This window comes from Hansschlegelia plantiphila (assembly GCF_027922265.1).
Lineage (GTDB): Bacteria > Pseudomonadota > Alphaproteobacteria > Rhizobiales > Methylopilaceae > Methylopila > Methylopila plantiphila.
The window spans coordinates 229,583-286,704 of sequence record NZ_BSFI01000023.1 but is presented as its reverse complement, the minus strand read 5'-3'; the positions used below and the strand labels follow the sequence as shown (position 1 = coordinate 286,704).

Sequence of the window (57,122 nt, the reverse complement as noted above, 5' to 3'; positions counted from 1 at the left end):
TCGGACGACGGATCGCTCAGGCCGAGGCGGGCGGGGAACGACACGTTCGACGACCAGATGCCGGCGTACACCCAATCGAACGCCTGCAGTTCGACGTAGCCCTGGATCGCAGGCTTGCCCCGCGAGTTGGTGACGCTGCGCGTCAGGTAGTCGGTCGCGAGCTTCACGCCGAAGGCGACGTCGAGCGGCATGGTCACCGCCTCCGCCACGGCGACTTCAGGCATATCGGCCGCCCAAGCCGGCGCCGTCAGTGAAAAACTGGCGAGCGCAGCGGCCAGCCCGATGGATGCAAACCCCGTTTTCATTATTCAGTTCCCGAGTTGAACGCTTGAAGATGGGGCGATCTTTCAGAGAAATAAGACAAAAGTCCATGATCTGTCAGATCATTTATTTCATAGTTCAATCATGTGTTGCAATAAGACATCACGAAACCAATATTGAATGCATAATTACAGCTAGAAATATCTAACTGTTCAACAGACCTGAAAAATATAATGGCTTTTTATACGACAGCACTTCGCAGACCGGCAATTGCGGCGGCCTGCGAGGCATTGCGTCGTCGTCGGGCGTGGCTGGGCTCGAAGCGTTCTCCGTTGCGTGCCCAACAGGACCGCAACGGCCGTGCCACCACGGCACGTCATCGGTATCTTCATTAAAATCAATGACTTATAGTGACATACGCTCTCGCGCCGCGGCTCAGACCGGAGAGACTGTCTCTGTTCTGCGACTGCAACGGCGGAGAATTGAGATGTTTAAATCGATAGACGCCGCGGCAGGCGCAGTCATTCCACTGTCGGAAGCGCGCCGACCACCCGCAGCGACAATCCTTCATAGGCGTCCAGGCGGATGCTGAAGCGTCCATCGGACGAAAGATCGCCTTCGACCCGCTCGTTGATCATGTCCACGACCGGGCCGGGTTCGACGTTCTGGAGAACGACAGTCTCATCCACGGGCTCGGGTCCGAAATTCAGCGCCGTTATCTGGACGCCACGGCCCGCCGGCAGATCGTGGACCATCAGCAGAAGAGACGGGGCCAGAACGTCGGGTATCGCGCGCTGGCGGCTCGACGCGACCCCGTAAGCCTGACGGACGGCGAGCAGGCGCTTGAGCTGGCTTGCGAACGAGTTCGGGTTTTCGAGCTGCTCGGGCAGCGGGCCGTAAAGCGTCGACGCCCGCGGCAATCCCTCGCCGGACGCCTCCGCCTCCGGGTCGCAGCCGATCAGATCGTAGGATCCGCGCTCGATCCAGCGCGTGTCGCCTTCGCCCATCAAGTGCTCCACCGCAGACGGCGGAAGCGTGAGAGCCCCAACCATGTCCCAGCCCGACAGAGCGAACACTCCCGGCTGAAACGCGTTGTACATGACGAGCAGCAGGTGAATGCGCTGGATCAGCGCCTTGTCGTCGTCCGTGAGCGCCTGCAGATCGCGCAGGCCGAGAGCGGCTGCGATCATCGAGACGGTGGTGCAGGCCACGCCGTTGGTGACGAAGCGCAGATTGTAGGGCGCATGTTCTCCGGAAAGGCGCTCGTACATCTCCGCGCGGATATGCTCGCGCAGGATCGATCCCGGCCAGCTCTGCCCCTTGAAGAGGTAGACGTCATTGGCGTGCAGGGTCCAGAAGTGGACGAGTTCGAGCGTCAACTCGTCGTGGTTCTGCAGGGCATGGATCAGAGAGGCGGGATCGATCCCGAACTCGTGGACCATCCGCAGCATCATCCGCAGAAACTCGGTGTCTCCCGTCGCCAGCGCATGGTGATAGGCGGGCCGGGTGATGAAATCGTAGGAGAGGTCCGCCCCGCCCTTGGACATCGCCGCGATGTCGTCGACGGTGAGGTTCAGCTCCTGAAAGCTGAAGGCCCCAGCCTTGCGCACCGCTCCGGCGACGAGCTGATTGCCGACCACAGAGAGCGGATGGCTCTCCGACCATGCGGGCTCGTGGCCCGCCCTGCGCTCCGCTCCGAGAAACCCGTTCGCGTCGAGCCTCAGGCCCCCCGCGCCGAGCGTGTCGATCGAATGGAGCGCGTCGCCCACCACCATGATCTGGGCCGCGAAGCTCGGGTCCAGCCAGTTCAGGCTGGGCTGTCCCCCCTTGAAGTAGTGAAGATAGACCCAGCGGCGGCGAACGCCGTCGACGCCCTCCACGATTCCGGTCGCGCTCCAGTCGGTCTCCTTCACGCCCGGCTCGAAGAAGATCACGCGCTGGAGCTGGCCGATCAGGTAGCCCTTCTCCTTCAACAGATCGACGGTCGCTGCGGGAAGGTTCGCCGCGTCGCGCCCTTCCAGAAGGTCGGGCAGCACGCCCCAGTCCTCCTCCCGGATCTCCACCATGTGGTAAAGGCCGGGGTAGTCCTGATGACCCATCTCGGCGAGCCGGAAGTCGGCGCCCTTTCCGGTATGGGCGGGCACTACGTCGTCGATCACCACGCAGTTGTGCGCCGCCGCCATCCGGCTCATCGCGACGAAATCCGCCTGCGTGCCGAACTTGTCGTCTATCTCGAAGCTCGACCGGTCGAAATTACCGTCGATCGAAGGCGTTCGGTCGCGGCCCTGCAGACCGCCGGCCTGCTTCATCGGTCCAGTGTGAATTCCCTGAACCCCGATCGCCGAGAGCACGCTCCAGAGGCGTTCGTCGCCCAGGGCCTGGAGCACCGACTGGCCGGGCGCCGTGATGACGGCCGCAGGATACGCCGTGAACCACACCGATGCGCGCGCGATCGCCGCTCGGGGGCGGGCTTCGGCGTAAGGTCGCTGCCACATCCGGCCGTGGCCGGAATAGCGCCGCGCCGCCATCTTGGCGTTGTAAAGCATGGACTGTTCGACGAGCCAGCCGACGTAATCCTGGTCCTTGTCGCTCAACTCTCGCGTTCTCCTGTTGCTCTTCTGAAACCTGCGACGCCCGCTTCATCCCGGTCACCTAGCGTCGCGCTGTCGGCGGCCCATGCGGCCAACTGCGCGCTCCCCGACCGTCGCCATCGCCCATGGGGATTTGAGAGGGACCGGATTTTGCTTCCGGCGCGCCGACCCTTCGCAGGCGGACCGTGGGTTCCGTTCGTCACGGCGAAGCTTCCAAAGGAGCGCGCGTGTTCGATTACATCGTCATCGGCGGAGGCTCCGCCGGCTGCGTCGTGGCCGCCCGCCTGTCGGAGGACGCCGACATATCCGTCCTCCTCCTCGAAGAAGGGCCGAGGGACGCATCGCCTGTCCTTCGTATCCCGGGCATGGTCTACAAGGCCGCGACGGGCCCGATGCTGCAGCGCATCGCATGGGAGCCGGAGAACGGCGCCGGCGGCGGAGCGGAGGCGCCGACCATGGTGCAGGCCCGGGTGCTCGGCGGGGGCAGCTCCGTCAACGGCATGGTCTACGTCCGGGGCATTCCTTCCGACTACGATGGGTGGCGCGCCGGCGGCGCGGAAGGATGGTCCTATGCCGACGTGCTGCCGTATTTCAGGCGCGCGGAGAGCAACGACACGTTCTCGGACGCGGCGCACGGCGTCGACGGACCGCTTTGGGTCTCCGCTCCCCAGGCGCCTCATCCGCTGACGAAGGCGTGGCTGCGGGCCTGTCAGGAGGCGGGCATCCCCTACACCGCCGACTTCAACGCCGGAGACCAGACGGGATGCGGGCTCTACCAGATCACCGCGCGTGGCGGCCGTCGCGCGAGCACCGCCGCCACTTATCTCAAACCCGCGCGGAGGCGGCGGAATCTCACAATTCTCACGGGCCGTCGCGTGACGCGCATCGTGGTCGAGAACGGACGGGCGGTCGGCGTGGAATATATCGAAGGCGGGCGCGCTGTCATTGCGCGGGCGGAGCGCGAGGTGGTGCTTTCGGCCGGCGCGATCAATTCGCCGCGCCTGTTGCTGACGTCCGGAATCGGCCCGGCTGATCATCTGCGCAAGGTCGGCGTTCCCGTCATCCACGACCTGCCGGGGGTCGGACGCGGGCTCCAGGACCATATGGACGTGTATCTCGTCTATGAGCTGAACGGCCCCCACAGCTACGACCGCTACAAGAAGGCCGGGTGGAAGGCGCTGGCGGGCCTGCAGTGGGCGTTGTTCGGCCGCGGGCCGCTCTGCTCGAACCTGATCGAGGGCGGCGCGTTCTGGTGGGGCCAGCGCTCGGATCCCCATCCCGACATCCAGTATCACTTCCTGCCGGGCACCGGCGTCGAGGAGGGCGTCGAACCCGTCGCGAGCGGCTATGGCTGCACTCTGAACATCTGTCAGACGAGGCCGCGCTCCCGCGGCTTCGTGGAGCTGCGCTCGGCCGACCCGTTCGAGGCCCCGCGCGTCGCGCCGAACTATCTCGCGGAGTCCTATGATCTCGACTGCATGGCGGAAGGCGTGCGCGTCGGTCAGGAAATCATGGCGCAGCCGGCGCTGGCGGGGCTTCTCCAGCGCGAGCAGCTTCCCGGCCGCCCGCTCAGGACGATCGACGACCGGCGCGCCTATGTGAAGCGGCGCGCCCAGGGCGCCCTGCATCCGACGGGAACCTGCCGCATCGGGGCCGACGACATGGCGGTCGTCGACGGCAGGCTCCGCATGCGCGGGCTGGCGGGCCTTCGGATCGCCGACGCCTCGGTGATGCCTTCGGTCCCCTCCGGAAACACCAATGCGGCGTCGATCATGGTGGGCGAGCGCGCGGCCGACTTCATCCGGGTCGGCCGCAACGACAGGCCGGGTGAAGGCCGGGTCTAGAACGCCGCCGGATCCGCCGCCTTCAGCTGCGATAGGCCGGCTCCTCCGCATCGAGCGTCCGCTTGATGCTTTCAAGGTGCAGGCGGCCGGACTCTGCGTCGCCGGCCCGCATCTGGCGATAGGACGCTTCGGCGATGGCGGCCGACACCGGAACGACCTTCCGGCCGGTCGAGAGCGCGAGCGTCTGCACCTCGCAGGCCCGCTCGAGATAATACAGGTCGTCCCACGCCTCGGCGATCGTCGGGCCGAGAACCATCACGCCGTGATGCTTCATGAAGACGATGTCGGCGTCGCCGATCGCATCGGCGATCCGGTCTCCCTCCCGCTCGTCCAGCGCCAGTCCGTTATAGTCCTCGTCGACGGCGGTCCGGCCGTAGAACTTGAGCGCAGTCTGCCCCGCGAAGATCAAGGGATCGCCTTCCGTCATCGAAAGCGCGGTGGCGTAAGGCATATGCGTGTGAAGCGCGACCCGCGCCCGGGGCGCCTTCTTGTGGATCCGCGCGTGAATGTAGAAGGCGGTCGCCTCCGGCTGACCTTCGCCCGACACGACCTTACCGGCGAAATCGCAGACCAGCAGCTTCGACGCGGTCAGTTCACGGAAGGCGTAGCCATAGGGATTGACGATGAACAGATCGTCGGACCCGGGCACGAGCGCCGAGAAATGGTTGCAGATGCCTTCCTCGAAGCCATAGCGCGCCGCCATTCTGAAGCATGCGGCGAGGTCGACCTTCGCGTCCCAGAACGCCTGGGAGTCCAGAACCGCGTAATTCGAGCCTGCGGACGCCGCATGCTCCGATGACGTTGCTTCGGAGATCGAATGAGCCAAGCGGATGTTCCTCAATCAGGCGGCCGAAGAGGCCGGCCTTAATGGTGCGTCGTCTTCCGCCGGATATCCGGCGGAGTCTCACGGAAGCAATATCTTCGTCTCGATGAGCAAAAGATGTGCCCGCTTCAAAAGCTCGGCGGGGTGCAGGCGCTTACAACCTCGCAAGGGGCGGGGCCGACGCAGCGGAAGCGATGCGGGCGCCGGCTCTCGAAGTAATAGGCGTCTCCCGGCCCCAGAATGCGGCGCTCGTCGTCGACCGACACCTCAAGGCGGCCCGATAGGATGATGCCGCCTTCCTCGCCCTCATGCGTCAGCGGAACGCGGCCCGAACTCGCTCCCGGCTCATAGCGCTCCTTGAGGATCTGAAGCGATCGCCCGCTAAGCGAACCGCCGACCTGACGGTAGGACACCTTGCCCCGGCCGATCTCGCTCAGTTCTTCGGCCTGGTAGAAGGCCTTCGGGGGGGCTGCGGGCGTGAGGGCGAAGAACTCGGACAGGCCGATGGGAACGCCGTCGAGAATTCTCTTCAGCGCTCCGACCGACGGATTGACGCCGTTCGATTCAATCAGGGAGATCGCGGAATTGGCGACGCCGGCCTTCTTCGCCAATGCGCGCTGCGAGAGTCCGCGAAGCCGCCGCACATAGCGAAGCCTGGCCCCCAGATCGACTTCCGCATCGCCCGCTCCGGAGCCGCGCATGTTCGTCATGTTTCCGATTCCATAATTTCTGCGGGACGATCGTTCGATTACAACAACTTACGGCCTGAAAGAAACAGGCTGGCTCGCAACCGCGAAACGTGGACGCTGACGGCCATTCACGGAGACCTAGTCATGACCATCGCCGTTTCGCCTCCCGCACTTCGCAATGCGCCAGACCTCGAAGCCTTTTGGATGCCGTTTACGGCGAACCGTCAGTTCAAGGCGGCGCCGCGCCTTCTGGGGTCGGCGAAGGGGATGTACTACACGACCGTGGACGGCGACCGGGTGCTCGACGGCACGGCCGGCCTGTGGTGCGTGAACGCCGGCCACGGCAGGGCCGAGATCGCCGAAGCGGTCGGGCGTCAGGTCTCGACGCTCGACTTCGCGCCCACGTTCCAGATGGGCCATCCGCTCGCCTTCGAGTTCGCGGAAAGGCTCGCGGCGATCTCCCCCGGCGGGCCTGAGGCCAAACTCGACCGGATCTTCTTCACCAATTCCGGGTCGGAGGCGGTCGACACCGCGCTCAAGATCGCGCTCGCCTACCAGCGGGCTATCGGTCAGGGCTCGCGCACCCGTCTCATCGGCCGCGAACGCGGCTATCACGGCGTAGGCTTCGGCGGCCTTTCGGTCGGCGGCATGGTCAACAACCGCCGCGTGTTCCCGACGCTGAACGGGACGGACCACCTGCGCCATACGCATGATCCGGCCAGGAACAGCTTCTGCGAGGGGCAGCCCGAGCACGGCGCGGAGCTCGCCGACGATCTCGAGCGGCTGGTCCAGCTTCATGGCGCCGAGACGATCGCCGCCGTGATCGTGGAGCCGGTCGCAGGGTCGACCGGCGTCCTGCTGCCGCCCAAGGGCTATCTCGAGCGGCTTCGCGCCATCGCATCCAAGCACGGCATCGTGCTGATCTTCGACGAGGTCATCTCGGGCTTCGGCCGGCTCGGGGCGCCGTTCGCCACCGATTATTTCGGGGTCGTTCCGGATATCGTCACCACGGCCAAGGGCGTCACCAACGGCGTCGTGCCGATGGGCGCCGTGTTCGCAAGCCGCGCCATCCACGACGCGATGATGACGGGGCCTGAGAACGTCATCGAACTGTTCCACGGCTACACCTATTCGGGCCATCCTCTGGCGTGCGCCGCAGGCATCGCGACGCTCGACATCTATGAAAAGGAAGGCCTGCTCACCCGTGGGGCGGAGCTCGCCGAGGGCTGGCGGAACGTCTGGCTCGCGCTGAAGGGCTCGCGGCATGTCGCGGACATCAGGACGATCGGACTGGTCGTCGGCGTCGAGCTCGCATCGCGTCCGGACGCTCCGGGCGCTCGCGGCTACGAGGCGTTCGTCGAATGCCTGAAGCGTGGTCTGCTGATCCGCGCCAGCGGCGATATCCTCGCGCTCTCGCCGCCGCTGATCGTCGAGACGGGCCAGATCGAGGAGATGGCTCGAATCTTCTCCAGCGTGATCGACGACCTCGCGTAAAATCCCGAACGGCGGAAACCTTGTTCCGCAGTCTTCGCGCCCCGCGGCGAGCTGTTCGCCGCGGGGCGCTGTTCTATGCGCTCCCACCCGTCGCGACCGCGCCGCGCTCCGATGACGCGCCGCACTGAGACTCACTGCGACGGGGTCTCAAATATCTCCTGGCTCGCCCGCGTTCGCTGGGTCGAATTCCCTCTGGAATGAGGGAAATTACGCTGGTGGCACACCTCTTGCCACCCCTGCTGCAACGCGGCGGCCTGGCAGGTCGATCGTTCGAGCTCAGGGGAAATAGCATGACCGATGTGAAGGACCTGCTCCCGTTCGGGACCGCCAATATTCTCAACAACGACGTCCTGAGCCGGCGCAGTTTCATGGGCTCCGCGCTCGCCCTCGGCGCCGGCGCGGCCCTCGGCTCGTTCACCGGCTTCAGCCCCGCGAAAGCGGCGGTCGGCGGCGACCTCAAGATCATGGCCTGGGAAGGCTTCACGCTCGAGAACGAGCTCAAGGCCTGGCGCGAGAAGAACGGCGTCCAGGTCGACGCCGCGATCATCAGCACCCAGGACGACGTGCATTCGAAGTTCATCGGCGGCGGCGCGGTGCGGCTCGACCTCGCCGAATACTCTCAAGGGTTCGAGCGCTTCTACGTCGACGAGCTCAAGATCGTTAAGCCGATCGACATCGCCAAGGTCCCCAACTTCACGCCCGAGAACATCCAGCCGCAGTTCTATCAGGCGCCGACCTGGTATTTCGAAGGCGAGTATCACGCGATCCCGTGGGTCTGGGGGCTGAACGCGCTCGTCTACAACCCGAAGATGACCAAGCCGATCAAGTCCTACAAGGACCTGCTGGCGCCGGAGATGAAGGGCAAGCTCACCTTCTGCGACGACACCATCGCGACCTGGCCGATGATCGCGCGCCTCGCCGGGTTCGGACCGAAATTCCCCAATCTGACCAAGGACGAGATGAAGACGGCGTTCGAGGGGCTCGGCCCGTATCGAGACCAGTGCCGCGTCTTCGCCTCGTCCAACGGCGACACGATTTCCCTGTTCGCGTCGGGCGAAATCGCCGCCTGCTTCTCGGTCTGGAGCGGAACGCCGGTCGAGACGGCCAAGCGCGGCGTCGAGACGGTGTACGCCGTGCCTGAGGAAGGCGCGGTGATGTGGTGCGACGCATGGTTCATGCCGAAGACCTCGGTCAACACCGACACGGCGCATGCCTTCATGAACCAGGCGATCTCGCCCGAGGTTCAGGCCGCCGTGTGCAAGGCCGTCACGGGCGGCTCCGTCAACAAGCACGCGCCCGCTCTGATGGACGCCGACACCAAGGCGCTCTTCAACTACGCCGACCTTCCCGAGGTCTTCAGGAAATCTCCGCTTCAGGGCCAGCCGCCCCGCACCTCCGACAAATACGCCACCTACGACGAGTGGACGCAGGCCTGGGCCGACTTCAAGTCGTCGTTCTAAGGACGATCCGAAGCAGGACGGACAGATCTCATGGCGGCAGATGCAGTCGATCGAAAGAAGATCGTCGGCGCGGCGCTCGCGGCGCCGACCTTCCTCTTCCTGCTCGTTTTTTTCCTGATCCCGACCGGCTTGCTTTTCGTCTACAGCTTTTGGCTGGCGAAATCCTTCGCCCTCATCCCGGCGTTAAGCCTGGACAACTACACGCGCGCGCTCTCGTCCTGGGGGTTCTACGCGCTCACCTTGAGCGGGCTGAAAAACGGCTTCTGGACGGCGGCGTTCTCCGTCGTCCTCAGCTTTCCTGCGGCCTACTACATCGTCTATCGGACGCGCGGGAACCTGCTGTTCTACATCATCCTGGTGTCGTGGTTCTCGAGCTACCTCGTGCGCATCTATGCGTGGCGCGTAATCCTCGGCTCGAACGGACTGATCAACACCACGCTGATCCAGCTCGGCCTGATCTCGCAGCCGCTCGAGATCCTGCTGTTCAGCCCGTTCGCGACGATCCTGACGCTCGTCCACATCATGCTGCCCTTCACGCTGCTTCTGCTGGTGTCGTCGCTCCGCGACGTGAAGGCGGAGTACATCGAAGCCGCGAAGGACCTCGGCGCATCGCAGTTCGAGGTCTTCCGGAAGGTGATTCTGCCGATGTCGTACAAGGGGCTGGTCGGCGCATTCATGTTCACCTTCGTGCTCGCTGCGGGCGACTATGTGACTCCGCAGTTCCTGGGCGGGCGCGACGGCATGACCACCGGGATCATGATCTCCAATCAATTCCGCAGTTCCGGAAACTGGCCGTTCGGCGCGGCGATGGCGTTTCTTCTTCTGGCGACTTTTCTCGTCGTCTACTTCCTGTTCGTTCAGTTGCTGAACCTCCTCAAGCTCGCGCCGGGACGCAGGTTCCATGACTGAGGCGGCGCGTCCGCGGGCGGAGCGAGCGCCGAGATGTTGAGAGCCTACATCTGGATCTACGTCGCGTTTCTCTATGCGCCGATGGCGATCATCACGCTTTTCAGCTTCCACAGCTCGCCGTCGCTGACATTCCCGTTCGAAGGCTTCAGCCTGCGCTGGTACGAAAAGATCTTCAGCGACGCGAATTTCATGCATTCGCTGTGGAACAGCGTCATCGTGGGGGCGGCGGCGGCGGCCGTCACGACCGTGCTCGGATCGCTCGCGGCGCTCGGACTCGCCCGCATGAAGGGCAAGACGAAGGCGGTGTTCGGCCTGCTCGCCTTCGCGCCGGTGGGCCTGCCCGGGCTGTTTCTCGGCATCTCGCTCGTTATCCTCTACGCGCAGATCGGGCTGCCACGATCGCTGTTCACGATCGTCATCGCGCATGTTCTGTTCACGATCCCCTTCTTCATCGAGACGATGCGATCGCGGGTCGAGTATTTCGATCTTGGGCTTGAAGAAGCCGCGCGCGACCTCGGCGCCGGTCCGTTGCGGACATTCTGGCTCGTCACGCTGCCGATCATCGCCCCGACAATCGCCGGCGCCGCGATCCTCGCCTTCGCGCTCTCCTTCGACGAATTCATCATCACGGTCTTCGTCAGCGGCAACGAAACGACGCTGCCGCTGCTGATCTGGTCGATGATGCGCCGGGCCGTCAGCCCGGACATCAACGCGGCTTCGGTGCTCTCGCTCAGCCTATCGATCGGCCTGATCCTGATTGGCGGGCTGATCGTCTGGTATCAACGCCGCAAGGCGATCGGTTCTCGCGCTTGAAGGACAATCAGGCATGACCACGCCCCCCATCGTCGAACTCTACGGCGTGACCAAATCGTTCGGCGCCTTCACCGTGCTGAACGACATCGATCTCAAGATCGCCGACGGCGAAATACTGACGCTGCTCGGCCCGAGCGGGTGCGGGAAGACGACGCTGATGCGGATCGTCGCCGGCTTCGAGCAGTCCACGCATGGCCGGGTGTTGCTGCGGGGCGTCGACGTCTCCAACCAGCCGCCCGAACGTCGTCCGGTCAACATGGTGTTCCAGCGCTATGCTCTGTTCCCGCATCTCGACGTCTTCGACAACGTCGCGTTCGGCCTCCGGCTGAAGAAGAAGTCGAAGTCCGAGATCAAGAAGACCGTGACGCACATGCTTGAGCTCGTGCAGCTCGGAGAATATGCGAACCGCTGGATCACCGAGCTCTCGGGCGGACAGGCCCAGCGCGTCGCGCTCGCCCGCGCTTTGGTGAATGAGCCTTCGGTGCTGCTGCTCGACGAGCCGCTCGCGGCGCTCGATCTCAAGATCCGCCACCACATGCTCGCCGAGCTCAAGCGGATCCACGTCGAGACCGGCACCACCTTCATCTACGTCACGCATGATCAGGACGAGGCGACGATCCTGTCGGACCGCATCGTTCTGATGAACAAGGGCGCGATCGAGCAGATCGGAACGCCGGAGGAGATGTACGCCCGGCCGCAGTCGCTGTTCTGCGCGAAGTTCCTCGGCGAGACCAACATCCTGAGCGGCTCGGTGATTTCGGCGGAAGGCGACACGACCTATGTCGACATCGGCGCCGGCGCGGCCAAGGTCGCGATGAACGGCGTCCCCGTCGGGTCGCAGGTGTCGCTCGCGGTGCGGCCGGAGGCGATCCGTCTCGACAAGGTGCGTGAGGTCGCGGGCAAGGAGAACTTCAATTTCGTCGACGGCGTGATCCAGGACGTCGTCTTCATGGGAAGCCGGGTCGTCTACAATATCCGGACGCCGATCAACCTGATCAAATATCAGGAGACGCGCCCGGTGCATGGCATTTCGCTGGAGCGCGGCGACGAGGTCCGTGCGTCCTGGGCGGCGGATGCGGCGGTGCTTCTGACGCACTGAGCGCCGCCGGTCCGCCCCGGGGAGCGCCTCAGGCGTCGTTGACCGGGGCGCCTGACCGTCCGAGCGATGACGTCTCACGGTCTCATCCCCGCGCGCAGAATCTCAGTCAAGCTTCTCCGATAAAGCCATTCAATATCATCGACTTATTCGATGGCATGCGGTTTGCGGATTCGCCTCCGAGGATACCGCGGGGCGGCCAGGCCCGGCAGTTCGAATGAAGGGGCGCCTCGTCGGTCTCAGGCGAACGCCAATGGGGATAGGAAGCTATGAATCTCGGAATGTTCATGCAGCCGCTTCACGATCCGAAGCGCAGCACGACGGACATGCTCCACGAAGACCGTGCGGCCGTCCTGCTGGCCGACAAGCTCGGCTACTCGGAAGTCTGGGTCGGCGAGCACTATTCCTCGAGCATCGAGCCGATCGTCAATCCGCTCCAGTTCATGGCCTCCCTGATCCCGGTCACAGAGCAGATCAGGTTCGCAACCGGGGTGCTCGCCCTGCCGCAGCACCATCCCGCCAACATCGCCGGCGACGCGGCCCAGTTCGACCACCTGTCGAAGGGCCGCTTCATCATGGGCGTAGGGCCGGGCGGCCTCGCCAGCGACTTCGAGCTGTTCGACATCGGCGACAAGAACCGCGCCGAGATGCTCGCGGAGTCGGTTGAGATCATCCACAAGATCTGGGCTTCCGACGCGCCCTACAACATTCCGGGCAAGTACTGGAACGTCAAAATCGAGGATTCGGTGATGCCGAAGCTCGGCTTCGGGCCGATGCTGAAACCTTACCAGAAGCCCTACCCCGAAGTCGCGGTCTCGGCGATGACGCCGAACTCCGGCAGCGCCCGGCAGGCGGGCCAGCGCGGCTGGTCGGTCACTTCGGCGAACTTCATCCAGCCCTGCTGGGCGAAGTCGCACTGGGAGCAGTACGTCATCGGCTGCGAGAAGGCCGGGCGGCGCCCGAGCCGCCAGAACTGGCGCGTCGCCCGCTCCATCCTCGTCACGGAGACCGACGCGGAGGCGCGAGACTATCTGGCCGAGGAGGGCAACGCTTACGCCTGGTACTATGAATTCGTCCTTGATGACATGCGCGTCTACAACATTCTCCCGGTCCTCAAGCATGATCTGGCGATGTCGGACGACGACGTGACGCTGCAATACTGCATGGACACCATGATCATTTCAGGGTCGCCGAGCACGGTGCTCGATAAGCTCGTCGCGTTCGTCGATTATGTCGGCGGTCCGTTCGGAGCGCTGCTGTCGACCTTCAAGGAATGGGACAAGCCCGCCCTCCAGCAGAATTCGATGCGCCTGCTCGCCCTCGAGGTGATGCCGAAGCTGCGCGATTATTGCGCGACGAAGGCGGCCGCAGAGTAATCGTCCAGTCCAACCTACGCGCCCGGACCTTCGATAGGCCGGGCTCCTTCCGCAATGAAAAAGACACCGTCGACAAGGGTTTGAGTAATAATGTCTTCTGCTTCGGAAATTACGCGATACGACTCCAACGGCCGTCTTTCGAAGGTGGTCGTCCATAACGGCGTCGTCTACCTATCCGGCCTCACCGCCAAGGTGAAGACGCCGGACGCCAAGGCCCAGACGGCCGATATCCTCGCGCAGATCGACGGCTATCTGAAACAGGGCGGCTCCGACAAGTCGCGCCTGCTGCGCGTCAATATCTGGCTCCACGACATGGCGCATTTCGACGCCATGAACGAGGTCTGGGACGGCTGGGTCGACAAGGACGCCGCGCCGTCGCGCGCGACCGTCATGTCGCCGCTGGCCGGCGACGGGATCAACCTCGTCGAGATGATGGCGACCGCCGTCGTATGAACGCAGCGCCGTATCCGGGTCGTCCGACCCTCGCCGCCGACTATCAGGCGGCGAGACCGGACGAGGATCGGCCGGGCGGCCCCTTAGGCGGCGATCGTTCCTGGTGGTTCACGGATGCGGCGGCGGACAACAGGGCGGCCTTCGGGTCTCTCCGCGGCCCGAAACTCGTCGACGTGGCGATCGTCGGCGGCGGCTACACCGGCCTTTGGACCGCGATCGAGCTCCGACGGCGGCGACCCGATCTCACGGTCGCGCTGATCGAGCGCGACGTATGCGGGGCGGGCGCAAGCGGTAAGAACGCCGGCAAGGTCCACGGCTACTGGGCCGCGCTTCCCCACCTCGCCGATCTGCTCGGACCGGAGCAGGCCTGGTCAATGGCCCGGATGGGCTCCAGAGCTCAGGACGCCATTCGGAATTTCTCGCTGAGCGGCGGCCGGGACGTCTGGTGGCGGGAAGGCGGCGGTCTCAAGATATCCTGCGCGCCCGCGCAGGACCGAAGGATCGCGAGCCTCGCCGCGGCGATGACAAAGCTCGGCGCCGGCGGCATGGTCCGCGTTCTGTCCCCGGAGCAGGTCGCCGACTATTGCCGGTCGCCTGTTTTTCGGGGGGGCCTGTTCTACCGCGAGGAGGCGACGGTCCATCCGGCGAGACTCGCGATGGCGCTCCGCGACGCGGCCGTCGCCGCCGGCGTCGCAATCCATGAACGGACGCCCATGCTGCGCCTCGAGCGCGGCCGCCCGAACAGGATCGTCACGCCCGGCGGCGAACTCGCCGCCGCTTCGGTGGTGCTCGCGACGAACGTCGACCTTCTGGCGTTCCGACGCCTGAGGTCGCGGTTCATGGCGTTTTCCAGTTACGCGCTGATGACGGAACCCGCGGAAGGGACGCTCGACGCCGCGCGCTGGCGGCGCGATCACAGCATCACGGACGCGCGTTCGTTCCTGCACTATTTCCGACGCACCCCCGACGGACGCGTGCTGATGGGATCGGGCTCCGGACCGATCGCTTTTGGCGCGAACGTGGCCGCGCCTTCCGTCGTCCGGGACGCGAGCAGTCTCGATCGCACGGTCCGCGGCCTTCGGAGACTGCTTCCGAGCCATGACAAGGTCGCCGTCGCTTCGGCGTGGGGGGCGGCGATCGACGTGTCGTCCGACCGGCTGCCTTATGCGGGAACGTTGACTGGCGGCGGGGTCCACTACGCCTTCGGTTTTACCGGGCACGGCGTCAACCCGAGCTACATCATCGGCCAGTGCCTCGCGTCCCTGACGCTCGGCCAGAAAGATGACTGGACGCTCTCTCCGTTTTGCGCGCGCGCGCTTCCGCCGCTCCCGCCGGAACCGTTCCGCTATGTCGGAGGGGCGATCATCCGCAAGGCGACGCTGAGCTGCGAAGACGCCGAAGAGAGGGGCGCGCGAGGGTCCACGATCGCGCGCGCGCTGGCTGCGGCGCCGGCTCTGTTCAATCTGAGAATTGGAACCCGCTGAGGCGGCGTCAGGAAGAGTGATGATGAGCTGTGATTATATCGTCGTCGGCGGCGGCTCCGCCGGTTCGACCATCGCCTCCAGGCTGTCGGAAGACTCGAACGCCCAGGTCACGCTCTTCGAGTCCGGGCCCTCGGACAGCAGCCCGTTCATCCATATGCCCGTCACTTACTACAAGACCCAGCGCATGCTGCGGCGGATCCAGCTGGAGCCGCTCAAGCATCAGTTCGATGCGGCGCCGACCACGGGCCAGGCGAAGGTTCTCGGCGGCGGCAGCTCGGTCAACGCCATGGTCTACATCCGCGGAAACCCGCAGGATTACGATCGATGGGAAGCGTCCGGCGCCGAAGGCTGGGGGTACAAGGACGTCCTCAGATATTTCAAGAAGGCCGAGGCTAACGAGACCTTCGCTGGCGAAGCCCACGGGACGAGCGGTCCGCTGAGCGTATCCGACCAGCGTTACACGAGCCCGCTCACCAAGGAATGGCTGAAGGCCTGCCAGGAGGCGGGCCTTCCCTACAACCCCGACTTCAACTCCGGCGTCCAGGCCGGCTGCGGCCTCTATCAGGTGACGATGCGCAACGGCCGCCGCTGCAGCGCGGCGGTCGCCTATCTCAATCCCGCGCGGAAGCGGAAGAACCTGACGATCCTGACGGGAAAGCCCGTTATCCGCATCCTGATCGAGGGCGGCCGCGCGGTGGGGGTGCAGTATCGCGACGGGGGCGAACTCAAGACCCTTCGCGCCGAACGCGAGGTGGTGGTCAGCGCGGGCGCGATCGGCTCCCCCCGCCTGCTCCTGCTGTCCGGCGTCGGCCCCGCGAGCGACCTGAAGTCGGTCGGCGTCGACGTGAAGCATGACCTGCCCGGCGTCGGCCAGAACCTGCAGGACCACACCGACTGCTTCCTGATCTACGATCTGAACGCGGCGGTCAGCTACGACAAATACAAGAAGCTGCGCTGGCAGATGGTGGCCGGCCTCGAATACGCGCTGTTCCGCACCGGACCTGTGGCGTCCAACGTCTGCGAGGGCGGCGCGTTCTGGTGGGGAGACAAGTCCGATCCGCTGCCCGACCTGCAGTACCATTTCCTGGCGGGCGCCGGCGTCGAGGAAGGCGTCGATTCCACCCCCAGCGGCAACGGCGCCACGCTGAACGTCTATGGCTGCCGACCGCACTCCCGCGGCTCCGTCAGCCTGAGGTCGGCGGATCCCTCCGTCCCGCTCAAGCTCGACGCCGGCTATCTCTCCGACCAGCGCGACGTCGACGTCCTGATCGAGGGCGTGAAGGTGGGCGAGGACATCATGTCGAGGCCCTCGATCAGCAAATACATCAAGTCGATCCACCAGCCGAACAAGCCGCTGAAGACGCGCGCGGAGTATGACGAGTTCGTCCGGCGCTTCACGCAGGGCGCGCTGCATCTCTCGGGCGCGTGCAGGATGGGGTCCGACGAGATGGCGGTGGTCGATCCGCAGTTGCGCGTCAGGGGCCTCGAAGGGCTGCGCGTCGCGGATTCCTCGATCATGCCCTACGTGGTGTCCGGCAATCTGAACGGCCCCTCGATCATGATCGGCGAGCGCGCCTCCGACTTCATCCGCGGCAACCGGATCTGAGCGATGGCACAGCTTCGCGCCGCCGACGCGGACGTCGTGATCGTGGGCGCCGGGGCCGTCGGCCTGTGCGCGGCCCTTCATCTGCAGCGCGCGGGTCGCAGCGTGACGGTGCTCGATCCGCTCCCTCCAGGCCACGCCACGTCGTTCGGCAACGCCGGCCTCCTCAGCGCCGGCACCAACATGCCGGTCGCCCTCCCCGGCATCTGGCGCAAGGTGCCGAGCTGGCTTCTGGACCGCAAGGGACCGCTCGCCGTCGATTACGGATATCTGCCGACCGCAGCGCCCTGGCTGATGAAGTGGATCGCCGCCAGCGGAAAACGGACGGTCTATGGCGCCTCGGACGCCCTGCGGGCGCTGCACAGGGATACGCTGGCCCGCTACCGCGAATTGCTGGGGCCTGAGCACTTCGCGGACCTGATCCGAACCGAGGGAAGCGTCAACGTCTTCTACAACGACCGGCCGGGCCGCAACGAGCTGTTCATCCGCCACCTGATCGAGCGGCAGGGAATCGCGGTCGAAGCCCTCGGCCCCAGTGAGCTGAGGGAGCTCTATCCCGAGATCAGCCCGGCCGTTCAGCGCGCGCTGCTGTTCCCGGACAATGGATGGATCGTGAGCCCGGCGCGGCTCACCTCGACGCTCGCGGGCCTGCTGGTCTCGGCCGGCGGGCGGATCCTGCCGCGCAAGGCCATGAGGATCAAACCTCTCGAGCGGGGCTTCGAGCTCTTCACCAATCTCGGCGACCTGACCGCGAACGCCGTCGTGCTCGCCACCGGCGCCTGGACCTCGCGGTTGCTGTCGCCGCTCGGCGTCAAGCTTCCGCTCGAAACCGAGCGCGGTTACCACCTGATGCTGAAGGGCGCGAACATCTCCCCTCGCCTCCCGCTGTTGCTGCGCGACGGCGGCATGGCGATCACCCCGATGGAGGACGGGCTCCGCCTCGCCGGCACGGTCGAGATCGCGGGCCTCGATGCGCCGCCGAACGAGGAGCGCGCGCTGCAGCTGATGGATCGGGCGCGCGTCGTGTTCCCCTCGCTCGAAGCGTCCTCGCACAGCAAATGGCTGGGATTCCGCCCGTCGCTGCCGGACAGCGTGGCGGCGATCGGCGAGGCGCCGGGGATCCCGCAGCTGTTCGTCGCAGCGGGCCATGGCCACACCGGCATGGTGGGGGCGAGCGAAACGGGCAGGCTCGTTCGCGATCTTGTCCTCGGCGCGACGCCGATGATCGATCCTAAGCCATACAGTCTCCAGCGATTTGGACGAAACGTCGCCGATCGAAACGCAGCCTGAAGAAATCGCCGTCGGCCGGCCGATAGGTTCGCTCCGGCTGCCTCATGGCGACCCCGCGCTTGCAGCGACGCCCGGCTGGAAAGCTGGTCAATCGTTGAGCCGGCCCGATATGCTCCCCCAGCTACAACGATAACAGTCTGAGGGAGTGCGCCATGCCGTTTGGCCGAAATAGGCCCGGAAGCGTCCGGGATATCTGGCGGAGATCGATCGTCGTCGCAGGGCTCGCGGTCGTGGCGACATCAGCCGTCGCCGCCGGCGTCGTCGCGCTTCCCGAGGGATCGCCGTTTCCCGAAAGCGTCGCGGCGATCGCGGACGGGACGCTGTTCGTCAGCAGCATCACCAATGGCGGCGTCCTGCGCGTCGCGCCGGACGGGTCGACGCCGACCCCGTTCTTCAAGCCCGGCGAGCACGACACGCGCTCGACCTTCGGGGTGCTGGCCGACGAGAAGACCGGAACCCTCTGGGTGGCGTCCAACGACGCCTCCGCGATCGGCCTCAAGGGCCCGAGCGCCGTCGAGGGCGCATGGCTGCGCAGCTTCGACCTGAAGTCGGGCGCGCCCAAGGTCAGCGTCAGGCTTCCGGCGCCCGCGATCGCGAACGATTTCGCGATCGGCGAGGACGGCTCGGTCTATGTGACGAACACCGCGGGCCCGCAGATCTACCGATTGAAGCCCGACGCCAACGAGGTCGAGGTCTTCGTCCAGGACGACAGGCTGAAAGGCGGCCTTGACGGGATCGCGTTCGGCGAGGACGGCAATCTCTACGTCAACACCTATGTCGCGGGCGAAATGTTCCGCGTCGACGTCAAGATGGGAGTCGCCGGCAAGGTCACCAAGCTCAACACGTCTCGGCCGCTCACCCATCCCGACGGGCTGAAGCCCTTCAAGGACGGCTTCCTGATGGTCGAGGGCGGCGGCACGCTCGACCGCGTGACGGTCACCGGAGACGAGGCGAGGATCGACACCGTCAAGACGTTCGCGGGCCCGACCGGCGTCACGATCGCAGGAGACGCGGTCTGGGTCGCCGAGGGCCAGCTCTCCTACCTCAGCGATCCCGACAAGAAGGGCAAGACCCCGGACGGCTTCCGGCTGATCGCGACCCCTCTTCCAAAGGACTGACCGGTCTCGCCGCGGCGGGCGGCTCCGGTCCCCGCGGCGTCCCACTTTCAGTTCAACGACAACGCTTCGTGTCGCAGGGAGGGCATGCAACCGTTATATATGGACACGCACGACGAAATCGCGTTACGGCCCGGCTTGTGCGAGCCGCCGTCGCGCCCCCAGGACCGGTGAGGATGGTGGCCGCGGCTGCGTTGACCTATTGAACGCCGCATATCGGCAGGCGCCCTTCGCGCCGTCGGGAGGCCAAAGTGCTCGTTCGGCATCTCTCCTATTTCGTGACTCTCGCCCGCGAGAAGCATTTCGCGAAGGCGGCGGAAGCCTGCAACATCGCGCAGCCCACGCTTTCCGCGGCGATCCGGAAACTCGAGGAAGACCTCGATGCGCGTCTCGTCGTGCGCAAGCGCCGCTTCGTCGGGCTCACCGCCGAGGGAGAGAAGGTGCTGGCTTGGGGGCGACAGATCCTCACCGACTACAACAGCCTCAAGGACGATCTGTCCGGCGCTCGCGAAGGCCTGACCGGAGCCCTGAAGCTCGGCGTCATTCCAGCCGCCATGCCTGCGGTCTCATTTATCACCGCGCGGTTCAGCGCCGCCAATCCGACAGCGAGCGTCGAGGTGCACTCGATGAGCTCGCGCGCGATCCAGGACGGTCTCGACGCCTTCGAGCTCGACGGGGGGATGACCTATCTCGAGAACGAGCCATTGGAGCGGGTTCGCCGCCTGCCGCTCTATCAGGAGCGCTACGTCTTCGTGGCGCGCCGCGACCATCCCCTGGCCAAACGCACGAGCCTGACCTGGCGCGAAGCGGCGGAGGAGCGGCTCTGCCTGCTCAGCGAAGAGATGCAGAACCGGCGGATCGTGAACGCGGTGGCGTCGGCGATCGGCGTCGAGGTGAAGCCGGAGGTGATCAGCAACTCGTTCCTGGGCGTGTGCTCCCATCTTCGCCACGGCGAGTGGGCCGGAATCGTGCCGCACACATTCTTCTATGTGTTTCGCGCCGAACGCGACCTCGTTGCGATCGATCTGGTCGATCCCGTGCACACCCAGGCGATCGGTCTCGTCCTGTCCGACCGGGAGCCGCGTTCGCCGATGGCGGATGCGCTGCTCTCCTCCGCGCTGACCGTCGACCTAGAGACGGAGCTTGAGAACGCCCTGCGCGCCTCCGCTTGATCAATTCGGCCTATCAAAAGTTTCAAGACTTTCATTGGTAAATCCCGAATAAAACGTCCAGCATCCCTTGGTCCGAACTTAAAGCAGGCGCCCAAGAACGCCTGTACGGATGTGGTTTGAGGATCGCCCGCACACAGCGGAAGTTTATAACTTTTAAAAACACCGGATCCGCAGCGCGTGCGCTGCGGACTGAGCTTCTCTGTGTTTGCGGTCGGCGCCTCTTCGCTATCTCTCATTGGAAGGATACGAGGAATGGCCAAAGTCGTCTGTGTTCTCTACGACGATCCCATCGATGGAATGCCGAAGTCCTACGCCCGCGACGATCTCCCGAAGATCACGCATTACGCGGACGGCCAGACGCTGCCGACGCCGAAGGGCATCGACTTCAAGCCCGGCGAGCTGCTCGGCTCGGTCTCAGGCGAGCTCGGGCTCCGCAAATACCTCGAGTCGAACGGCCATGAGCTGGTCGTCACGTCCTCCAAGGACGGCCCCGACTCCGAGCTGGAGAAGCATCTCCATGACGCGGAAGTGGTGATCTCGCAGCCGTTCTGGCCGGCCTATCTCACCGCCGAGCGCATCGCCAAGGCGCCCAAGCTGAAGCTCGCGCTCACGGCCGGCATCGGCTCCGACCATGTCGACCTCGACGCGGCGGTGAAGAACAACATCACGGTCGCGGAAGTCACCTTCTGCAACTCGATCAGCGTCGCCGAGCACGTGGTGATGATGATCGTCTCCCAGGTCCGCAACTACATCCCCTCCTATCAGTGGGTGGTGAAGGGCGGCTGGAACATCGCCGACTGCGTGGCCCGCTCCTATGACGTCGAGGGCATGCACATCGGCACGGTCGCGGCCGGCCGCATCGGCCTCGCGGTCCTGCGTCGCCTGAAGCCTTGGGACGTGCACCTGCACTATTTCGATCGCCACCGTTTGCCGGAGGCCGTCGAGAAGGAGCTGAACCTCACCTGGCACGACAGCGTCGAGGACATGGTCAAGGTCTGCGACGTCGTCACGATCAACTGTCCGCTGCACTCCGAGACGCTGAACCTCTTCGACGAGAAGATGATCTCGAAGATGAAGCGCGGCGCCTACATCATCAACACGGCGCGCGGCAAGATCGTCGATCGCGACGCGATCGTACGCGCCTGCGAGAGCGGCCAGCTTGCGGGCTACGCCGGCGACGTCTGGTTCCCGCAGCCGGCGCCGAACGACCATCCGTGGCGGACCATGCCGCATCACGGCATGACGCCGCACATCTCGGGCACCTCGCTGTCCGCCCAGGCGCGCTACGCCGCGGGCACCCGCGAGATTCTCGAATGCCACTTCGAGGGCCGGCCGATCCGCGACGAATACCTGATCGTCCAGGGCGGCAAGCTCGCCGGCGTCGGCGCCAAGTCCTATTCGGGCGGCGACTCGACCGGCGGCGCTGACGAGGCCGCCAAGTTCAAGAAGGCGGGCTGAGCCTTCAGCGCCAGGGATCGGCGGGCCGCCGCCGATCCCTTTTTTCTTTCGTTGTCCCGTGGCGTAGACCGGAGAGCCTTATGGCGTCCCGAACCGCCGTCCGCACCGCGGCGATCGCGGGGCTGGGCGGATTTGCCGTCATCTTCGGCCTCGCGGAGCTGTCGCGGATCTCCGGCGCGCTTTTTATCATCGCCCCTTTCGGCGCGAGCTGCGTGCTGGTGTTCGGCGCGCCGGCGAGCCCGCTCGCCCAGCCGCGCAACGTCATCGGCGGCCATCTCGTCTCCACGGCGATCGGACTGGCGACGTTCGCCGTCCTCGGCGCGACCCCGCTTGCGCTCGGGATCGGAGTGGGACTCGCGATCGCCGCGATGCTGCTCACGCGCACGACCCATCCCCCCGCGGGCGCCGATCCCATCGTGGTGGCGCTCGCAGGAGCGTCGTGGCCGTTCCTGCTCACGCCCGTGCTCGCCGGATCGGTTGCGATCGTCCTTGCGAGCGTGGCCTATCACCAGGCTGTTACGGGCGTCGTCTATCCGGCGCGCGGCTGAGGTTCGCAAGCGTGGCTGGCCCGGCGTTCGTCTTGAGGGACGTCAGGCTGCGTCCGGCTCGCGCTTGATCCCGATGTCCGCCGGCTGCGTGCCGGATTGAAGCGCCGCGAGTTCGGCCCGTGCGGCTCTCGCGGCGGCTTTTTCGATCGCCCTGTAGCGGGCGATCAGTTCTTCGCCAAAATCGGTGAGCCGGGCGCCGCCGCCGTGTTTGCCGCCGGTCTGCGACGCCACGACAGGACGTCCGCAAATCCTGGTCGTCTCGTCGACCAGGTCCCAGGCGCGCCGGTAGGACATGTCCATCGCGCGCCCTGCCGCGGAGATCGAGCCCTCCCGCCGGATCGCCTCGAGGAGGTCGATCTTGCCCGGTCCGATGCGACCTTCCCCGCCGAGGTCGATCCTGATGCTGAGAGTGGCCATTGCGCGTCCGCGGCGTCGGTCGATCGTTCGAAACGACGGACCGTCACCGCAAGCGAGCCCAACGTCAACCGTTCCGACGGCTGCTCGGCCCCGCTAGAACGTCGCCTTGGCTTGGACGAAGAAGCTTCGCCCAGCCTCGGGATAGCCGTACTGGACCTCGTAGTTCTTGTCGAAAATGTTCCGGACGCCCACCCCGGTCGTGAAGTTATCGGTGACGCGGTACTCCGCCGAGAAATTGGCGAGCGCGAAGCCGTCGTTCTTCGTGTAGCTCGTCTCGAAGCGGTCGCTCGAGTAGCGCGACGACGAGAGCTCTAGGCTCGGGATGAGCTGCAGGCGGGGATACGCCTCCCACTTCGCGTAGAGCATCGCGTAGTGTTTGGGCGTTCCGACCGGCTTGACGTCGATCCCATTCAGCCCGTCGATCTCGCGGTGCAGATAGGTGTAGTGCCCGCCGACAATAAGCTTGTCGTTGACGGTCCAGTCGGCCTTGAGCTCGACGCCGTAATACTTGCCGTCGCCGACATTCTGGTTCTGGACCAGTTCGCCGACGTTCACGCCCTGGATGACGTCCTTGACGTCGCTGTAGAACGCGGTCGCGGCGAGGTTCACGCCGGGCATGACCGTATCGGCCCAGCCGATCTCGTAGTTCCGGGCGCGTTCCGCCTTGAGGCCGGCGTTCGGCAGCGCGACGCCGAAGCGGGTGCTGAAGCGCTCCCAGAGCGTGGGGAAGCGCGTGCGGTCGGAGACGCTCGCGTGGATGCGCGCGGTGTCGGTGAGCTTGTAGATCGCGGCCGCCTGCCAGTTCCAGGCGTGATCGGCGTTCTTCACGCCGGAGTCCACCAGATCGGGATCGTCCGCCTTCTTCAGCGAACGCCGGTCGTAGGAAACGCCGCCGACCAGATCGAGCCGGTCTGTGGCGTGAAACGTGTTTTCGACCGCGAAGGAGGTGGTGTCCTCCTTCTCCCGAACGGTTTCGTCGAAGATCGAGTTGACGTCCGGCGACGCCAGGTTGCGGCTCTTATGGTCGTCGCGGCGCCAGTGGATCGCGCCCTTCAGGGTGTTCATCGGGATCAGTTCGGTCCCGAGCTCCACGCTGCCGCCATAGCCGGTCTCGTTGTAGTAGCTGTCGAACGAGCGGCCGGTCACTCGCGGGCCGAACGTTCCGTCGTCATAGGCCGAGAGCAGGTTGTCGAGCTGGTTGTAGAAGACCTTGCCGTCGACATAGGACTTCTCGCCGAGCGCGGTGTGCGAGAGGAAATAGACGCTCTCATAGTCCCATTTGGGCCAGCGCCAGTTGCGCTGATAGGCCGGCGTTCCGCCCGGCGCCATTCCGGTCACGCCGCGGATCGGCTCGACGGTCGAGAAAGGCGACTCCTTGCGGCCCTCCTGCTTGGTGTAGCTGATCGAGTATTCGTCGGTGTCGTTCGGGGTGAAGCCGGCTTTGAGGTTGACGCGCCAGTCGCGCGTATCCGCGTTGTCGCGACGTCCCCCGTTCTCTGTCTGCACCCCTCCGAAGCTCACCGGATCGAACTTCTTCGACAGGAAGGCGCCGTCGCTGTCGCGGTAGCCGGCGCTCGCCTGCAGGTAATACTTCTCCTGCAGCGTGCCGAGCGAGGCGAAGCCGGTGTGGGCGGCGACGCCGCCGGTGTTGCCGAAGTCGATGCTTTCGCGCGCTTCGCCTTCGACGGCCTTTGTAGGCTTGCGCGTCACCAGGTTGATGGCGCCGCCCATGCCGCCCGGCCCGTTCAGCACCGAGACGTAGCCCTTCTGGACCTGGATTTCGGCGAGGTCGGGAGTGATGAAACGACCGAGATCGAGCCGGTTGTCGTAAGGCAGGAAGACCCGGACGCCGTCGATCGAAAGCGGCGCCTGGAACAGGTCGAAGCCGCGCACATAGGCGACCTTCTCGTTCCGGCTTCCGCCGAAGCCGTCGACACTGACGCCTGGGATCAGCGTCAGCGCGTCGTCGAGCGAGTTCCGGTTGTAGTCGTAGATGTCCTGGGCGGTCGCCTTGTCCTGGGACAGCGCCTGGCCCGACGTCTGGCCGTAGGCGCGCTGCCTCTCGCCGACGACGGTCAGTTCACCGAGATGGAAGACGCCGGTCTGCGGATCTTCCCAGACCGGCTCGACAGGCGCGGCCTGTGCGAAGGCTGCTCCGCACGAAGCGAGCAACGCCGCGGTCGAAATCGTGATATGCAAGTGAATATAACGCAAAGCGACATCCCCCTGAATTTCCGAAGCCCAAGGCTGCTGGCGCCTTACGCTTCTCGCGTCCCCCGACGCTCCGCGACATGGCGTTCCATGCTTTGCGGAATATGACGATTCACAAAGTCGCCATATTCCGCTCGATACAGCGCAGGCGGCTATGCGGCAAGCGCAAAGCCAAACTTACCGTCGCGATAAGGTGGGATCGTCAGCCGTTCGCGGGACGGAGCTCAGAGGTCGCCGACCTGGAAATCGCCCTTCTGCGGGGGCGCGAGCGGCGTGAACAGGCAGCGATCGGGCTTGAGGTCGATCAGCGGCGTGCCGTCGAGGCAGTCGAGGCCGCGCACCAGCAGGGACGCCTCTTTCACGCCGACGAGGGTCACGAGCGAAGTCCCGATGGGGTTCGGCCGGACAGGCGAGCGCAGTGCGAAGGTTCCACGCGTAGACCCGTCATTCGCCGGGCTCTGGCGCACGAGGTCGCGGCGAGACTCGTTCAACCAGTAAAGAACCTCGAGACGCTCGAAGGCCTCGATCCCCGCAAGCGCCGGCGCCCAAGGGTCGAAGATCTCGATGCGGCAGGTCGGCCCGTCCGGGCGTCCCTGCCGCGGGCAGTCGAGCCGCGAGGTCCAGGGCGTATGGATGCGGCCGATGAAGACGAGCCCGGCGTCGGTCGGCGCAGGCGCCTCTACTGCGACTTCGCCGGTCCGGATCTCATTCAGCCGCACCATGGCGTTCAGTCGACGCCGATCATGACGTCGGAGGCCTTGACCACTGCATAGGCCTCCTGCCCGACCACGAGCTTGAGTTCGTCGACCGCGGCGTTGGTGATCGACGAGGTCACGATCGTGCCGCCGACATCGAGCCTCACATGGGCGGTCGTGGCGCCCTTGGTGACTTCGACGACCTTGCCCTTGAGCACGTTGCGAGCGCTGAGCTTCATGGCTTTTGTCCTTCGCTGCGAAGCGACGGCGTGAGGACGCGCCGCCGAGATCAGGGACGTAGATCACCGAATTGGCGGCGCGGTAAAGCCGCCGGCGGTCGAGAACATGCGAGGCGGCTCGCGCCGCCCCCGACCGGGCGCCGCGACGTCATGCGGGGAGCTCCCCCAGAGCGCGAAGGCGCGCGGCGTCGCGCGCCGGCGGCGCGCCGAACAGGCGGGCGTATTCACGGCTGAACTGGGACGCGCTCTCGTAGCCGACGGCGTAGGCGGCGCGGGCGGCCTCCTCGTTGGCGATGAGCAGGTTCCGCGCGTGCTGGAGCCGCAGCGTCTTCTGGTATTGCAAAGGGCTCATCGCGGTCGCCGCCTTGAAATGGCGATGGAACGAGGCCGGGCTCATTCCGGCCCCTTGCGCGAGATCCTCGACGCGCAGCGGCTTGTCGAAGCCGGCCCGGATATCGGCGATGGCTCGCCTGATGCGCGACAGCCTGCTGTCGGCGCGCGCGAACTGCCGTAGAACGCCTCCTTGCGGGCCGCGGAGCAGCCGATAGAGCAGCTCCTGCTCGGCGAGAGGCGCGAGCGCTGCGGCGTCCTCGGGCGTCTCGAACAGCCGGATGATCCTCAGCCAGATCTCGAGCAGCTCCCTCGTGATCGGACTTACGCCGAACGCCGGAACTTCGGGCTCCGGTCCCGCAGGCGCGCCCGGAATGAGGCTGGCTAGCCGTTCGGGATCGATCCGCAGGCCGAGCACGATGTACGGCTTCCGCGCGTCCGCCTCGACGACGCAACTGGTCGCCGGGAGATCGAGCGAGGCGACGAAATAACTCGCCGCGTCGTAGCGAAGCGTCCGATCGCCGATCGTCACCTGCTTCGCGCCCTGCAGCACGACGCAGTGCATCGGCTCGTAGAGGCTCGGAGCGGGACGCGTCTCGCCGCACTGCATGCCGATGACGACCCGGGGGATGATGTCGCGCAGAGGGCCGTCCGCGTGGCGCAGGACGCGAGCCCTCATCTCTGTCAGCAGATCGTCCATGCCGCCAATGTTGGGCCTCGGCCATGCCTCCGCAAGGCGTGGACGCATGGCCGGCCTGAGAGGATCGGGCAAGCGGTTGCGAGGATCGGGCGCTTGGGGCGGCCCGGCTGGACCCACATGCCGAACGCGCCGGGCGGGGCTCGTTCCGCCGGCGGATGAAGGAGAATCTCATGTCCGGATCCTTTGGAGCCAAGTCCACCACCGACGAGGTGCTGTCGGGCGTCGATCTCGCCGGAAAGCGCGTGTTCGTGACGGGCGTTTCAGCTGGCCTCGGCGTCGAAACGGCCCGTGCTCTCGCGGCCCGCGGCGCTTATGTCGTCGGCGCGGCGCGTGATCTCGAAAAGGCTCAGCGCGCCACCGGCGCCGTCCGCAAAGATGCGGCCAATGGCGGGGGCCTGGCTCTCGTCGAACTTGATCTGGCGTCGCTCGCGAGCGTTCGAGCCTGTGCGGACGGTCTCAACAGGGCCGGCGAGCCGTTCGACGTCGTGATCGCCAACGCCGGCGTCATGGCCTGTCCGAAGGGCCTGACCGCCGACGGCTTCGAGACGCAGTTGGGCACCAACCATCTCGGCCATTTCGTCCTCGTGAACCGGATCGCCGGACTGATGAAGCCCGGCGCGCGGCTCGTGAACCTGTCATCGGCCGGACACCGCTTCGCCGACGTCGATCTCGACGATCCGAATTTCGAGCGCACGGCCTATGAGGAGTTCGTCGCCTACGGCCGCTCCAAGACGGCCAACATCCTGTTCGCCGTCGAGTTCGACCGACGGCATAGAAACCGCGGCGTTCGCGCCACGGCGGTTCATCCCGGCGGCATCCGTACGGAACTCGGGCGCCATATGACGGAAGAGGCCATGCAGGCGCTGGTCAGCTCGATTGACGCCGCACGGCCGGAAGGCGCTCCGAAGTTCGAGTTCAAGACGATCCCGCAGGGCGCCGCGACCTCGGTCTGGGCAGGCGTCGTCGCGTCCGCGGACGAGATCGGCGGACGCTATTGCGAGGACTGCCACGTCGCCGGGATAACGCAGGGTGAAGGCGTACGCGAAGGCGTTCGCTACTACGCCCTTGACCCGGCGCGTGCGGAGGCGCTGTGGGCCAAGAGCGAGGAAATGGTCGGCGAACGGTTCTAAACAGACGCCGGGGCGCAGCGGTCACCCGGCGCGCGTGGCCGCGATGATCTTCTCGAGGTCGGCTTGCATGAACGGCTTGTTGATCCGGGGCAGCTCCGGCCCGACGATCGAGGAGATGTCGGCGTACCCGGTCGCCAGGACGATCCGCAGATCGGGCCGCTCGCGTCTGATCTCCGCCGCGAGTTCCGTGCCGGACATCCCCGGCATCACCTGATCGGTGATCACCATATCGAGCCGCCCGGCGTGCGAAAGCATCTGCAGCGCCTGCTCGCCGGAGCTCGCCTCAAGCACGTGATGGCCGAGATCCTCGAGCATCGCCGCCGTATTCATCAGCACCAGCCTGTCGTCGTCGACCACCAGAATGCCGAGCGGCGGAAGCGCAGGCTCCGCCGCCGGCGATTCATCGACCCGATCGACAGCGGGCGCGGCGACCTTCGCCAGCGGCAGGCAGATTTCCGCGGTCGTTCCCCTGCCCCTGGCGCTCTTGAGGATAAGCTTGCCGCCGCTCTGCTCGGCGAAGCCGTGGATCATCGACAGTCCGAGGCCTGTTCCCTTCCCGACGCCCTTGGTGGTGAAGAACGGCTCGACAGCGTGCCGAAGGGTGTCCTCATCCATGCCTTCGCCCGCGTCCGAGACCGAGAGGCAAAGGTATTCGCCGGGCGCGAGTTGGTGGGCGTCGGCGGCGGAGTTGACCGACATCGTTCGCGCAGCGATGACGATGACGCCGCCGTCCGGCATGGCGTCACGCGCGTTGACGACCAGATTGACGATCGCGAGCTCAAGTTGATTGCCGTCCACCACAGCGGGCGGAAGCTTCAGCGAAAACCGCGTCTCGATATGGATGTTGGGGCCAATCGAGCTCTGCAGCAGATTCGCCATGTTCGACACCAGCTCCGGCACGTCGACGACTTCGCTCTTGAGCTCCTGCTTACGGGCGAACGCCAGCATCCGCTTGGTCAGCGACGCTCCTCTCTGCGCCGCCATGATCGAGTTCTCGATCAGTCTCGAAACCGGCGAACCGTCAGGGAGCCGTCGGCGCGCGAGATCGAGATTTCCCAGGATCACCGCCAAAAGATTGTTGAAGTCGTGCGCGACGCCCCCGGTGAGTTGTCCCACGGCTTCCATCTTCTGGGCCTGAACGAGAGACGCCCTCGCCTGCTCCAGAGCAAGCTGCGCCTCCCGCCTCTCCGTAAGGTCGCGCGTCACCTTTGCGTAACCGATCAGCTCGCCCGACTCGTCGCGGATCGGATCGACCACGACGTGCGCCCAGAACCGCGCGCCGTCCTTGCGGACGCGCCAGCCCTCCTGCTCGAAACGCCCTTCGGTCCGGGCGGTCCGAAGCGTCCGTTCGGGGAGTCCGGCCAGGCGATCGTCTTCGGTGTAGAACCGGGAGAAATGCTCTCCCACGATCTCGTCCTCGGCATAGCCCTTGAAGCGGATCGCGCCGGTGTTCCAGTTGGTGACCCGCCCATCGGGATCCAGCATGTAGATCGCGTAATCGCTGACGCCCTGGACAAGGATCCGAAACCGCTGCTCGCTCCGCCGAAGCGCCTGATCGGCGGCGCGATCGGCGGTCACGTCGCGCGTGATCTTGGCGAAGCCGACCAACGCCCCTGAAGGGTCACGGATCGGATCGATGACGACGTGCGCCCAGAACCGCGCGCCGTCCTTGCGGACGCGCCAGCCCTCCTGTTCGAACCGGCCCTCGGTCGCGGCGGTATGAAGAGCGCGCTCAGGCAGCCCGGAGGCCCGGTCCTCCTCGGTATAAAACCGCGAAAAGTGCTCCCCGACGATCTCCCGCTCGGAGTAGCCCTTCAAGCGCTCGGCGCCGCGGTTCCAGGTGAGAACGAAGCCCTGCGGATCGAGCATATAGATCGCGTAGTCGAAAACCGACTCGACGAGCATCCGGAAACGCCGGTCCTCGTTTTGGGCGCCAGCGCTCACGCGGTCCTGCGATGTCATCGTCGACCTCCGTCCCAACGTCCAGGACGCCCCGGAGACCCGGGCCCGACGAGGACGCGCAAGACCGGCTTTTAGCGGCGCGGGCCGCCACGGCAAGGCGCGTCCGGATTCATTCGCTGCAGCGCCGCAGTCTGCGGTCCCGCAATCCTTTGACTCATTCCAGAACAATGCGACGATCGAGGCTGGTCACCGAGTTTCCGAGACGCAAGGCGGATCGCCGACATGATGTGGACCGACCCGGGCCAGAGCGTCGGATGCGATGGCCTGATCGGCGCGCTCGGCGGCGTCGCGCGGGAGATCGGCGAGGCGGACTTTCACCTCAGGCTGTTCGAGCTCGTCGGCGCGGTGTTGCCTCACGAGAGCGGATGGATCGTCCGCTACAGCTCGAAGACCGAGCCGGACGTGCTGCACACCAAGGAGATCGGCTCGGACGTCGTGGACTATTACCTCGACGCGAAGCCCAGTTCCGGCGACCCTTATCTGCGCTCCTGGCGCAGGAACACGGCTCCTCGCGTCGAGACCATGGAGTGCGCGATGCCTCTCGCGCCAGACCGAAACTGGTATTTCTCCTATTTCATGAAGCCGATCCAGCTCGTCGACGAGCTCGGACTGTTTCTGCCTGTGTCGGATTCTTCATGCATGTCGCTGTTCTTCGAACGGAGAGCGGAGCGGTTCACCGACGAAGACGTGACGCGGCTCCAGCAATTCTTCCCGACGATCCTCGAATTTCATCTCTCCCATATGCGCGCGCTGTTGCGGAACATGTCGGGCATCGCCGCCGGCGGCCGGTCGATGGAGGACAGCGTCGCCGCCGTGTTCGACCGCAGCGGCGGGCTCGTGTCGACAACGCGCAAATGGCGCGAGGCCGAGGATTCGGGGGCGATTCCCGACGCGCTGCCTCACGCGAGGTCGCTTGGCGAGATCCGGGGGGCCCTCGACAATTCCGGTCTCCCGCTCAACGCGGTCGCGCTTGCGGAGATGAACCCGCTCGCTCCCGGCGGGCTGCTCGTCCATGTCGTCGACGGAGCCGAGTTCGAGGCGCGGAGCGCGGACCGACGCGCCGCCTCCATCCTCGACCAGCTCACTCCGCGCGAGCGCGACGTCATGGCGTTGACGCTGGAAGGCATGAGCACCGGGGCGATCGCCCAGCGGCTCGGCATCGCCAAGGGTTCGATCAAGAACGTCCGCCTGAGGATGTACCGCAAGTTCGGCGTCAGCTCGGAACGCGAGATGGTGTCGATGATGACGCCGTTCTCGAGCCGGCTGATCAGCGGTCTCACGCGCTGATCGAGACGGCCGTCCCGCATGGGACGCAGCGCGAACTGGTGCCAAGCGGCACTATTGCGACAGTCCTCGCCGTCAAGTCTCATCTCCGCGGCAAGAGCTAAGCGGCGCCGGCCGATCGAACGGCGCTCCAGCCGGAGAGATGGCCAGATGCTGCAGAAAAACGATCAGGAGCTTTTCGGTCTCGACCGTTTCAAGCCGAACGATCCGGCGCGCTCTTACACCATCCCCGGCAATCTCTATTATGACGCCGACGTTTTCGCGGCCGAGAAGGAGGCGGTCTTCTACAAGTCGTGGAACTTCGTGTGCCATGTCGGCCAGCTCGAGGCGCCTGGCGCCTACGCCACCACGAGGGTCGGCGACCAGAACATCGCTGTGGTCCGCGGCCGGGACGGCGTCATCCGCGCGTTCCACAACGTCTGCTCGCACCGCGCGCACAAGCTGCTCGAAGGCCAGGGCAAGACGCGCGCGATCGTATGCCCCTACCACGCATGGACCTATGAGCTCGACGGCAGGCTGCGCTCCAACGCCGTGCTCGAGACCGTCGAGGACTTCCGCACCGACGAGTTCTGCCTGAAGCCGGTGCTGGTCGAGGTCATGCTCGGCTTCGTCTGGATCAATCTCGACTTCGACGCGGCCCCTCTGGCCGAGCAGTCCGGCCGCTTCGCCGACGAGATCCGCAGCTACTGCGCCGATCCGGAGACGCTGCGCTTCTCCCACCGCATGACCTTCGAGGTGAAGGCCAACTGGAAGAACGTCATCGAGAACTTCCAGGAATGCTACCACTGCCCGCCGGCGCATCCGGCGCTGGTCGAGCTCATCGACCACCAGATCTACCGCACCAAGAATTACGACATCTGCTCCAGCCATATCGCGCCCTCGCGCGGGGACAACTCCGCCTTCAAGTTCGACCCCGCCAAGGAAGGCGCGCTGGTGATGTTCGGCGCCTGGTATCTCTGGCCGAACGTGGCGTTCAACGTGATGCCGGGGCGGCGCAACATCTCGGTGCTGCACATGATGCCCAGCGGCCCGGAGACGACCTACGAACATTGGGACTTCTTCTTCGAAGACGGCGCGCCGAACGAAGAGGAGGCGGCCGCCATGGAATATCTCGAACAGGTGCTGCAGCCCGAGGACATCGGCCTCGTCGAGAGCGTCCAGAGCGGCCTGCATTCCCGCGTCTATTCGCAGGGACGACTCGTGATCGAACCGACGTTGGCCTCGAACAGCGAGCACGGCATCCATCACTTCCAGACGCTCTACTACAACGCGATGACCGCCGACCGTCGCTGACGGCGGAGGTCCGCGATGACCTACAGCGTGTTGGTCCGCCAGTTCGACGAGCCGATCGCGGTGAAGAAAGGCCAGACCATCCTCGACGCGGCTCTGCGCGCCGGGGAGGACTACCCCTTCTCCTGCCGTTCGGGCGCGTGCTCGTCCTGCAAGTCGCAGCTGTTCTCCGGCGAGGTCGAGCACGGCTCGTTCGACCCAGCGGCCCTGAGCGACGAGGAACGAGCGTCGGGCCTCATCCTGGCCTGCCGCGCCAAGCCGGTCAGCGACTGCGAGGTCGCCTTCCTCGAGGACGACGAGAGCCTGTTCTCGCCGGCGACGAACCCATGCTCGATCACGAGCGTCGAGCGCGTGACCCATGACGTCGCGATCGTCCGCGCGAAGCCTCTCGGCGGACAGCCCCTCAGCTTCGCCGCCGGCCAGTTCGCCTCGCTGACGCTGCCCGGCTTCCCCTCCCGCGACTATTCGTTCGCCAACCGCCCGGGCTCTCCGGAACTCGAATTCCACGTCCGCGTCCGGGCCGGCGGGATCGTAAGCCGACATATCTACGAGACCGCCGCGGCCGGCGATCGGTTCAGCGTGTATGGGCCGTTGGGCGCGGCCTATCTGCGCAAGGACCACCCCGGGCCGATCACGATGGTCGTCGGCGGCACCGGCCTCGCGCCGGCCCGCTCAATCCTGCTCGAAGCCCTCGCCGCTCTGCCCGGGCGGCCTATCGCGCTGTTCTTCTCGGCGCGCGAGGATCGCGATCTCTATTACACGGACGAGATGACGGCGCTCGCCGCGTCGCGTCCGCATTTCGAGTTCCACCCGATCGCGACGCGATCGCAGGACGCGGCGGAAGCGCCGCGCACCGTGTTCTCGCTCGTCGCCGAACGCTTCGAAAATCTCCGCGGCCACACGGTCTACACCTGCGGTTCGCCTTCCCTGGTCTCCGCCTGCCAGGCCTTCGCCGCCGGCATGGGCGTGACGGCCGCCGACTGCCACGCCGATCCCTTCGTCAGCGCGGAGCAGCAGCAGATCGCAGTTTGAGACCATCCCCACCATCAAGGAGACCAGCATGCGCAGACTGATCCTCGCGGCGCTTTGCGTCGCGTTCTCCACGGCGAGCGCCTTTGCGGCGGAGCCGGCATCCTGCCGCAAGGTGCGGTTCTCCGACGTCGGCTGGACCGACATCTCCGCCACCACCGCCACCGCCTCGCTCATTCTGGAGGCGCTGGGCTATCAGCCCGCCACGCAGATCTACTCGATCCCCGTCACCTACGCCGGCTTGAAGAACAAGCAGATCGACGCCTATCTCGGCGACTGGCAGCCGAGCATGGTCGAGGATCGCAGGCCCTATCTGGCCGACAAGTCGATCGAGGTTCTGGGGAGCAACCTCACCGGCGCGAAGTACACCCTAGCCGTGCCGAAATACACGGCCGAGGCTGGGGTGAAGGACTTCTCGGACCTGCAGAAGCACGCGTCCCTGTTCAACAGGACCATCTACGGGATCGAACCGGGCAACAGCGCCAACCGGATGATCCTCGACATGATCGAGAAGGGCGAGTTCGGCCTCGCCGGCTGGAAGCTCGTGGAATCGTCCGAGCAGGGCATGCTGACCCAGGTCGACCGCGCGATACGCGACAAGAAGTGGGTCGTGTTCCTCGGCTGGGCGCCCCATCCGATGAACACGCGCTACGCGATCGACTATCTCGCGGGCGGCGACGCGTTCTTCGGCCCGAACTACGGCGGCGCCGAGGTGTTCACCAACATCCGCGCCGGCTATGGCGAGGAATGTCCCAACGTCGTCAGGTTCCTCTCCAAGCTGCGCTTCACGCTCGACATGGAGAACGAGATGATGGCCGGCATCCTCGACGAGGGCAAGGAGCCGAAGGTCGCCGCGGCCGACTGGCTGAAGGCTCATCCCGAGGTCGTCGGCGCGTGGCTCGACGGCGTGCAGACCTATGCCGGCGGCGACGCCCAGGCGGCCGTGAAGGGGCGCCTCGGATCCTGACCGCGACCCGCCCGGACCGCCGCCCGCGTGCGGCGGTCCGGGGCGTTTGATGACGGCTGACGCGGCTCCAGCCTGCCGAGATCCCGCGAAAACAAAAAAGCGCGGCGTCGACCCGAAGGCCGACGCCGCGCCCGACGCTCGCTCGTTCGTTCGATCAGGCCGCGGCGGAAACGCTCGCGGAGGTCGGGACCTCGGAGATCGTCTTCAGGATCTGCGAAGCGATCTGGTAGGGGTCGCCCTGCGAGTTCGGGCGGCGATCCTCGAGATAGCCCTTGTAGTCGTTCTTGATGAAGGAATGCGGCACGCGGATCGAGGCTCCGCGGTCAGCGACGCCGTAGCTGAACTTGTTCCACGGCGCCGTCTCGTGCTTGCCGGTCAGACGCTTGTCGTTGTCCGGTCCGTAGACGGCGATGTGGTCCATCAGGTTCTTGTCGAACTGCGCCATCAGCTTCTCGAAATACTCCTTGCCGCCGACGGTGCGGAGATATTCGGTCGAGAAGTTGGCGTGCATGCCCGAGCCGTTCCAGTCGGTGTCGCCGAGCGGCTTGCAGTGATACTCGATGTCGATCTCGTACTTCTCGCAGAGGCGCTGCAGCAGGTAGCGCGCCATCCACATCTCGTCGGCGGCCCTCTTCGAGCCCTTGCCGAAGATCTGGAACTCCCACTGGCCCTTCGCGACTTCCGCGTTGATGCCTTCGTGATTGATGCCGGCGGCGAGGCACAGGTCGAGGTGCTCCTCGACGATCTGGCGCGCGACGGGACCAACGTTCGAATAGCCGACGCCGGTGTAGTAGCCGCCCTGCGGCGGCGGGAAGCCGGCGGCCGGGAAGCCGAGCGGACGGCCGTCCTTGTAGAAGAAATATTCCTGCTCGAAGCCGAACCAGGCGCCTTCGTCGTCGAGGATGGTTGCTCGCTTGTTGGTCGCGTGCGGCGTGACGCCGTCCGGCATCATCACTTCGCAGAGCACCAGAACGCCGTTGACGCGGGCGGCGTCCGGGAAGACGCGGATCGGCTTGAGCACGCAGTCGGAGCTGTGGCCCTCGGCCTGCATGGTGGAGCTGCCGTCGAAGCCCCACAACGGGAGGTCTTCAAGCGTCGGGAACGAGTCGTATTCCTTGATCTGCGTCTTGCCGCGAAGGTTCGGCACCGGCGTATAGCCATCGAGCCAGATGTACTCAAGCTTATACTTTGTCATTGCTCGTCTCTCACAATCTGATGACGTGGCGCCAGAAACCCTGAAGAGCATGCGGAGTCGCTGCGAGAGCGCCGTTCGCATACGGTGCCGGGGAATTAAGCATCAACCATGCCAGTTTCAGCGCGCGAACGCGGCTCCGCGCCGGGACCGCGGCCCGCCGGCCGAACCTGCCCCGCCGCCGCCGTCGATGGCGAACCGGATGGGCGGTGGAGCGTTGCGCAACTAAGGGACGCGGCGCAAGCGCCCCGCCGAGCGCCGCATTATTGGGCGCCTCGGGCAGGCGCCCTATTCGAGGCGCCAAGCAGACCGCGTCGGCAGGATTTAGTCACAAATATAGAATGCACATATTGTCATCATACCCTGCTTTTTTAGCAGGCATCTATCGCAAATATTTCTGGCGGCATGATATACATCGCGTATCGATCAAGGCGGAGACGCTGCGATCATCAGGAAAAGGACGATAATGACTATGAATATGATCCAGAGATCAGCCACGATCTACCAGTTTCCGACGTCCGTTCGAGCGAATTCGAACGCCGGTCGCCGCGAGAACAGCGCTGTCGTGAACCTGCGCGCGCCCAACGCCCCCCGCATCGTGTACGGCAGCGGCTGGTATCACGACGAGGCGATCCAGGACTCGCAGCGTCCCGGCAAGCACTGATGCCGCAAGACTGCGACGCGCCAAAGGACTGCCCGGCTTCGGTGAAGCGCAGGGTCTGAGAGGGTCGACCGCGAGAAACGGTTCGGCCCTCCTTCTTTTTCAGGCTTTTCCGGCTGCGTTCAGGCGCCGAAGATCGACCAGCCCATCCGCCTGGTCAGCGCCTCAAGCGCGATGCGCCCGAGATGCGAGTTGCCCGAGGCGTCGAGGCCGGGGGACCAGACCGCGATCGAGGCCTTGCCCGGCGCGACCGCAAGGATGCCGCCGCCCACCCCGCTCTTGCCCGGAAGCCCCACGCGGTAGGCGAACTCGCCCGACCCGTCATAATGGCCGCAGGTCAGCATCAGCGCGTTGATGCGGCGCGCGCGCTCCGGCGTGACGACGTTGTGCCCGGTCTCGGGGTTGCGGCCGCCATGGGCGAGAAAACGCCCGGCCATCGCGAGCTGGCGGCACGACATTGCGATCGCGCAGTGATGGAAATAGACGCCGAGCGTGAAATCGACCGGGTTCTCGATGACGCCGAACGATCGCATGTAGTTGGCGAGCGCCGCATTGCGGAAGCCGGTGCGCTGTTCGGAGCCCGCCACGCCCTCGTCGATCACGATCGAGACATCGTCGGCGAGGAAGCGCATGAAGCGCAGGATCTCGCCGAGCGCCTCGCGCGGCTGGTGGCCGGAGAGGATCACGTCGGTGACGGCGAGCGCGCCGGCGTTGATGAACGGGTTCCGCGGCACTCCGTTCTCGCGCTCGAGCTGCACGATCGAGTTGAAAGCGGTGCCGGAGGGCTCGCGGCCCACGCGCCGCCAGAGCCGATCGCCGACCTTGCCCAGCGCGAGCGTCAGGGTGAACACCTTCGAGACGCTCTGGATCGAGAACGGCTGCTCGCTGTCGCCGCCGGCGGCGATCTGGCCGTCGGCTGCGATCACCACCATGCCGAACGCGTTCGGGTCCACGCGGGCGAGTTCGGGAATGTAACCCGCGACGTCGCCGCGGTCGGACCGCGCCTGCATCTCCTCGGCGATTTCGCGGACGACGAGGGCGAGGTCGGGCTCGGGCTTGATCATGCGATCTCGGTCGGTTCGCGTTTCAGGCGTCCGTCCTGTCTCGGTTACGGCGGCTGGAGACGCAAGCGCGGCATCTTATCCGAGGCTCGCGCGAGGGCTTCCGTCGGTTGAAAACGGCGCCCCTCGCCGTCATTGTCGGCGGGCGCCGCAACGCGGAATTTCACCGGCCGCCGGTCCGGATCGCGGCCGCTCGAGAGGCTGAATGGCGTATCCGAAACTCCTGCCGGCGAGGCTGGTCGCGACCTTCGTGCTGGCTGTCGCGACGTTTGCGCCGAGCCCAGCCTTCGCCGGTCCCACACTCGACAAAATCAGGGAGCGCGGCGCCGTCAAGGTGGGCGTCGGCACGCAGCCCGGCTTCTTCTCGCCGGATTCGAGCGGCCGCTGGCAGGGCTTCTTCGTCGACATCGGCCGCGCGCTCGCGATCGCCGTGTTCAACGATCCGGACAAGGTCGAGTTCGTCTCGGCCTCGCCGCAGCAGCGGCTGCCGGCGCTGCAGTCCGGCGAGTTCGACATCCTGCTCTCCGGCGTCACCGAGACCATCACCCGCGCGCTGCAGCTCGGCTTCCATTTCGGGCCGGTGGTGTTCTACGACGGCCAGGGCCTGCTGGTGCCGAAGAAGCTCGGCGTAACCTCGGGCAAGGATCTCGACGGCGCGACCGTCTGCATCCAGACCGGCACGACGGGCGAGCTCAACATTTCGGACTTCTTCCGCGCCAACAAGATCGCCTTCAAGCCGGTCGCGATCGAGGACACGCGCGAGTTCATCAAGGCGTTCGAAGCCGGCCGCTGCGATGTGATGACCCAGGACGCCTCCGATCTCGGCCTGAAGCGCGCGCTGCTGAAGACCCCCGAGGACTATGTGCTGCTGCCCGAGCGCATCTCGAAGGAGCCGCTGGCGCCGGCGATCCGCTGGGGCGACGACCGCTGGCTCGAGATCGTCAACTGGACGGTCTACGCCCTGATCCAGTCCGAGGAGCTCGGAATCACCTCGCAGAACGTCGACGAGAAGCTCGCGAGTCCCGACCCGTCGATCCGGCGCTTCCTCGGCGTCGATCCGAGCCTGGGCGCCGCGACCCAGCTCGACCCGAAATTCGCCTATGCGATCGTGAAGGCCCTCGGCAATTACGGCGAGATCTTCGAGCGGAACGTCGGGCCTGCGACGAAGATCGGCTTCGAGCGCGGCCTGAACCGGCCGTGGACCGCTGGCGGCCTGCTCTACGCGCCGCCGTTCCGGTGACGGCTTGAGCCGGACGGCCCCCACGCGATCGTTGGGCGGACGGCGCGGTTTCCTGGTCCAGGCGGCGCTGCTCGCCGCCACGCTCGCGCTTGTCGCGCTCGTCGCCGCCGACGTGCTGCAGAACATGGCGCGGGCGGGGCTGACCCCCGGTTTCGGCTTCCTCGGGCGGCCGGCGAATTTCGAGATCGGCGAAAGCCTGATCCCCTACTCGGCGAGCGACAGCTTCGCCCGGGCGCTGCTCGTCGGGCTGCTCAACACCATCATGGTGGCGATCGCGGGCTGCGCGCTGGCGACAATTCTGGGCGTCACGCTCGGCGTCGCCCGGCTCTCCGGCAACCTTCTGCTGAAGGGTCTGGTGCAGGCCTATGTCGAAGTCGTCCGCAATACGCCGCTGCTGCTGCAGCTGTTCTTCTGGAGCGCGACCATGCACGCCTTGCCGGCGCCGCGGCGGGCGCTCATGCCCGTCGAGGGCGTCTTCCTCACCAATCGCGGCGTGTTCTTCCCGTGGATCGCAGCCGAGGGCGGCCTTGCCTGGACCGTCCTCGCCGGCTTCACTGTCGCTGTCGCGACCGCAGGCTATGCGGCCTTCAGGCGTCCCCGGAACGCCCGCCTTCTTCTGTCGGCGGCGGCGCTGCTGGCCGCCGCGTCCCTTGGCGCTGCGCTGTTCGGCGACCCCGGCCTTTCGATCGACGCCCCGCGGCTCGGGACCTTCAACGTCTCGGGCGGTTTCGGGATATCGCCGGAATTCCTCGCGCTGCTCGCAGGCCTCACCGTGCATTCCTCCGCGATCATCTCGGAGGTCGTGCGGGCGGGCCTGCAATCCGTGCCCGAAGGGCAATGGGAGGCGGCCCATTCGCTCGGCCTTTCGCGCGGTCAGGCGCTCCGGCTCGTGGTCATGCCTCAGGCGCTGCGCGTGATCGTGCCGCTGATGATCTCAAGCTATCTCGACCTCACCAAGAATTCGAGTCTCGCCGTCGCGATCGGCTTCCCCGACCTCGTCAGCGTCATCAGCACCAGCGCGAACCAGTCCGGCCACGCGGTCGAGACCATCCTCATCATGGTCGCCGCCTATCTCGCGCTGAACCTCTCGGTCTCGACCGTGATGAACCGCTACGACGCGAAGCTCGCCGCCCGCGGGTTCGCGGCGCCATGAGCCGGACGGCCGACGCCGGACGGCGGCTCTGGGCCGGGCTGTTCGGGACATGGGGCAACACCGCGATCACCCTGGTCGCGCTGGCGGCGCTCGCCTGGGCGCTGCCCCCGATGCTCCGCTGGATGGTGCTCGACGCGACCTGGGCCGGCGGCCCGGAGGCCTGCGCGGCCCGCGACGGCGCCTGTTGGGCCTTCATCGCGGCGAAACTTCGCTTCATCCTGTTCGGCTTCTATCCCTTCGCCGAGCAGTGGCGGGCGGCGGGGGCGCTGGCGCTTGTCCTCCTGATGCTCGGCGTCTCCGCGTGGCCGCGCGTCTGGTCGGCCAAACTGCTCGTCGCGTGGATCGCGGCGCTCGCCGTCGCCTGCCTGCTGCTGCGCGGCTGGCCGGGCGTGGCGGCTGTCGAGACCTCGCGCTGGGGCGGGCTGCCGCTGTCGCTGCTGATGTCGATCGGCGCTCTCGGCGGGGCTTTTCCGCTTGCGATCGCGCTTGCGCTCGGCCGCCGCTCGGAGCTGCCGGTCGTCCGCTGGCTTTGCCTCGGCTTCATCGAACTCGCCCGCGGCGTGCCGCTGATCGCGGTGCTCTACGCAGCCACGCTGGTCCTGCCGCTCGCTTTGCCGCCAGGCGTGTCGTTCGACACGCTGCTGTCGGTCCAGATCGCAATCACCCTGTTCTTCTCGGCCTATCTCGCGGAGATCATCCGCGCCGGGCTCCAATCGATCCCGGACAGCCAGTTCGAGGCCACGGCGGCGCTCGGCTTCGGGCCGTGGCAGGCGCTGCGCCTGGTGATCCTGCCGCAGGCTCTGCGCGCGGTCGCGCCTGCCCTTGTCACGCTTGCGATCGGCGTGCTGCAGAGCACGTCGCTGGTGGCGGCGGTCGGCATCTTCGACCTGCTCAACGCCGCCCGCGCGGCCGCGAGCGATCCCGCATGGCTCGGCTTCTACGACGAGGCCTTCGTGTTCGCCGGCGCGGTCTATTTCGCCCTGTGCTTCGCCGCCTCGCGCTACAGTCTTTGGCTGGAACGCCGCCGGAACTGAAGCGTCACGGCATGAGGAGCGCCAGCACGACGGGCGCGAGCAGCGCGGTCAGAACGGCGTTGAGCGCCATGGCCAGGCCCGCGAAGGCGCCGGCCGCATCGTCGACCTGGAAGGCGCGGGCGGTGCCGATGCCATGCGAGGCCAGGCCCGCCGCGAAACCGCGGGCGGCGTAGTCCCTGATCCCAAGCGCGTTCATCAGCGGCGTCACGATCACCGCCCCGGTGATTCCGGTCGCGATTGCGAACACCGCCGTCAGGCCGGGATCGGCATGGATCTCGTTCGCTATGCCGAGCGCGATGCTGACGGTGACCGACTTCGGCGCCAGCGCCAGCGTGATGTCGGGGCCCAACCCGAACGCCCGCGCAAGCAGGACCACCGAAAGGCAGGCGACCGGCGCCCCGACCAGCAGCGCGGCTGCGATGGGCAGGACGTCGTGGCGCACGAGCGCGCGGTTGCGGAACAGCGAAACGCCGAGGGCGACCGTCGCCGGACCCAGGGCGAAATGCACGAACTGCGCGCCCTCGAAATAGCTGCGGTAATCCGTGCCGGTGAGCTTCAGCACCACCACGATCGCTATGATCGACAGCAGCACGGGATTGACGATCGGATGCCCGCCTGCGAGCGCGGCGATGCGCTGGGCCGTCAGGAACGCGCCTATGGTGACGGTCAGCCACAGCAGCGGGCTGGTCGACAGGAACACCCAGAGTTCGAAGAACCGCTCGGACTGCGGCGTGGTCACCGGCCGGCGCTCCGCTCGACGCCGCGGGACACCAGTCGGAAGACCGCGACTGTCACGACGAGCGTGATCGCCGTCGACCCAACCAGCGCTGCGCCGACCGCCAGGAGCTGGCCGCCGAGCGCGTGGTAGCTCTGCGCCACGCCGACCCCCGCAGGAACGAACAGCAGGCCGAGATGCCGGAGCAGGCCGTCCGCGGCGGTCTCGACCGGCAAGGGTCCGCCCTTCGCCGCCTCTCCCCGTCTCCAGCGGGCGCGGATCGCGAGCGCCGCCACCAGCAGGACGACGCCGATCACCGGACCCGGCACGGGCAAGCCGAGCCCGCGGGCGACAGTCTCGCCCAAAAGCTGGAACAGCAGCAGGACGAACAGGCCTTGCAGCATCGGCGATCTCCGCGGTGAGGTCGGGCGCTCAGTCTTCGCCCGCACGCGGAAACGGATCAATCGCGAAGCGCCGCATCCCGGCGGAGCAAGACCATCCGCCTCGACGGCCCCGACGGCCGCCCGGCGGCTTGGGAGAACGCTCTAGTCTCCCTTCTCCGCAACGAGACCGGCCCGAGGAAAAACTAAAGGGAGGCCGCGTCGCCGCGGCCTCCCTTTCAAATCGTTTGGATCCCTCTGAAGCCCGGAGGCGCAGACTTAGGTCTTCGCGAGTTCTTCCAGCTCTTCGATCGTCAGGATCCAGCCGTCTGCGGCCGCAATGGTGATCTGGGCGTCGGACTCCCGCTGCCGCGCAAGGGCGAGGGCGTCGATGACGCCGGGAACGACAGTGGCGACCGGACCCCGATCCGCCTGCGAAATGACCGTGTAGGACACCTCTTCCTCCATCCGAACCCGTTGGACTATGGTCGAAGATAGATGACTGGGAGCAGCCTTCAAGACACTTTTGTGGCGGCGCCATAAATTTTTGAAACACGAGCGGCGACGGTGGGCTTCGCCCCCCTTTTCCTATGCGCGATCCGTGACTTCGCAGACGACGCGGCGCCGCAGGGCGCGGTCGCTCCAGCCGGTTTCCGAACTGGCGCACTGGTCCCCCGGCCTGCGCGCATCATGTTTGGGGCTGAAACTGGAGAATCGCGATGCACGCTTACAAGGTCGGCGCCCGTGCGCGTTTCGTCGGAAGCCCGCTTGGGCCCAAAGCGCAGACGGCGGAAGTCGTCGCCTGTCTTCCCTCGGAGAACGGACAACCCGGCTATCGGGTCCAGTGTCTGGACGACGGCCGTCTCCGACACGTGTCGGAATCCGAACTCGAGCCCGAAACCGCGAACTGAGGAAGCCGCCGGCGCAGCGGGACAGCCGATCACGACCGTCATGCCCGCATCTGCGGGCATGACGGAGACAGTTTGAAGCTCAGGCGGCTCTCGCCTGCTCGGCGCCGCCGCCAAAGGCGTGGGCCTTCTCGTCGCCCGAGGCGCTTTCACCCGCGACAAGCAGCTTCCAGCGACGGCCGGGCGTACGGTTCGCCGCGAGCTCGAGCTGCATCTTCCACCATTCCGCCGGCAGCGGGGCTGCGCCCTCCATCATCCGCGAGGCGTCGCTGACGACGGACACGTAGACGAAGCGGCCGGCGGCCGCGAACAGCTCGTCGAGCGCCCAGGCGACGTCCTCTTCCGGCACGCCGGACAGCGAGTCGATCGCGACCACGCCGTCGAACGATCCGGCGACGGGCTCGGCGAACGGCGGCTTGGACACGTCGCGCGCGGTGACGGCGAGGCCGCTCCAGGCGCGGGCCGCGCCGCCGGGCGCAGGGGCGGAATAGTCGAGCACGGTCTTGGCGCCGGTCGCGGACGCGAGCTTGGCGATTTCCGCGGCGTCAGCGGCGGCGTCCGTCGCCGCAGGCGAGCCGTTGCCCAGCCGCGCGAGCGCCGCGGCGAAGCTCGGGCTCGGCTTCTCGCGGGTGAAGCCGGTGAACCGCGCGCGGTCGGCCGAACGCTCCAGCGCGAACCAGACCTCGCCATCCGGGTGATCGCTGTAGCGGATCTGGTCCGGGAACGGGCGCCACGGCTGCGTCTGCAGCGTGGTGAAGTGGAAGCACTTGGACTGCGCGGCGTTGAACTCGTCGTCGCGCGCGTTCCATACGCCCGGCAGTTCGCCCCAGAGCTTCAGCTCCGTCGCGGCGTTGCGGAAGCGCTTCTTCTTCATGCCGGGCAGGCCGACTTCGGCGATCGGCCAATGCTTGGCCATCACGTCGCAATCGATCAGCATCACCGAGTCTTCGCCCGGATTGATCGCGAGCGCCCCGGCGCCCTTCATGTCCATGTCGAACATTTCGGCGGGGTCGGCGAGGTAGATCTGGTCGACGTCGTTGTAGATCGCCCGGCCGTGATTGCCGGCGAGGCCTGGGATCGCGTAGCGGAAGTTGGTGAAGCCGGTCTTCCAGCCGTGGCGATCATAGCCCTTGAGATCCTTCATCAGATAGATCTCGTAGACGCGCGCCGGATCGCGATGCTGCTTGACCGACCACAGGAAGATGCGTTCGGCGCGCGCCTGCAGCGGCTCGGTGCCGAGGAAGATGCGCACGGGCGGCTTCTCGCTCGGCGTCACGCCGGGCTCCGCGTCGAACCGCACGACCTCGGGGGCGAGGCGATGGCCCTCAGGCCGAGGACGGTCCTTGCGGAACCAGAAGCTCGGCTGGCGATGATACCACTTGGTTTCGTACCGGCTGTGCCGACCTGGATTGTTTGACACGTCTTCTCTCATCTTAGAATTATTCGAGGGCCGTCGCAGAAACCGCGCCGGAGTTGTTCAGACCATTTTAACGCCCGGCGGCGGGTTCGGGCAACCGAGCGGTCGCGCGATGATGGTCCAACGCCTCGCGGAGCACATTGCTCAAGATCAAAAGCTCGCCGTCGAAACCGTCCAACAGGCTGAGAAGGAAGCCGAGTTCGGCGTCGGCGTCGTGGGCCGTGACAAAAGCGTTCGGCGTGGCCGAGTCGCCGGGATAGGCCCCTTCCGGGTGCCGGAACAGGTCGATGCCGGCGATCACCAGCTTTTTCGGCTTCAGCGCGACGGCGGTCGCGACCATGGCGGCGCCGTTGCTCGGGCGGAACGCGCCCCAGCTGTGGGCGCCGATCGGATCGGTGATCTCGTCCACCCGGAAGAACCGTGTGGAGCCTCCCTTCGCGGCCAGGATGCGGCCCTTGGCGAGACGGATCTCGGCGTGGTTGGTCTGCAGGCCGAAGATCACGCCTTCGAAGTCCTCCATCACCTGGCGATTGCCGGTGAAGAGGACCGCCGGGTCGACGAAGCGGCCTCTCGCCCGCCAGCTCTGGTTGACGCGGAACAGCGCGTCATAGGCGACGTCGTCGAGACGCGGGTCTTCCGATGACGGCCCGTTGCCGAGGCACAGGATCGTCTGCGGGCGGCCGAGCCGCCGCGCGAGGTCTGCGATGTCCGCGATCCTCTCGACCCGCCAGGCGATCAATCTGCTGACCAGCGGTCGGCGCGACCAGCCGAGCACCACGTTCGACGGGCTGAGGCCGTTCTTCTTCCGGCGCTTCTTGTGGTCGCGGGCGAGAAACGGACGGATCTCGTCCAGCGCCGCATCGACTCCTTCGGCGAGGGAGAGCTGGGCCTCGGCCGCGCGCGCGACCTCCGGCCGGGCCGGCGGCGCGGCGGCGCGGGTGCGGAGCGCGAGCAGCGCCATGCCCTCGAGGGCGACGGCTTTGATCAGCGCCGGCGGCAGCGCGACGCCGTCGAGCGCGAGGATCGAGCGGAAGCTGCCATGCGCAAGGAAGCGGCGGGCCGCGGCGAGGAACGGATAGGGCGCGGCGTGCGCCACCGCGTCGGGGAAGCGCTCCGCGAGCCAGACGCGCAGCGCTGGCGGCCCCGACAGCACGATGCGCATGCGCTCGTAGCGCTCGGCCGCGGCGGCGATCAGCGGGGCCGCGGCCTCGAAAGAGGCGCGGTCCTCGCCGACGAGCCAAAGCGAGCGCTTCTTCCTGAGCTTGAGGCCGAGTCGCTCCTTCGCGAGCGCGAACGCCGTCATGCCGTCGCCTTCCCTTCCGCCATCACGGCGCGGATGCGGTCGCCGAGCGCCCGCCGCTCGTCATGCGGCAGCGGGGGCTCGCGGTTGAGCCGCCCGTCGAACACACGGCCCCAGCCGCGCTCCTCGATCAGGCGGTGCATCACGACGAGATCGCGGCGCGGCGCGACCCAGCCCTCGGACATCACCCGGCCGCACAGCGCCGCAAGCGGCCCGTGGCCGAGCGCGAGGCTCGCGATCCCGGCCCTGACGCGCGCCTTCGCAGACAGGGGCCGGGCGACCAGCGGGTAGATGGTCAGCGGCAGGCCGGCCGCGACCGCCTCCGCCAGCATCGACTCGCTCTCTCCGGTGACGACCAGCAAATCGGCGTTCGCGAGCGTCGCGACATAAGGATTGTAGGTGGCGTCCGGCGACCATGCGATCAGCCGCGCCCCCGGCGCCGCGCCGCGGATCGCAGCGACCGCCGAGGCCGGGGTCCGTCGGCTCGTGAGGATCGCGAGCCCGCCCCCGGCGTCCGCCGCGGCGGCGGCGACCTCACGCGCCATGCCGGCGGCGAAGGCGTCGCTCATATCGTGCTGGCCGGTCGGGCCGCCGACGAGGAAGGCGACGCGCGGGCGGGCGAGGCCTTCGAGCGGATCGGGTTCGGCGCTGCGCGCCTCCGCCAGCCGCTCCGCGTCGATCTGCGTCAGCGGCAGCGCGAGCTCGAGAAGCCGGGGATGCGGGACCTGCCTGAGATAGGCGGTGCGGACCGTCAGGTCGGCGACGCCGTCCGGCGTGCGCCGCCCGATGAGCACCACGCGGGCGCCGGCCTCACGGCGCAGCCATGCCGCGACCGGCACGGCGCGGCGGCCGGCCGCGATCACGAGGTCGGGATAGGGCGGGACGATCGAGGCGCGCGAGGCCTCGTCCAGCGTCTCCAGGGTCGCGCCGAGGCGCGGCGTCGCGATGGTCTGGCGGTCATTGAAGGCGAGGCGCTTCTCGACGGTCGGCCACCCGACCGTGCGGGCGGCGCCGACCGCCTGCGTCCGGTTGCCCGGGCGGTCGTCGGTCAACAGCCAGATGAGAGGCTCGGAGGCTCGCGGACCGTCGGACATCGCGCCACGGGTGAGCGGAATGGGGACTGCGGCGACCGGGCCCGTTCGGCGGGCGCAGCTCGCACAGCCCGCGTTCATGGCGCCATGCGTCTCGCTTCGTCAACGCCGTCGCCGGCGATGGGCGTTTGCGCCGCCGCCCGCCGGTCGTGCGGCCGGGCGGCTTGAGGACGCCGGCTTTTGGCCATAGACAGTCGCCAGCGAGCCGGCCCCGCCTCAGGCGTCGCCGCACGCCACGCACCAGGCGCGACCCCGCCGCATACAGGGCAGCCATGCCGCTCGAACGAACCGACCGACCGCGCAAGATGCGGAAGCTGCCGTTTGCGGCGCTCAGGCGGATCGTCACCGTGATCCCGCTGAACCGCACCTACATGACGCTGTTCTGCCTAGTGATGGCGGGCGCGGCGGAAGGCTTCGGCGTGGCGAGCCTGCTGCCGCTGCTTTCGGCCATCGGGCCGGAAGGCGGCTCGCCGAAGGGGATCAGCGGCAAGATCATCACCTTCGTGCAGGGCCTCGGGATCGCCCCGACGCTCGGCTTCTTCCTGCTGGTGCTGGTCGGCGGCATGGTGCTGAAAGCGCTGCTCACGCTGGTCGCGATGCACCGCGTCGGCCGCGCCACCGCCGACGTCGCGAACAAGATGCGGCTCGACCTGATCGACTCGCTGCTCGCGGCGCGCTGGTCCTATTACGTGCGACAGCCGGTCGGCCGGTTCTCGGCCGCGCTGAGCTCCGAGGCGAGCCAGGCGGGCGAGGCCTACAACGCCGCCGCCAAATTCGCCGCGGAGATGATCCAGGTCCTGACCTACGCCGCGATCGCGACCCTGATCTCCTGGCGGCTCGGCGTCCTGTCGCTCGCGATCGGCCTCGTGATGGTCCTGACGCTCAACCGCTTCGTCACGATCGCGAAGCGCACGGCGCGCAAGCAGAAGCGGCACATCCGCACCATGGTCGGCGGCCTCGTCGACCTGCTCGTCGGCATCAAGCCGATGAAGGCGATGGGCCGCCACGCCCGCTTCCAGACCCTGTTCGAGCGCGACGCCGACCGCATCCGCACGGCCCAGCGCAAGCAGGCCTACGCCCGCGAGGCCAACAAGGCGCTGCAGGAGCCGATCCTTGCGATCTGCCTCGCAGGCGTCATCTACATCGCCGTCGGCTTCTGGGAGATGCCGCCCGGCCAGGTGCTCGTCATGGCGCTGCTGCTCGCGCGCGTCGTCACCAGCATCGGCAAGGCGCAGCAGGCGTTGCAGGCGGTTCGCATCGCGCAGGCCTCGTTCACCGCGATCGCGAACACCATCGACGCCGCGCGCGCCATGCGCGAACCCTCCCCGCTCGGCAAGACGCCGACCTTCGACAAGGGCATCACGTTCCGCGACGTCTCCTTCACGATCGGCGACACGCCGATCCTGACCGGGGTCAGCTTCGAGGCGCCCAAGGGCAAGGTGACGACGATCACCGGCCCTTCCGGCGCAGGCAAGACCACCGCGGTCGACCTGCTGCTCGGCCTGCACGAGCGCACCAGCGGCGACGTGCTGATCGACGGCGTTCCGCTGCCGGAGATCGACCTTGCGACCTGGCGGAAGATGACCGGCTACGTGCCTCAGGAGCTAATCCTGTTCCACGATACGCTGCGCGCCAACATCACGCTCGGGCAGCCCGAATTCGACGACGACGACGTGATGCGCGCGCTGGAGCAGGCGGGCGCCAGCGGCTTCGTCGCCGAGCTGCCGGAGGGCCTCGACACGATCGTCGGCGAGCGCGGCGCGCGGCTGTCGGGCGGCCAGCGCCAGCGGGTCTCGATCGCGCGCGCGCTGGTCCACCGGCCGCAGCTTCTCATCCTCGATGAGGCGACCACGGCGCTCGACCCGGAAACCGAGGCGAACATCGTGCGCAACGTGCTCGAGCTGTCGCGAACCACCGGCGTGACGGTGCTTGCGATCTCGCATCAGCCGGCCTGGGAGCGCGCCTCCGACAACGTCGTGCGCCTGTCCAGCGGACGGGTGCTTTCGGTCGAACGCCGTGATCCCGGCGCGCCTGCGTCCGCCGGGGCCGGACCGCGGCTGCGCGCCGCCGACCCGCTCGCCTGAGCGTCCGGGAACAGCGATCCATTGGGAATGCAGGAATGACCGACCTCACCGAGGCCCCATTGACGCCGGAAGTCGCAGCCGAGCGCGGTCTGACGATCCTCGACGCGCTCGAGATCGCGGCGCAGGGAACGGAGGGCTTCAACTTCCATTCCGGCAAGGGCGCGCTGACCGAGGCGCTGACCTTCGGACGTCTTGCGGCCGACGCCCGAGCGCTCGCGCGGAAACTGCTCGGCGCGGGGTTGAGGCCAGGCGACAGGGTGGCGCTGATCGCCGACACCGAGGGCGACTTCGTCCGGCTGTTCTTCGCCTGCGGCTACGCCCGCATCGTTCCGGCGCCGATGCCGCTGCCGATGGCCTTCGGCGGGCGCGAGGCCTATATCGGCCATGTCCGCAAGATGATCGAATGCGCCGACGCGCAGGCCGCCTTCGCGCCCACCGCGATGAGGGAGTGGCTGCTGGAGGCTTCGGCCGGCCTGCCGCTCGCCATCGTCGGCACGGCGGCCGACCTTGAGGGCGTCGCGGCTCATGACGGCGAGCTGCCGCGTCCGGAAGTCGACGACCTCGCCTATCTTCAGTTTTCGTCGGGCAGCACGCGCTTCCCGAAGGGCATTTCCGTCACTCACCGCCAGCTGATGGCCAACGCGACGGCAATCAGCCGCCATGGCCTCGTCGTGCGTCCCGGCGACCGCTGCGTCTCGTGGCTGCCATTCTACCACGACATGGGACTGGTCGGCTTCATGCTGACGCCGATCGTGGCCGGGCTCACCGTCGACTATCTCGCGACCCGCGATTTCGCGCGGCGGCCGCTGCTCTGGCTGGAGCTGATGGCGCGCAACCGCGGCACGATCTCCTACAGCCCGAGCTTCGGGTTCGAACTCTCGGCGCAGCGTGCTGCGACCGTCGACCTCGGCGATCTCGACATCTCGTCCTGGCGCTGCGCCGGCATCGGGGGCGACATGATCCGCCCGCACGTGCTGCGCCGCTTCGCCGACCGCTTCCGGCGCCACGGCTTCGATCCCGCCGCTTACGTCGCGAGCTACGGCATGGCGGAGGCGACGCTTGCGCTGACCTTCGCCCCGCTCGGCGAGGGCCTGCGCGCCGAGACGCTCGACCTCGACCGTCTGGAGAACGAAGGCGTCGCCGTCGCAAGCGAGGCCGGCGAGCGGACGCGCGAGTTCGTGCTGTGCGGCCCCGCTCTCCCCGGCCACAGGATCGAGGCGCGCTCAGCCGACGGGACGGTTCTGGCCGAACGGCGGGTCGGCCGCATCTTCGCCCGGGGCCCCAGCCTGATGCGCGACTATTTCCGCGAGGAGGAGGCGACGCGCGAGGCGCTTTCCTCCGACGGATGGCTCGACACCGGCGACCTCGGCTACCTCACCGAGGGCCAGCTGGTCGTCACCGGCCGCGCCAAGGACCTCATCCTCGTCAACGGCCGCAACGTCTGGCCGCAGGATCTGGAATGGGCGGTCGAGCACGGGATCGAGACGCTGCGGAGCGGCGACGTCGCCGTGTTCTCGGTCGACGCGGCGGAAGGCGAGGAGGTCGTCGCCCTCGTGCAGTGCCGGACGGCCGCGCCGGACGCGCGCGAGGCTCTGGCGACGGAAGTCTCCGCCCTGCTCCGCCAGCGCTTCGGAACGCCAGTCACGGTGCGGCTGGTCGGGGCGCACGCTTTGCCTGTCACATCGTCCGGAAAACTCAGCCGCAGCCGGTCGCGCGAACTCTATCTCGCCCTCCGCGCCAGCGAGCCGGAACACATTCTGCAACAGAATATTACAACTTCGCAGTAGCGCGGGGTCCGGCGACGTATCTGTCGTCGGCGGGAGGCGCCCGAGCGGGCCCCGACTCCGCGCCGTGCATTGACCGAACGGTTCGGTCAAAAGGCTGGTTTGGTCAGATGTTCGAGACATTTAGGCGGAATCGTCTGGATTTTGAGCGGCTCGGCGATGTCGTCGTCGCGTCCGCAAAAGCGGGATTCGCCGCCGAGGCGGAGCGCTTGGCATTTTGGCAACAGTTTCGTGACATCGTTCCGGGCGTCCTTCTCCAACGCCGCCGAGTCGTGCACGAGTAATAAGCAGCCCTGTAACACGCTGCATTGATTAGTGTTTCTGGCGGCGCTGCAGAAGCTTTACAGAGTAACGGCCGGTTCATAGTTTACGGTCGCCGGTGAAGTCTGCAGCGTCGATTTCGCCTAGGCATCAAAATGACGGAAGAAAAACTGGCGCTGCTGTCCGAGATTTCGGATGTCCTCAAAGCAGTGACGAGCAAGGACGTAGAATTGAAGCCGGGCATGAATATCGTGAACGACTTGGGTTTGGATTCGATCGCCGTGATGAACTTCTGCATGGCGCTGGAAGACAAGTTCGATATCTCGATACCTTTGAATGACATGGCGAGCGTTGTGACCGTCGACGACCTTGCGGACACGATCACGACGCTTCGGAGTAATGCGTGATGGCGATTCTCGATAAGTTCTCGACGCTCGCGGCTCGTTACGACGCCCTCAAGCAGAGCGGCAGCGATCCGTTCTCGGTGAAGTTCGACGACATCATCTCCTCGGTCGAGGGCGTGGTGAACGGCAAGCGCACCGTGCTGTTCGGGACCAACAACTATCTCGGCCTGACCTTCGACCCGGTCGCGATGGAGCGCTCGATCGAGGCGATCCGTCAGCACGGCACCGGCACGACCGGCTCGCGCATCGCCAACGGCAGCTACAAGGGCCACGAGCAGCTCGAGCGCGAGCTCGCCGACTTCTACGGCCGCAAGCACTGCATGGTGTTCTCGACGGGCTACCAGGCGAACCTCGCGATGATCTCGACGCTGGTCGGCAAGGACGACCATCTGATCATCGACGCCGACAGCCACGCCTCGATCTACGACGCGTCGCGGCTCGGGCACGCCCCGGTCGTGCGCTTCCGGCACAACAACCCCGACGACCTCGCCAAGCGCCTCGCGCGGCTGAAGGACGTGCCGGGCGAGAAGCTGATCGTGGCGGAGGGCATCTACTCCATGCTCGGCGACACGGCGCCGCTGAAGGAGTTCGTCGACGTCAAGCGCGAGTTCGGCGCCTACCTCATGGTCGACGAGGCGCATTCGATGGGCGTGCTCGGCCAGCGCGGCCGCGGCCTCGCGGAGCGTGAGGGCGTCGAGGAGGACGTCGACTTCGTCGTCGGCACCTTCTCGAAGAGCCTCGCCAGCGTCGGCGGCTTCTGCGTCTCCTCGATCGAGGGCTTCGACATCCTGCGCCTCGCGGCGCGGCCTTACATGTTCACCGCCTCGCTGCCGCCGTCGATCATCGCCTCGACGATCTCGGCGCTCGAGACCCTGCGCCACGAGCCGCAGCGCCGCACCAAGCTGCGCGCCAATTCGCGCCGCTTCTACAACGGCCTGAAGGACGCCGGCTTCACCGTCGGCCCCGAGGCGAACCCGATCGTCGCGGTGATCCTGAACGACGTCGCCGTCGCGACCGCGTTCTGGAAGCGGCTGATCGACGAGGGCATGTACCTGAACCTCGCTTTGCCGCCCGCGACGCCGAACTCCTCGGCCTTCCTGCGGTCGAGCGTGAGCGCGGCGCACAACGACGAGCACATCGACTTCGCGATCGAGCTGATGACCCGCGTCGGCCGCGAGTTCGGCCTGATCCCGGACGCCGAGCCCGACTACTCGAACGTGACGCAGTTCCCGCGCGTCAGCGCAGAACGCCCTGCCGCCAGAGCTTCCATAGCGCCGGCCCGGCGGCGAGAAGCGGATGTCGGCGCTGGAATGGCGTGACCTCGACGCGGCGCCCGGTGTGCCGCTCGATCTTCCAGGCGATGTAGTCCACGCCGCCTGAGAACGTGAAGGCGGCTTTCGCGAGCCGCGCCAGATTGAGGGGCTTGGCGATCCGCTTCCGGCGGCGCCAGGCCCTTTCTGCATCCGCCCTCGCCTCGGGCGTGATCGCGGGCGTCAGCGCCTCCCCTGCCCCTTCGGCGAAGCGGATCGCCTCGGCCGTCCAGGCGAGCGGCAGCAGCGCGGCGTAGCGGGCCGGCGCGCTCTCGATGATAGAGCCCGGCCGCCCCTTGCCCTCGACGCGAAGCTCCGAGGCGTAGGTGCGCGTGAACAGCGCCGTCCAGAATTCGCCCGCCGGCCCCGACGGCGGCCCGAGATGCGCCGCCCACCACGCCGCCGCGCCGACCGCGATCGAGACCGCCTCCGCCGCAGCCGATGCCGCCGCCTCATCGCGGCGCCAGACCAGCCCGCAGGGCTGCGCGAAGCGCGCCCAGATCGTGGTGTCGAGGCTCTGCGCACGGGCGTGGTCGCGGAACTGCGCGAGCGACATGATCGCGATCTTGGCGCGGAGCTTCGGCTCGCCGGAGGTCTCGGCGTATTCGATGTTGGGCGGCAGCGTCCTGGCGCCGGTCCGCGCGGGCCGTCCCCAGTCCCAGGCGGCGAGGTCGTCGAGCAGCACGTAGAAGTCGAGCAGCCCGTCGGTCTCGCCGGTCCGGAGCGCCGAGCCGTAGAACAGCACGGCGACGGTCCCCGCCCCGCCGCGGGCCGCGATGTCCGCGGCGAAGGCCGAGATCGCGGGCGACACGGGCCTTGCGAGCTCGCCCGAGACGAATTCGATGAGGCCGGCCGCGCTCATCGGCGTCAGAGCCTGACGAAGGAGAGCGGCGGTCCGGACCGAATCTCGACCGCGCCGTCGGGGCCGGGCTCGAACCGGTCGCCGTCGATGATGAAGGGCGCCCGCAGCGACAGCGACACACGGTCCGCGCGCTCGCTCCGCCAGCCTTCCGCCGCAGCCCACGGCCGCGGCCGGCCGAGGCCGGCGGTCGCGAGGCCGAGCGCGAGGCGCCGCGGCGGGGCCGATATCTCGGTCACCGCGATCGCGCCCTCGCCGGTTCCCCAGAACGGCCAGAGGCCGAGCACCCAGCGCCGGAGCGAGGTCGCGAGCAGCGCGAAGCTGTCGTGGGTCGCCTCCCCGCCGCCGTCGAGCGCGAGCGACAGCGGCACGCCGCGGCTCCACGCCGCGCGCTCCTTGCCGAACAGCGCCGTCGAGACCGACCCCACGACGCCGAGCGCGACGCCGAGCTTCTGCGCGAAGCCGCGCTCGTGCACGCGCTCGTCGACGAGGCGGGTCGCGCGCTCGAAGGCGCCGAGGCCGAACACGAAGCCGTAGACCGAGCGCCCGTCGAACGAAATCGCCAGCGGGCGGCGCACGGTCGTCGTCAGCGGCGCATCGGCGCTCAGCGCGGCGGCGAGCCTGCCGACGGCGTCAGGCCCCCGCCCCGCCCCGCCGACGTCGGCCGCGGCCACGTTGGTCTTGCCGTTCGGCAGCAGCGCGATCTGCGGGAGCGCGTCGCCGAAGGCCGGCGCCATGGCGCTCATCACGTCGCGCAGCGTGCCGTCGCCGCCGTCGATCGCGAGCGTCGTGACGCCCGCCGCCGCGAAGCGCCTCATCACCTCGGGATAATCGGCGGGCGAGTCGGGCGCCTCGAACAGGACGCCGGCGGAAGCGGGCGGCGCGGCGCGGCCGTTGCGGTTGCGCCAGCTTCGTCCGTTCGCGACGACGCCCAGCCGCGTCACGCCGAGAGCCAGGAGGTGACCGGACGCTTTCGGCTGACGATGACGCCCTGGACGAGCTGCACGGCGTGGACCACCAGCGACAGCACGATCCACCACAGCACGACGATCATCCCGACGTCGGGCCGGCCCAACAGTGTGAAGACGGTCAGGATCACGAGGTTGGGGTTCCGGCGCGCCGTGATCAGCCGGAAGAAACTGTCGAACGGCCGCCAGACGTGCATATGCATGCCGAACAGCCTGAGGAACGCGCCCTCGAGGATGCGCTGGACGATGTAGCCGCCGATGATGACGCCGACGGCGAGATCCGGCCGCTCCAGACCGAGACCGACCGCCGGCAGGCCCACGATCCACGCCCACCACCAGAACGGCGGATGCACCAGGTCGATGCCGTGGTCGAGCACGTCGCCGAACTTCGAGTAGGTCATGGTCACGCGGGCGAGCTTGCCGTCGACGGTGTCGAGGAAGGTCATGATCCAGGCCGGGACCAGTCCGGTGAGGAACCAGCCGTTCCAGAACAGACCGAGCGCGACGAACATCAGGACAAGCCCGACATAGGTGACCTGGTTCGGCGTGATGGCGCGCTCGGCGCACCACTTGGTCACGATCCGCGCCGGAACCGGCCAGACATATTTGGTGACGACGTCGGTAACGCCCTTGTAGGAGCCTGCGAAGCTGCGCGCCTCGAAATCGTCCACGGTGGCGGCGTTCAGCGGCGCGACATAAGCGATCTCCCGCTTGCGGAGCTTGCGGTTGTACGAGCCCGCGAGTCCTTCGGAATCGAGCGCCGCGACGCCGGTCGGCAGCGGGCCGCGGCCTTCGAGCGCGGCGATCGCCGCGGGGGCCGTCTGCGACGCGACGCCCGCCGCGACCAGCGCGCCGTCAACCGTCAGCGCCACGTCGGCGCGCTCGACAAGCGCCTCGATCAGCCGCTGCTCGTAGGCGTAATCCAGTCGGAGCGCGATGACGCGGCCGCCTTCGACGAGGCCGTCCGCGTTGGGACGGACATCCGTCACGCCGGCGCGCGACAGCTGGCGGCGCAGCCGCTCCGCCGCGGTCATGCCCCAGATGCGGACGTCCGACGCGCCGACCAGAACGGCGACCGGCGCTTGCGCGCCGCTTTTCGAATCCGTCATTCTTCTTGCAATTCCCGCACGCGCCACACTATCGGCGTGTCGTTTAGCGACAAACCGGCCGCCTTGCCAGCCTCGCAAGCTGCGCCTTCCCAAGGGATCGGACCCCTCGATGGCCAACAAGACTATGGAGAAGTTCGGCTATCCGCGAAGCCTGGTGGCCGAGGTCGGCGCCTGGAGCGTGCTCGTGCGGCCGAAGCAGCCGACGCTCGGATCGCTGGTGCTCGTCTGCCGCGAGGAGGCGACGGCGTTCTCCGACCTGTCGCCGCAGGCCTTCTCGGATCTCGGCGCGGCGATCGGCGCAATCGAGCCTTGCCTCAGCGCGTTCGTCAAATACGCGCGCATCAACTATCTGATGCTGATGATGGTCGACCCCGACGTCCACTTCCACGTGATTCCCCGTTACGACGGTTCGCGGTCGTTTCGCGATCTGGTCGTTCCGGACGCCGGCTGGCCCGGACCGCCTGATCTTTCGCAGGGCGCCGACCTCGACGGGGCGGCGTCCGACGCGCTGGTGGCCGAACTCAAATCGTGCTGGACCGCCTGATGGCCGCCGGACGCTGGGGCATGCCGCGGCTTCGGCTGCTCGACCGCTACGTGCTGGGGCTGACGCTCCGCCCGATGCTGATGGCGCTCGGCGTCGTGCTGATGGCGCTGCTGCTGGAGCGCGTGCTGCGGCTGGTCGACCTGCTCGCGACCGCCGGCGCGCCCGTGATCCTGGTCTTCACGCTGTCGGCCAACCTCGTCCCGCATTATCTGGGCTTCGCGCTGCCGGCGGGCTTCGCGCTCGGCGTGTTCAGCGCGGTGTCGCGGCTCAGCCTCGGCGCCGAGCTCGAGGCGATGCTGGCGAGCGGCGTCTCGGTGCAGTCCGTCACCCGACCGCTGATCGCGCTGGGCGCCGTGCTCGCGATCATCAGCGTCATCGTTGTCGGCTTCCTGTCGCCCTATTGCCGCTACGCATACCGCGACATCCTGAATTCCAGCGTCGCCTACGCCTGGCGGGCGCATGCGCCGGCCGCCACCTTCATCAGCGCCAAGGACGGCCTGACGATCACCGCCGACGACGTCGACAAGACCGGCCGCGAACTGACCGGCGTGTTCATCCAGAACCGCGAGGACGGCGCCGACGTGGTGACGACCTCGGCCGGCGGCACGCTGGAGCTGACCCCCGACCGGACGCAGATCCAGCTGAAGCTGCACAATGGCGTGATCGTGCGCGATTACGGCGCGGCGCGGCCGAGCACGCTGCGCTTCCAGGAGCTGGTGCTCGACAAGAAGTTCGACCTGCAGGCCCCGCCGTTCCGCGCCCGCGGCGGCAACGAGCGCGAACTCACGCTGACGGAGCTCTGGAGCGAGATGAGCGCGCCGCTGCCCTCTTCGCCGGTGAACCAGCTGCAGGCGGAGTTCCACGCCCGGCTGGCGCGGTCGCTTTCGCTGCCGTTCCTGCCACTGCTGATCGTG

The 57,122-nt window shown here is 67.0% G+C and carries 51 protein-coding genes (2 of these 51 running past the window's edge); 30 read left to right on the top strand and 21 right to left on the bottom strand.

From position 1 onward, the window contains the following. Together PKE75_RS17800 and treS are read right to left on the bottom strand one after the other, a co-directional pair. Window positions 1-224 carry the start of a TorF family putative porin gene (locus tag PKE75_RS17800; protein WP_271170094.1) on the bottom strand. It extends 520 nt beyond the left edge of the window, so 224 of the gene's 744 nt are visible here — the first part of the coding sequence; it begins with the start codon at window positions 222-224; its stop codon lies off the left edge, out of view. A 558-nt stretch (window positions 225-782) separates the two neighbouring features. After that, the gene (treS, locus tag PKE75_RS17795) at window positions 783-2,855 is read right to left on the bottom strand and encodes a maltose alpha-D-glucosyltransferase (RefSeq protein WP_271170093.1); all 2,073 of its coding nucleotides are present in this window, start codon (window positions 2,853-2,855) and stop codon (window positions 783-785) included. Between the two features lie 224 nt (window positions 2,856-3,079). Here treS and PKE75_RS17790 point away from each other — a divergent pair, with 224 nt between their 5' ends. Then, entirely contained in the window at window positions 3,080-4,696 is a 1,617-nt protein-coding gene (locus PKE75_RS17790; RefSeq protein ID WP_271170092.1) for a GMC family oxidoreductase, read from the top strand. 22 nt (window positions 4,697-4,718) lie between these two features. On the opposite strand, the gene PKE75_RS17785 is transcribed toward PKE75_RS17790, so the two are convergent. Both PKE75_RS17785 and PKE75_RS17780 read right to left on the bottom strand, forming a co-directional pair. Beyond that, on the bottom strand, window positions 4,719-5,522 hold the full coding sequence (locus PKE75_RS17785; protein WP_271170091.1) for an aldolase: 804 nt from the start codon (window positions 5,520-5,522) through the stop codon (window positions 4,719-4,721). Between the two features lie 125 nt (window positions 5,523-5,647). Continuing rightward, entirely contained in the window at window positions 5,648-6,220 is a 573-nt protein-coding gene (locus tag PKE75_RS17780; protein ID WP_271170102.1) for a cupin domain-containing protein, read from the bottom strand. 132 nt (window positions 6,221-6,352) lie between these two features. Between PKE75_RS17780 and aptA the strand changes: the two genes are divergently transcribed. The 14 genes from aptA to PKE75_RS17710 all read left to right on the top strand — a co-directional run bounded on the left by aptA (window position 6,353) and on the right by PKE75_RS17710 (window position 22,479). After that, window positions 6,353-7,702, top strand: a complete 1,350-nt coding sequence (gene aptA, locus PKE75_RS17775) for an omega-aminotransferase AptA (RefSeq protein WP_271170090.1) — start codon at window positions 6,353-6,355, stop codon at window positions 7,700-7,702. 290 nt (window positions 7,703-7,992) lie between these two features. Continuing rightward, window positions 7,993-9,162: an ABC transporter substrate-binding protein gene (locus tag PKE75_RS17770; RefSeq protein ID WP_271170089.1), complete on the top strand. Its 1,170-nt coding sequence runs from the start codon at window positions 7,993-7,995 to the stop codon at window positions 9,160-9,162. 30 nt (window positions 9,163-9,192) lie between these two features. Next, window positions 9,193-10,071 carry an ABC transporter permease gene (locus PKE75_RS17765; RefSeq protein ID WP_271170088.1) on the top strand — a complete coding sequence of 293 codons (879 nt, stop codon included), beginning with the start codon at window positions 9,193-9,195 and terminating at the stop codon, window positions 10,069-10,071. A 33-nt stretch (window positions 10,072-10,104) separates the two neighbouring features. After that, window positions 10,105-10,884 carry an ABC transporter permease gene (locus tag PKE75_RS17760; protein WP_271170087.1) on the top strand — a complete coding sequence of 260 codons (780 nt, stop codon included), beginning with the start codon at window positions 10,105-10,107 and terminating at the stop codon, window positions 10,882-10,884. A gap of 13 nt (window positions 10,885-10,897) precedes the next feature. Further along, window positions 10,898-11,983, top strand: a complete 1,086-nt coding sequence (locus PKE75_RS17755; RefSeq protein ID WP_271170086.1) for an ABC transporter ATP-binding protein — start codon at window positions 10,898-10,900, stop codon at window positions 11,981-11,983. 266 nt (window positions 11,984-12,249) lie between these two features. Beyond that, window positions 12,250-13,356, top strand: coding sequence for an LLM class flavin-dependent oxidoreductase (locus tag PKE75_RS17750; RefSeq protein WP_271170085.1), 1,107 nt, complete (start codon window positions 12,250-12,252; stop codon window positions 13,354-13,356). A gap of 90 nt (window positions 13,357-13,446) precedes the next feature. Further along, window positions 13,447-13,809, top strand: coding sequence for a RidA family protein (locus tag PKE75_RS17745; RefSeq protein WP_271170084.1), 363 nt, complete (start codon window positions 13,447-13,449; stop codon window positions 13,807-13,809). Beyond that, window positions 13,806-15,293 carry an NAD(P)/FAD-dependent oxidoreductase gene (locus PKE75_RS17740; RefSeq protein ID WP_271170083.1) on the top strand — a complete coding sequence of 496 codons (1,488 nt, stop codon included), beginning with the start codon at window positions 13,806-13,808 and terminating at the stop codon, window positions 15,291-15,293. Before PKE75_RS17745 ends, PKE75_RS17740 begins: the two co-directional genes overlap by 4 nt. A gap of 19 nt (window positions 15,294-15,312) precedes the next feature. Beyond that, window positions 15,313-16,899 carry a GMC family oxidoreductase gene (locus tag PKE75_RS17735; protein WP_271170082.1) on the top strand — a complete coding sequence of 529 codons (1,587 nt, stop codon included), beginning with the start codon at window positions 15,313-15,315 and terminating at the stop codon, window positions 16,897-16,899. Between the two features lie 3 nt (window positions 16,900-16,902). Further along, window positions 16,903-18,186: an NAD(P)/FAD-dependent oxidoreductase gene (locus tag PKE75_RS17730; protein ID WP_271170081.1), complete on the top strand. Its 1,284-nt coding sequence runs from the start codon at window positions 16,903-16,905 to the stop codon at window positions 18,184-18,186. 230 nt (window positions 18,187-18,416) lie between these two features. Then, on the top strand, window positions 18,417-19,304 hold the full coding sequence (locus tag PKE75_RS17725; protein ID WP_271170080.1) for a Vgb family protein: 888 nt from the start codon (window positions 18,417-18,419) through the stop codon (window positions 19,302-19,304). A gap of 248 nt (window positions 19,305-19,552) precedes the next feature. Beyond that, window positions 19,553-20,473: a LysR family transcriptional regulator gene (locus PKE75_RS17720; protein ID WP_271170079.1), complete on the top strand. Its 921-nt coding sequence runs from the start codon at window positions 19,553-19,555 to the stop codon at window positions 20,471-20,473. A gap of 252 nt (window positions 20,474-20,725) precedes the next feature. Then, the gene (locus PKE75_RS17715; RefSeq protein WP_271170078.1) at window positions 20,726-21,931 is read left to right on the top strand and encodes an NAD-dependent formate dehydrogenase; all 1,206 of its coding nucleotides are present in this window, start codon (window positions 20,726-20,728) and stop codon (window positions 21,929-21,931) included. Window positions 21,932-22,011: 80 nt separating this feature from the next. Further along, a complete protein-coding gene (locus tag PKE75_RS17710; protein ID WP_271170077.1) occupies window positions 22,012-22,479 on the top strand; it encodes an HPP family protein in 468 nt (155 codons plus the stop codon). A 42-nt stretch (window positions 22,480-22,521) separates the two neighbouring features. Here PKE75_RS17710 and PKE75_RS17705 read toward each other — a convergent pair whose 3' ends face one another. From PKE75_RS17705 to PKE75_RS17685, 5 genes are all read right to left on the bottom strand, one after another. Further along, complete coding sequence (locus PKE75_RS17705; protein ID WP_271170076.1) at window positions 22,522-22,896, bottom strand: winged helix-turn-helix domain-containing protein; 375 nt, start codon at window positions 22,894-22,896, stop codon at window positions 22,522-22,524. 93 nt (window positions 22,897-22,989) lie between these two features. Continuing rightward, the gene (locus PKE75_RS17700) at window positions 22,990-25,095 is read right to left on the bottom strand and encodes a TonB-dependent receptor plug domain-containing protein (RefSeq protein WP_271170075.1); all 2,106 of its coding nucleotides are present in this window, start codon (window positions 25,093-25,095) and stop codon (window positions 22,990-22,992) included. Between the two features lie 236 nt (window positions 25,096-25,331). Beyond that, window positions 25,332-25,829 (bottom strand): tRNA (N6-threonylcarbamoyladenosine(37)-N6)-methyltransferase TrmO, encoded by a 498-nt coding sequence (tsaA, locus tag PKE75_RS17695; RefSeq protein ID WP_271170074.1) that lies wholly within the window; start codon window positions 25,827-25,829, stop codon window positions 25,332-25,334. Window positions 25,830-25,834: 5 nt separating this feature from the next. Continuing rightward, the gene (locus tag PKE75_RS17690; protein WP_271170073.1) at window positions 25,835-26,041 is read right to left on the bottom strand and encodes a TOBE domain-containing protein; all 207 of its coding nucleotides are present in this window, start codon (window positions 26,039-26,041) and stop codon (window positions 25,835-25,837) included. A 148-nt stretch (window positions 26,042-26,189) separates the two neighbouring features. Beyond that, window positions 26,190-27,050, bottom strand: coding sequence for an AraC family transcriptional regulator (locus PKE75_RS17685; RefSeq protein ID WP_271170072.1), 861 nt, complete (start codon window positions 27,048-27,050; stop codon window positions 26,190-26,192). A gap of 191 nt (window positions 27,051-27,241) precedes the next feature. Here PKE75_RS17685 and PKE75_RS17680 point away from each other — a divergent pair, with 191 nt between their 5' ends. After that, complete coding sequence (locus tag PKE75_RS17680) at window positions 27,242-28,201, top strand: SDR family NAD(P)-dependent oxidoreductase (RefSeq protein WP_271170071.1); 960 nt, start codon at window positions 27,242-27,244, stop codon at window positions 28,199-28,201. Window positions 28,202-28,222: 21 nt separating this feature from the next. Here PKE75_RS17680 and PKE75_RS17675 read toward each other — a convergent pair whose 3' ends face one another. Then, window positions 28,223-30,163, bottom strand: a complete 1,941-nt coding sequence (locus tag PKE75_RS17675) for a hybrid sensor histidine kinase/response regulator (RefSeq protein ID WP_271170070.1) — start codon at window positions 30,161-30,163, stop codon at window positions 28,223-28,225. 222 nt (window positions 30,164-30,385) lie between these two features. Between PKE75_RS17675 and PKE75_RS17670 the strand changes: the two genes are divergently transcribed. The 4 genes from PKE75_RS17670 to PKE75_RS17655 all read left to right on the top strand — a co-directional run bounded on the left by PKE75_RS17670 (window position 30,386) and on the right by PKE75_RS17655 (window position 34,733). Next, complete coding sequence (locus PKE75_RS17670; protein ID WP_271170069.1) at window positions 30,386-31,450, top strand: helix-turn-helix transcriptional regulator; 1,065 nt, start codon at window positions 30,386-30,388, stop codon at window positions 31,448-31,450. A gap of 147 nt (window positions 31,451-31,597) precedes the next feature. Beyond that, complete coding sequence (locus PKE75_RS17665; protein ID WP_271170068.1) at window positions 31,598-32,740, top strand: aromatic ring-hydroxylating oxygenase subunit alpha; 1,143 nt, start codon at window positions 31,598-31,600, stop codon at window positions 32,738-32,740. Window positions 32,741-32,755: 15 nt separating this feature from the next. Then, complete coding sequence (locus PKE75_RS17660) at window positions 32,756-33,769, top strand: 2Fe-2S iron-sulfur cluster-binding protein (protein ID WP_271170067.1); 1,014 nt, start codon at window positions 32,756-32,758, stop codon at window positions 33,767-33,769. Between the two features lie 28 nt (window positions 33,770-33,797). Continuing rightward, a complete protein-coding gene (locus PKE75_RS17655) occupies window positions 33,798-34,733 on the top strand; it encodes a choline ABC transporter substrate-binding protein (RefSeq protein WP_271170066.1) in 936 nt (311 codons plus the stop codon). A gap of 154 nt (window positions 34,734-34,887) precedes the next feature. Here the strand turns inward: PKE75_RS17655 and PKE75_RS17650 are convergent, their stop codons facing one another. Continuing rightward, complete coding sequence (locus PKE75_RS17650) at window positions 34,888-35,928, bottom strand: glutamine synthetase beta-grasp domain-containing protein (protein ID WP_271170065.1); 1,041 nt, start codon at window positions 35,926-35,928, stop codon at window positions 34,888-34,890. Window positions 35,929-36,391: 463 nt separating this feature from the next. Here PKE75_RS17650 and PKE75_RS17645 point away from each other — a divergent pair, with 463 nt between their 5' ends. Continuing rightward, window positions 36,392-36,589, top strand: a complete 198-nt coding sequence (locus PKE75_RS17645) for a DUF2735 domain-containing protein (protein WP_271170064.1) — start codon at window positions 36,392-36,394, stop codon at window positions 36,587-36,589. Window positions 36,590-36,708: 119 nt separating this feature from the next. On the opposite strand, the gene PKE75_RS17640 is transcribed toward PKE75_RS17645, so the two are convergent. Beyond that, window positions 36,709-37,650 (bottom strand): glutaminase, encoded by a 942-nt coding sequence (locus PKE75_RS17640; RefSeq protein ID WP_271170063.1) that lies wholly within the window; start codon window positions 37,648-37,650, stop codon window positions 36,709-36,711. A 202-nt stretch (window positions 37,651-37,852) separates the two neighbouring features. Here PKE75_RS17640 and PKE75_RS17635 point away from each other — a divergent pair, with 202 nt between their 5' ends. From PKE75_RS17635 to PKE75_RS17625, 3 genes are read left to right on the top strand one after another with little or no spacing between them, the layout of a single operon-like run. After that, window positions 37,853-38,887, top strand: coding sequence for an amino acid ABC transporter substrate-binding protein (locus PKE75_RS17635; RefSeq protein ID WP_271170062.1), 1,035 nt, complete (start codon window positions 37,853-37,855; stop codon window positions 38,885-38,887). Window positions 38,888-38,918: 31 nt separating this feature from the next. Then, on the top strand, window positions 38,919-40,040 hold the full coding sequence (locus tag PKE75_RS17630; RefSeq protein WP_271170061.1) for an amino acid ABC transporter permease: 1,122 nt from the start codon (window positions 38,919-38,921) through the stop codon (window positions 40,038-40,040). Continuing rightward, window positions 40,037-41,074 carry an amino acid ABC transporter permease gene (locus tag PKE75_RS17625; protein WP_271170060.1) on the top strand — a complete coding sequence of 346 codons (1,038 nt, stop codon included), beginning with the start codon at window positions 40,037-40,039 and terminating at the stop codon, window positions 41,072-41,074. The genes PKE75_RS17630 and PKE75_RS17625 overlap by 4 nt, the downstream gene beginning before the upstream one ends. 4 nt (window positions 41,075-41,078) lie before the next feature. Here the strand turns inward: PKE75_RS17625 and PKE75_RS17620 are convergent, their stop codons facing one another. From PKE75_RS17620 to PKE75_RS17595, 6 genes are all read right to left on the bottom strand, one after another. Beyond that, complete coding sequence (locus PKE75_RS17620) at window positions 41,079-41,813, bottom strand: LrgB family protein (RefSeq protein ID WP_271170059.1); 735 nt, start codon at window positions 41,811-41,813, stop codon at window positions 41,079-41,081. After that, window positions 41,810-42,193, bottom strand: a complete 384-nt coding sequence (locus PKE75_RS17615) for a CidA/LrgA family protein (RefSeq protein ID WP_271170058.1) — start codon at window positions 42,191-42,193, stop codon at window positions 41,810-41,812. The genes PKE75_RS17620 and PKE75_RS17615 overlap by 4 nt, the downstream gene beginning before the upstream one ends. Window positions 42,194-42,448: 255 nt before the next feature. After that, window positions 42,449-42,625: a hypothetical protein gene (locus tag PKE75_RS17610; RefSeq protein ID WP_271170057.1), complete on the bottom strand. Its 177-nt coding sequence runs from the start codon at window positions 42,623-42,625 to the stop codon at window positions 42,449-42,451. A 534-nt stretch (window positions 42,626-43,159) separates the two neighbouring features. Further along, complete coding sequence (locus tag PKE75_RS17605) at window positions 43,160-44,497, bottom strand: glycosyltransferase family protein (protein WP_271170056.1); 1,338 nt, start codon at window positions 44,495-44,497, stop codon at window positions 43,160-43,162. A gap of 67 nt (window positions 44,498-44,564) precedes the next feature. Continuing rightward, window positions 44,565-45,797 carry a hypothetical protein gene (locus PKE75_RS17600; RefSeq protein ID WP_271170055.1) on the bottom strand — a complete coding sequence of 411 codons (1,233 nt, stop codon included), beginning with the start codon at window positions 45,795-45,797 and terminating at the stop codon, window positions 44,565-44,567. Then, complete coding sequence (locus PKE75_RS17595) at window positions 45,794-46,846, bottom strand: ELM1/GtrOC1 family putative glycosyltransferase (RefSeq protein ID WP_271170054.1); 1,053 nt, start codon at window positions 46,844-46,846, stop codon at window positions 45,794-45,796. The genes PKE75_RS17600 and PKE75_RS17595 overlap by 4 nt, the downstream gene beginning before the upstream one ends. A 311-nt stretch (window positions 46,847-47,157) precedes the next feature. Between PKE75_RS17595 and PKE75_RS17590 the strand changes: the two genes are divergently transcribed. From PKE75_RS17590 to spt, 4 genes are all read left to right on the top strand, one after another. Further along, window positions 47,158-48,969 carry an ABC transporter ATP-binding protein gene (locus tag PKE75_RS17590; RefSeq protein ID WP_271170053.1) on the top strand — a complete coding sequence of 604 codons (1,812 nt, stop codon included), beginning with the start codon at window positions 47,158-47,160 and terminating at the stop codon, window positions 48,967-48,969. Between the two features lie 35 nt (window positions 48,970-49,004). Next, window positions 49,005-50,756: a fatty acyl-AMP ligase gene (locus tag PKE75_RS17585; protein WP_271170052.1), complete on the top strand. Its 1,752-nt coding sequence runs from the start codon at window positions 49,005-49,007 to the stop codon at window positions 50,754-50,756. A 413-nt stretch (window positions 50,757-51,169) separates the two neighbouring features. Beyond that, a complete protein-coding gene (locus PKE75_RS17580) occupies window positions 51,170-51,421 on the top strand; it encodes an acyl carrier protein (RefSeq protein WP_271170051.1) in 252 nt (83 codons plus the stop codon). Next, a complete protein-coding gene (spt, locus tag PKE75_RS17575; protein ID WP_271170050.1) occupies window positions 51,421-52,737 on the top strand; it encodes a serine palmitoyltransferase in 1,317 nt (438 codons plus the stop codon). Before PKE75_RS17580 ends, spt begins: the two co-directional genes overlap by 1 nt. On the opposite strand, the gene PKE75_RS17570 is transcribed toward spt, so the two are convergent. From PKE75_RS17570 to PKE75_RS17560, 3 genes are read right to left on the bottom strand one after another with little or no spacing between them, the layout of a single operon-like run. Continuing rightward, window positions 52,655-53,590 (bottom strand): hypothetical protein, encoded by a 936-nt coding sequence (locus tag PKE75_RS17570; protein WP_271170049.1) that lies wholly within the window; start codon window positions 53,588-53,590, stop codon window positions 52,655-52,657. The two genes, spt and PKE75_RS17570, sit on opposite strands and share 83 nt — an antisense overlap. 5 nt (window positions 53,591-53,595) lie before the next feature. Next, window positions 53,596-54,531, bottom strand: a complete 936-nt coding sequence (locus PKE75_RS17565; RefSeq protein ID WP_271170048.1) for a diacylglycerol kinase family protein — start codon at window positions 54,529-54,531, stop codon at window positions 53,596-53,598. Then, a complete protein-coding gene (locus PKE75_RS17560) occupies window positions 54,528-55,664 on the bottom strand; it encodes a CDP-alcohol phosphatidyltransferase family protein (protein WP_271170047.1) in 1,137 nt (378 codons plus the stop codon). Before PKE75_RS17560 ends, PKE75_RS17565 begins: the two co-directional genes overlap by 4 nt. Before the next feature lie 109 nt (window positions 55,665-55,773). Between PKE75_RS17560 and PKE75_RS17555 the strand changes: the two genes are divergently transcribed. Both PKE75_RS17555 and PKE75_RS17550 read left to right on the top strand, forming a co-directional pair. Next, window positions 55,774-56,208: an HIT family protein gene (locus PKE75_RS17555; protein ID WP_271170046.1), complete on the top strand. Its 435-nt coding sequence runs from the start codon at window positions 55,774-55,776 to the stop codon at window positions 56,206-56,208. Beyond that, window positions 56,193-57,122 carry the 5' portion of an LptF/LptG family permease gene (locus PKE75_RS17550; protein ID WP_271170045.1) on the top strand. It continues 306 nt past the right edge of the window, so only the first 930 of its 1,236 coding nucleotides appear in the window; its start codon is at window positions 56,193-56,195; the stop codon falls past the right edge of the window. Before PKE75_RS17555 ends, PKE75_RS17550 begins: the two co-directional genes overlap by 16 nt.

Bases quoted from the DNA above. Each gene is read 5' to 3' on its own strand.
- PKE75_RS17590 (WP_271170053.1), top strand. From the start codon at position 47,158: ATGCCGCTCGAACGAACCGACCGACCGCGCAAGATGCGGAAGCTGCCG.
- PKE75_RS17665 (WP_271170068.1), top strand. From the start codon at position 31,598: ATGCTGCAGAAAAACGATCAGGAGCTTTTCGGTCTCGACCGTTTCAAG.
- PKE75_RS17765 (WP_271170088.1), top strand. From the start codon at position 9,193: ATGGCGGCAGATGCAGTCGATCGAAAGAAGATCGTCGGCGCGGCGCTC.
- PKE75_RS17660 (WP_271170067.1), top strand. From the start codon at position 32,756: ATGACCTACAGCGTGTTGGTCCGCCAGTTCGACGAGCCGATCGCGGTG.
- PKE75_RS17685 (WP_271170072.1), bottom strand. From the start codon at position 27,050: ATGAGGGCTCGCGTCCTGCGCCACGCGGACGGCCCTCTGCGCGACATC.
- PKE75_RS17780 (WP_271170102.1), bottom strand. From the start codon at position 6,220: ATGCGCGGCTCCGGAGCGGGCGATGCGGAAGTCGATCTGGGGGCCAGG.
- aptA (WP_271170090.1), top strand. From the start codon at position 6,353: ATGACCATCGCCGTTTCGCCTCCCGCACTTCGCAATGCGCCAGACCTC.
- PKE75_RS17755 (WP_271170086.1), top strand. From the start codon at position 10,898: ATGACCACGCCCCCCATCGTCGAACTCTACGGCGTGACCAAATCGTTC.
- PKE75_RS17730 (WP_271170081.1), top strand. From the start codon at position 16,903: ATGGCACAGCTTCGCGCCGCCGACGCGGACGTCGTGATCGTGGGCGCC.
- PKE75_RS17705 (WP_271170076.1), bottom strand. From the start codon at position 22,896: ATGGCCACTCTCAGCATCAGGATCGACCTCGGCGGGGAAGGTCGCATC.
- PKE75_RS17650 (WP_271170065.1), bottom strand. From the start codon at position 35,928: ATGACAAAGTATAAGCTTGAGTACATCTGGCTCGATGGCTATACGCCG.
- tsaA (WP_271170074.1), bottom strand. From the start codon at position 25,829: ATGGTGCGGCTGAATGAGATCCGGACCGGCGAAGTCGCAGTAGAGGCG.
- PKE75_RS17680 (WP_271170071.1), top strand. From the start codon at position 27,242: ATGTCCGGATCCTTTGGAGCCAAGTCCACCACCGACGAGGTGCTGTCG.
- PKE75_RS17675 (WP_271170070.1), bottom strand. From the start codon at position 30,163: ATGACATCGCAGGACCGCGTGAGCGCTGGCGCCCAAAACGAGGACCGG.
- PKE75_RS17715 (WP_271170078.1), top strand. From the start codon at position 20,726: ATGGCCAAAGTCGTCTGTGTTCTCTACGACGATCCCATCGATGGAATG.
- PKE75_RS17760 (WP_271170087.1), top strand. From the start codon at position 10,105: ATGTTGAGAGCCTACATCTGGATCTACGTCGCGTTTCTCTATGCGCCG.
- PKE75_RS17615 (WP_271170058.1), bottom strand. From the start codon at position 42,193: ATGCTGCAAGGCCTGTTCGTCCTGCTGCTGTTCCAGCTTTTGGGCGAG.
- PKE75_RS17750 (WP_271170085.1), top strand. From the start codon at position 12,250: ATGAATCTCGGAATGTTCATGCAGCCGCTTCACGATCCGAAGCGCAGC.
- PKE75_RS17670 (WP_271170069.1), top strand. From the start codon at position 30,386: ATGATGTGGACCGACCCGGGCCAGAGCGTCGGATGCGATGGCCTGATC.
- PKE75_RS17745 (WP_271170084.1), top strand. From the start codon at position 13,447: ATGTCTTCTGCTTCGGAAATTACGCGATACGACTCCAACGGCCGTCTT.
- PKE75_RS17560 (WP_271170047.1), bottom strand. From the start codon at position 55,664: ATGACGGATTCGAAAAGCGGCGCGCAAGCGCCGGTCGCCGTTCTGGTC.
- PKE75_RS17655 (WP_271170066.1), top strand. From the start codon at position 33,798: ATGCGCAGACTGATCCTCGCGGCGCTTTGCGTCGCGTTCTCCACGGCG.
- PKE75_RS17555 (WP_271170046.1), top strand. From the start codon at position 55,774: ATGGCCAACAAGACTATGGAGAAGTTCGGCTATCCGCGAAGCCTGGTG.
- PKE75_RS17635 (WP_271170062.1), top strand. From the start codon at position 37,853: ATGGCGTATCCGAAACTCCTGCCGGCGAGGCTGGTCGCGACCTTCGTG.
- spt (WP_271170050.1), top strand. From the start codon at position 51,421: ATGGCGATTCTCGATAAGTTCTCGACGCTCGCGGCTCGTTACGACGCC.
- PKE75_RS17645 (WP_271170064.1), top strand. From the start codon at position 36,392: ATGACTATGAATATGATCCAGAGATCAGCCACGATCTACCAGTTTCCG.
- PKE75_RS17770 (WP_271170089.1), top strand. From the start codon at position 7,993: ATGACCGATGTGAAGGACCTGCTCCCGTTCGGGACCGCCAATATTCTC.
- PKE75_RS17625 (WP_271170060.1), top strand. From the start codon at position 40,037: ATGAGCCGGACGGCCGACGCCGGACGGCGGCTCTGGGCCGGGCTGTTC.
- PKE75_RS17580 (WP_271170051.1), top strand. From the start codon at position 51,170: ATGACGGAAGAAAAACTGGCGCTGCTGTCCGAGATTTCGGATGTCCTC.
- PKE75_RS17600 (WP_271170055.1), bottom strand. From the start codon at position 45,797: ATGACGGCGTTCGCGCTCGCGAAGGAGCGACTCGGCCTCAAGCTCAGG.
- PKE75_RS17570 (WP_271170049.1), bottom strand. From the start codon at position 53,590: ATGAGCGCGGCCGGCCTCATCGAATTCGTCTCGGGCGAGCTCGCAAGG.
- PKE75_RS17690 (WP_271170073.1), bottom strand. From the start codon at position 26,041: ATGAAGCTCAGCGCTCGCAACGTGCTCAAGGGCAAGGTCGTCGAAGTC.
- PKE75_RS17735 (WP_271170082.1), top strand. From the start codon at position 15,313: ATGATGAGCTGTGATTATATCGTCGTCGGCGGCGGCTCCGCCGGTTCG.
- PKE75_RS17710 (WP_271170077.1), top strand. From the start codon at position 22,012: ATGGCGTCCCGAACCGCCGTCCGCACCGCGGCGATCGCGGGGCTGGGC.
- PKE75_RS17740 (WP_271170083.1), top strand. From the start codon at position 13,806: ATGAACGCAGCGCCGTATCCGGGTCGTCCGACCCTCGCCGCCGACTAT.
- PKE75_RS17585 (WP_271170052.1), top strand. From the start codon at position 49,005: ATGACCGACCTCACCGAGGCCCCATTGACGCCGGAAGTCGCAGCCGAG.
- PKE75_RS17640 (WP_271170063.1), bottom strand. From the start codon at position 37,650: ATGATCAAGCCCGAGCCCGACCTCGCCCTCGTCGTCCGCGAAATCGCC.